Here is a 42,922-nt window from a genome sequence, read left to right on the forward strand (position 1 = left end):
CGCATCGATCAGCAGCGCCTTGGCCAGGCTGCGGCCCTCGAATGCGGCCTCGTACTGGGCGATGTCCACCAGGTCGGATTGCATCCGGTCGCTGAAGGCTCTGTAGATCTCCAAAAGTTTGCCCCCTACCCGCCCCAGGAACTCTTCCAGCCGGCTCCGGCCGTAGGTGGTCAGCTCCTTGCGGGTGAGCTGGTCACGTACATGGCTGTCAGCCCGGCGCAGGTAGGTTTCGAACTTCTTGACCTCGCCGGCCTTCAGCCGCTCAAGCAGTACCGAGTGGCGGCTTACCTGCTCCAGCAGCTTCTCGTCCGCTGCCTGCTCCGGTTTCTTCGCCATCGTCTTCGTCCAAGTTGACGCCGCCCGCGCCGTGGTCGTCGCCGATCAACTCGGCCTCTTCGTCGTAGGGGCGTTCGGGCAGCTTGCCGGTGGTGAGGTACTGCCAGTAGGTTTCGGCGCTGATCGTGCCGGCCATGACGCTCTTCTGCAGCTCGGCCAGCACCTGAGCGTCAACCTCAGGAATCACGAACTCAGGCTTGACCGTGAAGACCACGTCATCCGGGCTGTACCCCGTCCACTCCGCGGCGTACCGCAGGGCCTGCTCGATAGCCTCTGCAGCGGTTATGACGATGCTGTGCAGCGTGGCGTGCTGGTCGTTCTGGCGAGTCTTGCGTGCTTCGCCTGATTCGGTACCGGACACGTCCATTACCTTGGCGCCTGCCTCAAGAGCCGCGTTCTTCTGATCTTCCATCGCCGTGCGGACAGCCTGGATGCCGGCGCCTTGGAACTCCAGATATCCGCACGACCCTTGTGGCCCCAGGTCCCAGGCCGCCGATGGCCCGGTAACGCTCAGTTCCACACTCTCGTCCAGACCAGACACCCATGGCTGCGGGTGGCTGGTCTGGTGCAGTGCGGTGAAGTAGTCGGCACTGAGCTGGTATGACTTCAACGCAGCCCTTGCCATCGTCAGCAGTGGGATCTCGTCCACACCAGGAGAGTTGTCTGTGGAGCCGCAGTAGATCACCGGGATGTAGTCCAGGCCACGCACCAGGTTGTTGCTGCCATCGACAGTGCCCAGCGGGCGGTCGTTTTCGATCAGCTCCCCAGCCTCGTTGCGCACGCCAGTGCGGCAGACCGCGCCGTCCATGTAGAACTCGCGGTAGACCGTCTCGCACTCGTGGCTGTAGCGGTCCTGCTCCTTGCGCCTGAACTCGCGGAAGACGGACAGCACCAAGTCCTGGCGACCACCTTGGTCAGCAGTATCCCAGTTGATGGCGTTGCGCACTGCGTACGTGGCGAAGTACGGCTTGCCCGCGTCATCAATGTTGACCACCAGGGGCACCCGGCCATGGGAAATGGCTTGGCGCACGATCCGCAGGAACAGTTGGGTCAGGCCGAAGCCATCAGCTGTGGCATTGTCCTCCAGGCCCTTCAGCCCCGCGGGTAGCTTCACCTCGGGTATCAGGCGCGAGACCAGGCCCATCATAGAGCGCAGCGAGTCTCGCACCCAGTGCTCGTACTGAGCTCGGGCCGTGTAGTTCTGATAGAGGTAGGCGTTGCCCTGCCCGTCCAGCTTTTCAGCTTCGGTCATGCCGCTCGGCTTGGGCAGATTGCGCGGGCTGCGCTTGATCGCGCCCTCGCCCTCCAGGGCGTCGTCCATCATCCGCCACTCTTCAATATGAGCGTCGTAGTCTGGGTTGGTCGATTGAACAGGCATTACGCCAAACCTCCGATGCGGCGAGTGCCGGCGGACTGAGTCTTGATCGGGAACCGCTTGGCGATGAAGTAGCCAGCGGCGTCGTTCATGTGGTCGTGCCCATTCTTGGGATCCTTGTCCGGCTCGCCCTTGTCGGTGTACGTCTGACGCTCCAGGCACTGGGTGAGCTGCGGGCATTGGTCGATGTTGACCTTCATGCGCCGAAGCCGGCCTTCTTGAGCAGGGAGAGGTCCGATTCGCTAGCGTTCTTGCTACTGGTGTTCTGCCCGCTGGCGTCTGGGTACACGGAAATGCTGTGGCCCGAGAAGCGAACCTTGATCTTCTCGATCATCTCCGGCGTGTCGCGCACTGAGTGGAACTCGTCCAGGGCCAGCGGGAGACCGTCTCTGACCACGTACACGACGGCGGCCATCTTCATGACGTTGAAGTCCATGCCGATATGCAGTGCTTCGCCCGGCTTGATGCGCTCGGTGGTGCGACACTCGGCACGATCGAAGGTGTAGTAGACCACCCCGGCATAGTTTTCGAACCCGGCCTCGTATTCCTGGCGGAACGTACGCGGGTCCATCTTGCGACGGGCGGCATCCAGCTCCTCGGCCGGAACGTTACCGCCCTGCAGAGAGGTGTACTGCCAACTCTTATGGTCAGGCTCGCCGCCTGGCTGCCCGTCGCGGTATGTGTCGTAGCAGTGGTTGAAACCCTTCGGGGTGCCGATCCGCAGCGCATGCCCGCCTTTCCGCGACTCCCCGGTCTGGGGAATCGTGTACTGGCAGGTCGAAAGCATCGGCCGGAGAACTTCTTCCCAGGCCGCCCACGGGCAGTCTGCCCATTCGTCCACCAGGACAAAGAACAGGCCTGAGCCCCGCAGGTTGTCGTAGTTGTCCAAGCCGACCACGCGCATGATGTGACCGGACTTGAGAGTGATCGAGCACTCTGTCTCGTTCGGCCGTGCAGCGCGCCAGGCTTCTGGAATTGCCTGCTTCAGCCGCCGCCAGAAGACCCGCTTGGCCTGCTTGAATGTCGGCGCGCCATACCAGATTTCGTCCTCGATACTCACGCCCCATTCAGCAGCCAGCCGGGCCGCGCGGCGCATCTCCGCCTTACCGAGAAAGGTCTTGCCGAATCGCCGGCCGCATACTGCATCACGGAAGCGCGCCACGGGCTGAAAGCCCCAGCAGTAGATGTTCGCCTGCTTCGGCGTCAGCTTGACCGGCGGGTCATAGGTACGGGGTAGTCGGGACATTCTCATCTGGCTCCAGCTTGTACTCAGCAACGGCGTGCTGCTGGTCCGCCTGGGAGCCCAGGGGTTTGTCGGGTTCGATCTTGCGGTTGACGTACATGTCGCCGCACTCCTTGGCTGCCTGCTCCAGGAGCTGAGCACTCAAGGCCATGTTCTTCATGGTCTCGGCTTTCTCGGCCATGCGGCCCAGTGCACGCAATCTAAATGCACGGTTGGCGATCGGGATGTCAGCCGTCTCCTCACGGAAGCGCTTGCGGGTGTCTTCGAACAGGGTTACCCAGCGCTTGGCCAGGTCTCGCCCGGCGCGCTTGGTGGGGTCGTGCGCCTCACACTTCTGCCGGGTCACCTCAAGGCCGAATTCTTCTCGGACGGCTGCCGCTACTTGCGAGGGGGTATCGAAGCAGGCCAGGGCCTGAACGATGAAGGCTTTCACCTCGTTGCTCAGGGCCGCCATAGGTTTCCATCCGTCTTGGGTCTGTCAGGGGTCAGGCAGACTTGAGCAGACAGGTTCCGCAGGCCCTCGATATGTTGATCTTGGCCACTTCAGGCGGCCGGCTTGCAGCGTCAGATGTGCGCCCAGGACTTCCTGTTCACGACATCGAGCACAGTTCGCTTATGTACCCCGTATCGGTCAGCCAGGCATTCAACGCTGGCTGATCCAGAGGCGTGCAGGCTACGCATTTCGAGCACTTCGACTTCGCGCAGCTTTGCCTGTCCGTTCGACTCACCCTTCGCACACTGCACCAGCAGCATATGCATGCTGCTGGTTCGCAGATGAGGTGATCCATTCCAAGTTGGTAACGGACGCATTGCCTTTGTTGCCGTCGATGTGATTGACCTCAGCGCCTGCGAATGGCGGCTCGCCAAGGAAAGCAATTGCCACAAGCCGATGAACCAGTTCTGTGCGCTTACCTCCCAGGAAGCAGAGATCAACGCTCAAGTAAGGCCTGGACTTGCTTCTGCCCGGGGTCTTGAGGATTGACCCGGCCTTGGCACAGGTACGCGAGGTCAGTCTTTTCACCCGGCCAAGGTTGCTGATGGCGTAGTCGGGGTAATCCGCGATCGTTTTCCATTGTTCAAGCATTACGCAGACCTCAACAGGCATGTGCCACATGCATTGGCGATAGACGCTCGGCTGATGGATGGCGGGGATTTGGCAGCCTCAACCATGCGAGCCAGGTCGCCCTCGGGATGCCCCACGCCATAGCGCTGGACAATCGCAACGAACTCGCTGACGTCATGGCCGCGCAGGTAGAGCTTCGGCATCCCGTCCTGGGTGAACTTGGGTGCACCGTACTGATCGGTAGCCTGGGCGATATGGTAAAGCTCGTGCTCGACGAGGGAGCAGAACTCAGCGTCCGTGCATTCGGCGCAGTAGTCAGCTGCCAGGGTGATGAGGAACTCGGGCTCCTCGCCGAACCACTCCCGCATCTGCTGCTCTTGGCGAGCTTTCTGCCAGCCTCCAGCGCGGAACATGACCTGCTCAGCCTGGCCCAAAACAACCCGGCCCTGCTTGGCGAATCCTGAGGATGCCCAGAGCACGCCTATGCTGGCGTCGATCAGGTGCGCATGGTCTTGGTTGTGAATGCTGCCGGTGTCAGCGAGGATCTCGGCTTGGAGCCATTCCCATACCTCGGGAGCCGGAGTCAGGCGAATACCAAAGTCGGATAACTCGGACACCTCAAGTAGTGGCACCGGGGGAAGTGGTCTGTTCACACGCTCTCCCTGGATTCGCTGCATTGCTGACACTGAAAACGATGACGCCGGTCTATTGAGGCACCCTCTAGCGTCGGGCACACTTCTGCGGACTCATTGCACGAAAAGGAATTTATGATGCCGTTCTCACCGGATGAAAGAACCGCTTTGCTCGCTATCAAAGGCATAGGCCCAACCGTCATTACTAGGCTAGAGCAGATGGGAATCGAATCGCTGGCTGAGCTAGGTAAATCGGATGTCAGCGACATTTTGGGTCAAGCATCAGCCGCACTAGGTTCAACCTGCTGGAAGAACAGCCCTCAAGCCCGAGCAGCAATTACAGCAGCTGTCGATCTTGCAAAAGGCTCAACTAAAAGCACCCCGGCCCGGTAGGCTCGCTCGATCGCCTCCCAGTCGGGTTGCTTAGTTGTCATGAGGTCCGTCCAGTCTTGCAATAGTGGCCGATTACCGGCAACAGTACGCCGCTGCGCCAGCGCTCAACTGGAATTGCCATAGGAAAAAATATGATCAAGCCGAAACCAGACTTCGAGTACATGAGCGAGCTGCTCCACGAGCTCTTCAACAGAGACAGCCTTCAGTCCGCATTTAATGTGATTACCGACCAAGAAATCACGGGCTGGGAAATCTGGTTTCAAATCGAATTTGCCAGGTTCTTGGCGGAGCACAGCTCCGAACCTGAGTGGCATCGCGAGCAATCGCTTGAGTTCGATTACCGCATGGAAAAGCAGCGCTACTTTTTCAAGCCTGACTTCATCATTCGAAAAAAGCACTGGGTGCTTGATCGATACGTTGCCTTGGAAATCAAGCAGCACCTTCAGCAGGGCAATTGCATATCGAATATGGTTGCGGATCTAGCGAAGGTTGCCAAAGTCAGGAAGTCCGAACTGGATCTTCGCTCGTTTTGGGCGCTCGGAATTTTCCAAACTGACGACAGTACAGACGCGGCCGAGCTCATCGAATCGAAACTGACGAACTCAGGGCAGCTTTACTACGAATCACGCACCAAAGTCGCTGCAATTCCTGGCACCGCGTTTAGCTATGCGTTGTTCTGAATGCTACTGCGCCGAGGCAACCCTCAGCGTTCTGATCTTTCCGCCAGTGCTGGTATCGCGCTTTGCAGCCATCTCGACGGCCTTCTCGGCGGATGCGCCCATATCCATCGCAGCGAATGCGTAAGGCGTGCCGCTGCCGATGGCGTATGGACGGTCGAGCATGATCGGCGACTTCCATAGGCCGGTGTTGTCATCCACCGCAACCATCATGAGCTGCTCGCCATCCAAGACCATGGCTGTTACGTCGATGCTTCCCTCTGGCGTGCCGCCGAAGTAAGCGTCGACCAGCCTGGCGAAGTCCGGAACCGCGCCGGAGCAGATGAACTTCACCCCATCACGCTCCAGGCACTTCTCGTAGTCGTCGTAGGTGATCACGTCGCCCCGGGTGATTTGAGAGTCGTAGGCGATGATTCCGTCCTTGTAGGCGATGGTGGTCATGGCCGACCTCAGTTGAACGGATCAGCAGGCTTGGCGATCGAGCGCACGAACCACATGAAGCCCTGCTGCAGGTTGGTTTTGGCCAGTGCCAGCAGCTGCGGGTCGACACCCTCTATCTGAGCAACCTGCTTGAACAGCTCGCCGGCGTCGGCCTCCAGGGCCTTGATGGAGTTCATGCCGTCGATCTCGCTTTGGGTGAGGTCGCGGTAGCCGGTGATCTTCTTGTGCTGGTTGTCCATAGTGGATCCTCTGGTGGTCGCGCCACGTAACGGCGCACTGTGATTTTGTGGCGGGACCTACGACTTGCGTCGCTCGATTCCGTCTGGGCCGTACCGGCAATCGCGCAGGCAGTGCTCGCAGTTCAGTACCCTGCAGAGCCACGCCTTGACCTGCTGCCAGCACATGACGATGAAGATGTGCCGAGCACCTGCCAGAGCCAGGAAGAGCAGCAGGGTTGTCCCGGCCACCGAGGGAGCGAAGAAGATCCGATCGCTGCGAGCCAATACCGCATACCCGCTCAGCGCGATCACGGCATAGATGATCTTACCGATCACCCCGTCTCGCACCTTGCCGCTCAGCACGCACCAGGTCGCCCAGATGGCGATCATTCCGGCCGAGGCGGCGTTGACATACTCGAGAATCATCCGGCACCTCCCCCGAACCTGGATTTGATCAGGGACCAAAGGTCGGCGGCTTTGATTGCACGGTGAATGGCGGCGATGAGGGAGCCGCCGAAGGTGCCCAAGAGGAAGCCGACACCGGCAACACTCCGAGGCTCTACGATTCCAAAATAGGCGCTGACCATTCCGGTCAGGTAGTGCGCGCAGGCAGCCCCCGTGGACAAGAACAACAGCCAAGCCTTCCGGCCGGTCAGGTCGTCACGGTGCCACCAACTCGCGACCACAGCCCCAATGACGCCCGCAATAGCCCAGTCGAGCTTCTCGAGCAGGCGGTGAAAAAGCTCCATGCGCTCGACTCCGCAGTAGCATGAATTAAATAACTCAAATTTGCTATACATAAAGCAATTTTGCTGTAAAATGGACTCACACAACAACGAGGCGAGGTGATGAGCTACAACGAGTTCAAGCGGTGGCTGAAGGCCAGAGGAGTCAGATTCGAATCGCTTAGCGGAACAAGCCATTTCAAAATCTACTTCGAAGGCAAGCAGACGATCTTTCCGGATCACGGAGCTAAAGAAATGAAAGAAGGAACCCGGAAAGGAATCATCAAACAACTGGGGCTCAAATGAGCCCCCTTCACCGTTGAGCCCGTTTCATCGCCTCGCCTTGCAAACATCACTCAGAGAGCCGCCCGAGGGAGGGCTAGAAATGTTTGATTACCCAGTGACAGTACACACCGAAGACACTCCGGGTGTCGCACTCACCTGCGACACCATTCCGGAATTCAACGCCGCCGGTGACGACCTGGCCGATGCCATGATCGAAGCCGGTGTTTTAATGCCCGCTGCGCTATCGATCTACGTTGATCAGCGCCGAGCCATTCCGCATGCTCCCGCACCAGCAAAAGACCAACCCGTCGTGCGCCTTTCCGCGCTCACGGTGGCGAAGATCGAACTGTGGAACTCTATGGTCGAGAAAGGTATGCGCAAGGCTGATCTGTGTCGTCTGCTTGGCGTCAGCCAGAGCCAGGGTGATCGTTTGGTCGACTTCATGCACGGAACCAAACTGGAAGCGCTTGAGGCTGCACTGGCGGCCCTGGGCAAGCGCCTCACCGTGTCAGTGGAAGCCGCCTGACCCAGGCATATCCATCCCCGTGCAGCGCACGCGCTATCTCGGTGAAGGCTTACGGCAGTTCCGGCTCAAGTCGGACTGCTTGCCATCCGGCGCAATCTTCTAGAAATGAAGAATCTCAGAGACCAGATATCTATTCGGTGCCGAGAGCAATATCCGCTCGCTTTTCCTGCATGGTGAGTTCCCCAAACTTACGCGGGTTGCCACACATCCAGCAGGAACAGACTTTTCCGTGATTGGCGAATAGCCCTGCGCTGCGCGGGTCAGTCGACCAACACTCTTGGGAGCGTTGCTTGAGGTAGAAACGAGCCTTGATTCGGCGTGTATCGTGTCGGCGCTGTGCTCTGGACATATTTCCTCCTAAGCCAAAGCCGACAAAGCCCCGGCAGATTTCTCTGGCGGGGCTTTTATGGCCACTCCTCAACACGCGCAGGAATGACAGGATGGGTATAATTTCGCTCAGTCGCTCACTGATGTCAACAGGCAATCACGCCGCGTGGTTCAGCATCAGTCCTTCCGCCTCCAGAATGCGCTGAGCCTCCGTCAGGGCTTCGGCCACCAGTTCGTTCAGTCTTTCGTTGATATCCGCCCGCCAGCGGCGCCGGGTCGACTCAGGTGCCGCGTCGAGATCCCAAGTGTTCATGTCGTAGAAACTATCGGGCAGGATGATCACATCTTCCTCCACGGCCTCGACCCGCTTCTTATCGGCAACCCCAGCAGCGACAGCAGCCCTGATAAGGGCCTCTCGGCGCCATGCTGGAGTATCCAGCGGAATATCCACCGACACCGCCCTGGCTCCCTTTCGACCAGCGCCTGGAAGCTTCGGAATAGCCCAGGCGGTGACCGCCTTGAACACGAACAAAGGCTTGGCGGGGCTCGGGATCAGCGGCTTCACCGCGGCGATCGCCTTGACCTTCATCGCCTTGCTGGTGCTGTACTTGGCCACAAGTGCATCCCAGTGCCGGGGGATCAGCAGGTGATGAAGCCTGGCGGCCACCCAGTAGTCCACCTGTGTTCTGTCCAGCTCTCCACCGACTGACGACAGCGAGGCCAGACACCCGCCCTCCTCTTCGTTCGGGTTATAGAGTTTCTGCCAGGCTTGGCCCTTTGCGGCCCCTTTCTCTCCCGCCGCCAGGGCGGCAACCACTGCTCCAGATACGCTGGTGTAGATCATGCTGCTTCCCCCTTCAATTCCTTGATTTTGGCTTTGTACTTGGCCTTCAGGGCCTTCAAATCTTCGATTGTGTAGCGGCGGGCCTCATGAGGCCCTTCAAGAAACGCGACTGCCTCGGCGCCGATCCGGTGAACCAGGTTGATCCGGTAGTTCACGATGTCGCCGGACTTGTGGTTGTTGCAGGGCGCGCATTGCTTGTGGACGTTGAGCGGCTCGAAGCGGAGTTCAGGGTTCGCACCCACAGTGCGGTAGTGACCTGCGTGGTACTGGCCCTGGTGGTGACGACCACAGCTGATGCATGGCAGATCCGCGTCACGCAGGCGAACCCACTGGTTGAACACCACCTGTACTTCGCGCACGTAGTCGCCACGGCTCTTGAGCTTCTGCTTGCGGACCTCGACCGCGCGGCGCTCTCGCTGGGTGATTGCCTTGCGGGCCTTCTCCTGGTTCGCTGGTGCATGGTCCAGAGCGCACTTAGGGCTGCAGACCACCTGCGTGCTATTGAAGCTCGGCGTGAACTTCTCCCCGCAGGCCTTGCACGTTTTCCGCTTCACTTCCTTGAGAGGCGTCCTCACGCGGCAGCCTCCCCCAGCAGATCCCCGAAGAACACGCCCTTGGCAGTGAACTCGACAGCGATGCGGTCGGTGTACATGCAGCCCTGCTCCCGGGTGAACAGGCGGGTCACCGGGAAACCGTCAGGGCCGAACATGGCACAAGCCCCCATCCAGCGGAGCTTGATCTCGTAGGGCAGGTGCAGCAGCGCCAGGTTGTAGCCCTCACGGAACTCGGCGGATGCGGAGCGCATGATCGGGACGCCGTGGTGGAGCTTGCAGTACCGGCGGACATCCTCGACGTCGCCCATTTCGGTCGATTTGGCGATCCGCTCGTACATCGAAAACCACAATGCATTCTGATCCAGGGTGCGGTCCTTCCCTGGGCGCATGCTGACTACCACGAACTTCTTCTCGCGGAAGAGCTGCGTGAGCAGCGTGACGGCCTCCGTCAGCTTGGCCTGGCTGTTGACGCTGATCCTCTCAGCCATCACCTGCCCTCCCTTACCCAACGTCGGATGCGAAGCTCACACCCGCTGATGAGTGTGACGCCATTCGCACAGCCGTAATGGGTAGCCCGACGCTTGCAGCCGCAATGGCAGTGGCGCCGAGCCTTGGCTGGCTTCGGTTCCATGTAGCGGATGTGCTGGATACCGTTCCCCCATTGCCCCCAACCATCCACGCCGCCACGCATTGCAGCGGAGCGCGCCTGTGGCGAGAGTGAGTTGAGATCAACCATGAGCCACCTCCTGCAGATGCTGTTCCGCGGCACGCACCTGGGCGCTTAGCTGACGAATCTCTTCCAGCAGTCCGAGAGCAACCTCCTCGACCGTGATGTCACCCAGGAACTCGTCCAGTGCGTCGGTGTGGCGCTGCTGCTCACTGTCACCGATGCGCCAGGCGGCCACGACCGACCACAGCAGGAGCTGGAGATTTTGCTTGTCGATTGTCATGAGCTCACCTTCATCCCGTAGGCCTGGATGGTGCTGCGTACATCTCGCTTCCGCAGGTACGTCAGCACCCGCTTCCTCTGCTCGTTCTTGAAGCCCTGGGATTTTTTGCTCGTCTTGTCGCTCGCGATGAGCATCCGGATCTCATCAAGCCTCGCCCGCATCCCATCCGAGACGTGGGTACGCTGTTCGCCGGTGATCAAGCCGGCGATCGCTTTGCCGTCTTCGGTCAGCGGGGCGATGCGCAGATCCGCCAGGTACTGTGTGCCAGCCTCATGGGTGATGAGCTGGGCTCTCACTGCGGACTCAACCGCAATCGCGCGACGCTCCGGGTCGAAGCCGAGTGATAGCCCCCATGTGACGGGTGATGCGTCAGCGCGGGAGTTGGCGACGAGCCGCTCGTAGGCGCTCATGAACGCCATCCTGGCCCCGATCTTGTCGCCGGCCCGAAGGATCGGGTTCGAAGCGGACATGGCTTGGCGGATCTCCGGTGTGAGGACCACGGTTTCGAACTCGTCGCTCGCGGAGAGCGCGATGGACCAGGCTTCGTCCTTCCCAGGGCGGCCGTCTGCCGCCTGGATGCGCTGCAGGATCGCCCCCATGGTCAGCCGGGCAGTCAGTTCCCGGCGGCAGGACTTGAGCGCCGCGGCGACGACATCCGGCGCGAAGTCAGCCAGGTCATCGGCCATGACTTCGGCTGCCGTCGGAGTGACGGCTTGCCCCAAAGCCTCGGCGGTTGCGCAGATGGCCAGGGCCAGGCGGGCGATCTGGTCGGGCGCCATGCGGTTAGAGGAATTCATTCGACTGACCTCCGGCGCGATCCATGATCCGCTGCGCAGCCTCCAGGCCGGCGCTCAGGTTCGCTTGCGTCTGCTCCAACTGGCGAGCAGTCGTCGAGTTCATCTGGCGGTTGGTCCTCCACTGGGTGTGGTAGGCCTCGCACTTGAACAGCAGGTCGCCCAGGTTGTGGCAGCCGTTGATGAGCTTCGAGTCGTTGATCCCGACGAAGAACGCGGCGACGTGGTGGGCGAAGTCGGCGCCGAGGCGGTCAACGAGTTGGCCCATCTGCCCGGCGACCCGAGCGTTCCACACCGGCCAGGCGTCGTAGCGCTTGCGGTATGCCATCGCGTAGTTCGCCCAGGACTTGTAGGTCTTGCAGGTGGGGTCTTTCGGGCCCGGCATGTCGGCAGGGATTTCGCACCGCGGCGTCTCGACCGAAACGACCGCCAGCACGGCAGGTTGCTGCGGCGCAGCCGAAGCGTCCTGCAAAGAACCTGCTGTAGTCTCTGCCGTAATCTCTGCAGTAGTCTCTGTTGTATTCTCTGTAAGGTTTGCAGGATTTCCGCGGGCTTGCTGGCGGGATTTCCGCGGGCTTGCCTGCTGCTTTGCTGCACTCTTGTTTGCAGGATTCCTGCAAACTGGCTTGCGGGATTTCCGCTTACTGGATTGCGGGATTTCCACATTCAAGTTTGCTGCAATCGAGCCCAGGTTCACGCGGAAATAGAGCCTGCACGGCACGCCCTTTTTCATCTCCTCCAAGACGCCGCATTTGACGAGTTTCTTACGCGCGCTCTCCTGCTCGGAACGGGTCATTCCGGTCTCCACTTCCCAGTCCTCCATGGTCTTGTAGAACCAGCCTTCAGCGTCGTCGGTACGGTTCGACCAGTAGATCGCCTGGGACAGCATCAGGGCCCCGGTAATGCCTACGCCGAGCGATACAAACGAGCGCTGAAATGCAATGGGACGATCCAGCAGTTCCTCGAGCGTCATACGGTCACCCGCAGATGCTGACGAAGGCTGGCCATCCTGTTGGTGCGAAGGGTGTGCTGCATGTCAGCCCTTCCCGGCTGGCGGCGCCAACACACGAAGGGATGAGTAAATAACGGGTGCACGGGTATGCATGATTTCCCCCGTAACGCTGATGTGAAGAGCCGCCTCCATGGGCGGCTTCGAGTGCCCGCTACTCGGGCTTATCAGGGCCTGCTCAGGCCCGGCGATGGAAAGGTGCAACAGAGCCACGGGGATTCCGCGGTTTTGTTCGGCTAGCCAGCTCACGACGGATCAAATCTGCAGCGAGTGCGGAAGGCGTCATCCCCCGACGCTCCGCCTCGCGCACCAGCTGCTCCATCAGTTCCTGGTCCAGGCCGACCTGTTCAGTAGGCATGGGCCCTCCTCCGGGCCTTCAGGCCACGCTCTTATCGTCGGTATTCTCCGAAGCCAACGCGGCCAGCTGCGCCTCGAGCAGCTCGCGGCAAAGCACTGCACGCTGGGTTCGATGAAACGCAGCCAGCGCCTGGATCAGGTTGAACGTGTCCTCGTCGACCCGGACCTTGATTTCCCGGTCGTGCAGGTGCTTGGGGTTGGCGTACATGCTGGGATGGCTCCTTCCAGAGAAAAGAATTACGCAGCGCCCTTGAGCGCTTTTCGTGCGAATGGGATGAGATCGGGGCGCAGGCCGGCGATGGTGATTTCGCCACCAGAGGCGTCCTGCAGTCGTTCAGCGAGTTCAGCAGAGGCCTTACGGTGACCGCCTGCGAGTTGCCACAGGTGGCCAACAGTGGTCTTCGCGTCGGCGGCGACCTGCTGCCGGCGCTCGTTCGCGGCCCTGCCCAACCAATCACGGAGGTGATCATTCATGAGGGTTCTCCTTACACATACAGCGAAATTTAGCTTACGGCTAATATTCAAGCAAGGAGAAATTTAGCTTTGCGCACATTTAGCAGCCAGCTAAACACTGGCATTCTTCGCGTTATGGATATCTACGAAATTCGCAAGCACAACCTGATCAAGCTGATCGGGAACCAGAGAAAGGGCTCCTGCGCTGAGCGCTGGGGGATGGCGCCTGCGCACCTTAGCCAGATTCTTTCGGACAAGACCGCGAAGAATCTGGGCGACGACGTCTCCCGGAGAATTGAGGAAGTTGAGCAGTTACCTCGAGGCTGGTTCGACTCGATCCCGAGCGATGAAGAGGCGCGCGCGACTTCGCCGGATCCCGACGCCGGTGGGAAGACCGCGGCTGACCTGGTCAAGCAGATGCTGGCGAAGAGTGGCAAAAACATTCCTGAGCTAACTCGTCAGCGTTTGCTGGAAGCGGCGGAAGTCAGTACTCACCTCGAGCCTGTGAATTCGCACGTCCACCAGATCATCCGTGCAGAGGGTGAGATCTCCATCCCCCAATACGACATCCGCGCAGCCATGGGCCACGGCCAGGTGCCGTCCGAGTACAGTGAAGTCATCCGGAACGTAGTGATCCGCGAAGAGCTGCTGCGCGAGAAAGGGGTGACCTATACGTCAGCGCAGGCCCTAGGCGTGATCACTGGCTGGGGCCAGAGCATGGAGGGGACGATCAACGACAAAGACCCAGTGATCGTGGATCGAGGCGTGAACGACTACGAGGGTGAAGGGGTTTATGTTCTCACCTGGCATGGGGATCTTCTGATTAAGCGGGTTCAGCGCCAGGACGAGAATCATGTCTGGTTGATATCTGACAACAGAAACTACGAAAAGCAGTCCGCTCGGATTGACGACATCACTATTCACGCCAAGGTCCTGTTGGTCTGGAACGCGAGAAAAATCTAGGTGCAACCTTTAGCGAGCGAGCCTTAGGTGCCAATCTTGCGCCTCGCAAGCAGAACCTTACACTCATCCGAATAAACTTGACGAAAAAGACAAAAAATTAGACATTTGGGTGAATTTTTTGGATTTTTTCGAATGCCACAAGACATCGCGGTAAAAGAGACGGACCTGCTCGAGCTTATAGAAGGCGCGTTGAACGCCGACTACACTGTCGTCCGCCAAATCGGCAACAGGATTGCCAAGGACTGCTTGGCGACCGCACCCGACACAAGCAAGCGGATCAAGAGTGCGACAAGGCGGAACGGTGTACCTCTTCGCGCTGCCGGTTATTCAGAAGCCCTGCCGGTGGATCCTAAATCGAGAGGGGCACTGGTTGAGGAGCAGCCATGGCCTATATCTCCAATATTCTTGAACAGCGCCCTTAAGCATACCTTCGACTCATTCATTGCAAGCGTAAAAAAGTACGACCTTCTTGCTGAACATGGTCTATCTGGACGCATGAATCTTCTTATGGCCGGCCCTCCAGGAACGGGAAAAACTTTAGTCGCCGGGCATATTGCTTCCGCGCTTTCCATGCCGCTTTATGTGGTCAGGCTCGACTCGCTGATCTCCTCCCTCTTAGGAGATACCGCGAAGAATATTAGAAGCGTTTTTGAAACAATACCGCAAAAGAACGGTATTATTTTCTTAGATGAATTCGACGCCGTAGCAAAATTGCGCAATGACAATCATGAGCTAGGCGAACTAAAACGTGTAGTGAACACGCTCATTCAGTCCATTGACTCGCTGGATGACAGAGCAATAGTCATCGCGGCAACTAATCACGCTGAGTTACTGGATAGAGCCATATGGCGTCGCTTCCCATACCGAATGAACTTCGGCCTGCCCGACGAAGATTTGCGAAAGCATCTTTGGAATTATTTTTTGTTTAGCGACTCCGGCGAACCCAATACGCTATCTGCGCTAGCAAAGATTTCGGGCACTCTTAGCGGGGCTGACATTGAGTCCATATCAATGTCAGCACGCCGTCATGCCTTGATTACAGGCTCCCCTCTTGACCCTCAACAAGTCACTAAGGACATTTTACATTCCCACACCGAAGTAGACCCAGCTGAAAAACGGGCTATCTGCACTTTACTTCACCGTACATATCATCTATCTCAATCCGAGATACTTGCCCTTATAAAAGTCAGCCGACAAACATTATCAACATATCTAAAGGATTAGCGAAATGCCAGAAAAGCCGATTATAAACCCAGTCTTGAGGCTTTTAAAGGATCCAGTCCCGCAAGGAGTGACGGGGCGAGGCAAAGACATCAAGGGCATTAAGCAACAGACCTTGGACTCCAAAAGAGCATCACTATCTAAACAGCTTAAAAACATTAACGCTCGAAACCTAGAGAATATTACCTTCTCAGGCTTTACCCATTTACTGGCGAAGATGGACGATGATGCCCTATCCCCCACCTGGACTCCTACCGACTTGTTCGACTCACAAGCAGGCTGCAGGCTCGTATCGCCCGCCTACGAAGGTTTCATAATAGAGATCGCTCGGAGTAAGATGCCGGATCTTATCAAGAGAATTCAATCTTCCCCCAGTGTTAAAGACCAAGTCGACATATCTAGAATATCGCAAATTGAGGTCTTCGATGAGCCAGAAACACTGCGGGGCGCTGACTTCCAGACCACCTGGTCGGCAGTCGAATCCGCAGGCTCTGTAAATATTTGGCTCAAGCCCTTCAAAAACGTCAATGCTCGGAAAGCGCTGGCTACGAAAATAAAATCATTATTGCAAGACAACTCATACCATCTTGGCCACCCTGAATTCGACAGCCCGCCCAGCAGCGACATCATGACATATGACCCGGTTGAAGATCTAGTCAAAACCTACAGCACCGACGGGCATGCAGCTTTCTCCTTACAGATTACTACTCAGGAGTCGTTTGATAGACTTATTTCGTCTGGAACGGTTTATCGGATTGAGCCTGCTCCAAAAGTATCTGTATCCCAGAAGCCTGGCGAAGGCTTGGAACCCTCACCCAAACGGATTTCTTCCAACGCTCCAACAGTCGTGATCATTGATGGAGGCGTGAACGCTCAAAGCTATCAACACTTAGAAAAGATGAGCATTCTCCCTTTGGTGGGAGATATTGACGCCAATCTTAATCACGGAAATAAAGTCGCTTCCTTAGTTTGTCACGCTCATGCATGGAACAAAAATAGACCGCTCCCGGAGCTTGACTGCACCTTCATATCTGCGCAAGTCATCTGCAAAGACACAGTCCCAAAAACCCCTAATCACCGCCAGCTACTTAGGTATCTTGAAGACGTAGCGCAGAAAACCGCCTCACACTCAAAGGTTTGGAATCTGTCGTTTAATACAGTTTCATCTCTTACCTCCCCGGACGAGGTCAGCCTACTTGGGCACCGGATAAGCAAGCTGGCCAGGAAATACGATATCCTTCCAATCATTTCTGCGGGAAATGTTAACCACAATCCGAAATCGAAAACCCTATGCCCTCCCGCCGACTGTGAGGCTTCGCTTACGATTAGCGGGCGGCGCTTCAACATGCAGACCCGCAAGCCAGGCGATAAGTGCGCATTCAGCCTAAAGGGACCGGCGCCTTCAGGCATGAAGAAACCTGATTTAGCTTGGTATTCAGAGCTGCGCGTACTTGGTGGAGGTCAGGAAGTCGGCACAAGCTTCAGTACTCCGTTAGTGTCGTCGCTAGCCGCACATACCTTTGCCAATATTAAAAACGCCAGACCAGACTTAGTGAGAGCCCTCCTCATAAACAGAGCTGAACTATTGTCACACGACAACAGCCTTGGATGGGGCACACCTTGGAAAGATGATCAACTTCCATGGCACTGCCCACCCGGAGACATCACGATGGCGTGGTCTGCAGAGCTTCAGCCTGGCTATTGGTACTATTGGAATGAAATACCAATCCCCCCTGAGCTCATAGCAGACGGTAAATTTGTTGGGACAGTTGTACTTACTGCCGTACTGGAACCACTTATATCAGACATGGTAGGTGTAAATTACTTCTCTACTCGTATACAGACGGCTTTACAGGCGAAATCCTCCAAAGGAAACGTTATAAGCCTCGCAGGCCCGATGAGAGAGCACAAAGAAAAGGAAGAAACTGCGAGATCAGAACTTTCAAAATGGAGCCCTGTAAGGAACCATTCTAAAACACACAAGGGGACTAGCATCTCCGGAACGACGATGAGACTGAACGCGCGTGTCTTTGCAAGAGACCTTTATCAGTTCGACGTCAGCCACCACTCCGAATTGCCAAAGCAGCGGGTTTCGTTTGTTTTGACTCTACGTTGCCCAGATGGTACCGAATCCGTCTACGACTCCGCAGTGCGCGCACTGGCCGCTGACATTGAAAGTGCGGTTGTTAACCAAGAGATTCAGATCAACGTCTAATATTAAAATCTTCGTGATTTTTTGAGCCCGCCTCGGCGGGCTTGTCCCGCCAATCAGAAAGGCGCCCCCTCCTCTTCGTGACGCACCAAGCCCAGCTCCACTTCCCTGTCGATCATTAGATCGTCATCGCTTGGTGCATCCCACTGCAGGATCACTGAGCCGTCGTCGCAAAACGTCATGTCCAGGCCGTCGGTCTCAGCCAACAGCTCCATGATCGCATCCCAGTCCTCATCGCTGTCTGTGTCCAGGCGGTGAATCAACACCCTCCTCCCCAGTTGCGCCAGCGGCGAATTAATCATCGCGGATACGCGCAGGCCGAGCCGCTCAAGGCTAGTGATCTCCTCGCCTACCGATGGTGCTTTCTCCATTAACGCTGACATTTTTCCTACCCTCAATACTGTATATCCGTACATATATTTCAGAATCATAGCTCAGTGCTAACCGAGGCGTAAAGCACTCGCGGCGAAGTGCTGTCAGGCGAGGACTTTGCCGTCCAGCGAAAATAATTTAGCTCAAAGCTATTGACGATATTTTAGCTTGTGGCTAAATTTGATTTCACCGAGGCGCTACACAGCCCCTCGGGAGGCCCTCAAGCCTCACCGCTCTTTAACAACCAGCCGCAACAAACGAAACACCAACAGACCGCATTGCCTCTACCAGAGACCGGCGATCAGACGGGTCAGATAGCCCGCCCACGGCAGGAACACCCTGCACGGCTGATCGAGAGCGAAATGCTCGAACCGCGCGAACGACCCGGCAAGCAATGCGCCCCGCGAATCCCAGCGGCAGAAGGGAGAGACACCGTATCGAATTAGCGTCCTGAGCTTCGGCATTGAGGGGCGCCGGACCTCATGCACCCTGCCCCACTCAGCCGGGCATTCAGAGCTGTAGCGTGCATGTTGTAAGGACCTGCGATCCATGGCGAACAGATGCTGATTGCCGCCATGAGGAGGAAGCTCGACGCCCACACCGACGACGATCGGCCAGCCCTGCAATCAGTAGCGGGTAACTGGCCAGCACCGCTGACGCAACAAGCCGCGACCGACGCCAGTAGCGGGCCGCGGCGATTTCACCTGATGCCCTTCTCACGAGGGGTATCAGGGAAATCAACCGTCCTGGAGGGCAAGACGATGGGACAAATCCAGATCGTTGGTTACGAGAGCGACTGCAATTGCGAGCACTGCGGCCGAGCTCTGAGGCACGGTGTTCGCCTGAGTGATGGTCGAACCGTCGGCGCCACCTGCCTCGACAAGAAGCTCACGCAGCCTCGGGTCTACCAGGGCAAGCAATATCGCTTCGGTGCCGAGTTCATTGTGAAGGTGGCAAAAGTGGTCGAGTTCTACTCGCCTTCCAACTGGGCCCGATTCGGAGTTTCGGCGTCAAGCACAACCTTCGAGGCGTCAGCATGAAAGCGAATCAGAAACGCGGACAAGCAACCCTAAAAGGCGACGGGCGCGACTATTCGCGCCTGGTCCTCGCAGCTTTCGATTCGATTCAAGATGACGCTGAGAGGGATCGAATCATCGATTTGAACCACCGGCGGCGCGAAGTCAACGAGAACGCCAAGAAGCGCTTTTGAACAGCCAGCGCCACGTCAGCCTGACGTTAACTGCCCGATCACCTGGCCCCATCACCAGGCTGCATCGGTGTGTGATCTGAATGCGCAGGCGATGCGCGAAGCGTGTCGGGTGACCGGGTTCCTAGGCCGGGTGACCGAGGCGTGACCATGTAGCTCAGTCGGTAGAGCGGCCTCGCAAAAGGTGCGCCGGGGGTTCGAGCCCCCCCATGGATGCCGGTATCGCACCCGGCCAGATCACACATCCAATGCAGCCCCAGCGGAAATTAATTGCATGGCCAAATCATTCAAACAAATGATCAAGGATGGCGAGGTGCGACGCGCCGACGCCATGAAAGTCCAGCTCGAAGACCTTCATGAGGAGCCAGGCTTCAACCTGCGCACCGAAGGTCCGGCGCTCAAGGAAAGCATCGCGCTGTTGGCTGAGTTCATAGCCAGCGGCGGCCAGATCCCCCCGCTCGAAGTTCGCCCACGAGCCGAAGGTGGCGTATGGGTCGTTGATGGTCACCGCCGGCGTCGCGCACTGATCAAGCTGGACAAGGCTGGTCGCCTCCCACGCACACCGAACAAGGACAATCCAGACATCCTGGAGGCTTGGATTCCGGTTGTCGCATTCGAGGGCAGCGATGCCGATCGTGTCGCGCGGATCATCAGTAGCCAGGAGAACGAAAAGCTCTCCCCGCTTGAGCTGGCCGAAGGTTACAAACGCCTCAAGGCGTTCGGCTGGAGTGTTGACCAGATCGCGAAGAAGGTCGGCAAGACCAGACAGCATGTGGAACAGGTCGTCACTGTCGGCAACGCGAACACCGACGTGCAGAGCCTGGTCGCCGCTGGACAGGTCTCCGCAACGACTGCTGCCCAGGTGGTGCGCGCTCACGGCGACGAAGCCGGCAAGGTGCTGGGCGCCGAGCTGCAGAAAGCCCAGGCCAAAGGCAAAACGAAGGTCACCGCCGGCACCATGCGCGGACCGTCGATCTCGCGACCCAAGCTGGAAGCTGTGCATGCGGCAGCGGGCGCCCTGCTCGAAGCAATCCCCCAAGACCACGCTGGAGACATCCCAGCCGGCCACCTACAGGCGCTCAGGGATGCAGTCGCTGCCGCTGGATCGCAATCTCGCAATTGAATTGCACCCTCCTCCTTCACGCAGGCGAATCCGGAGCCCACAAGGGCTAGACCAGATACATCCCGGGTAGTGCTGGGCGCCTGCACCCACTCCCATTCACATCGACCGCATTGGCAGGCGCCAGGCCACCTTTCACGATGGGTTTGGTCGCCCGCGCCTGGCTCCTGACCAATGCGGCCGCACAACAACCTGGAGGATGCCATGGGCGCACTTCAATCAGCACAATGGCGCTATGACCACGCCGAGCCGGATGATAACCCTGCACACAGCAGCGCCGTTCAGGCATGGATTGAAAATGCCTCCGACCGACTGCTGGCAGGTGACGACGTCACGGTCAAGCGCAGCGGCAGGCCAGCAAGGCAAGTAACCTTCGAGCAGTTTGCCGAGAAGCTCGATGAGCTCGCGATGAGCCGCTTGGAGGGTTTCGGGGTATCGCCTTCAGCTCTCGGCCAGCTTGTATGGTCCGCACTCTGCAGCCCGCGCGACGGCAAGGAAGTTGCCGAGAATCTCCTCGGGCGCACATCTGCAATCGAAGCCCTGCGCGAGATTGCAGACCACCTCGTTGAGCCTCTGGCAGAGGACGGGGTGATCGCTGACTCGGAGGATATCTGACCATGAGTGCTCATATCCTGATCGACCAACAGCTCGAAGCGCTCAGCCATCCCCAGACGCCGCCTGAGTTCGAAGCCACCATCCAGCGCCAACTGGTGGAAATGATGAAGGATGGGCGGATCACCATCGACGAATTCGACCACTACTGCGGGCGCCTGAACAAGGCAGCAACCGCACGCCAGGAGGCAGCATGACTACGCCTGTTGTGAAGTCGCTCATCGGCGAGCAGATCGAGGAAGCCCAGGCCGCTCAAGTTCGCGGCACCGTCCAGCTCCCTGTCGGCATGCGTGTCGCGGACCTGCCCTACCCGATCAAGGCCGACTGGCTGAAACGCCGTCCTATCGCTCGGCCAAGGCCATGCCCATGACCAGTTACCAGCGCGCCCGCCGGATCGCGACCTGGCGCGGCTCCTTCATCGCCATCACTTTCTGCACCGGCTGGCTACTCCTGAGTGCCCTGGCCGGCAATATCACTTCCTGAATACACACCCGAGCACGGCGGGCGCTTCGGCGATAACCGTACCCTGAGTGGAGCGTAGGCCGGCAAGAGCGCGCGACTATCACCGGCAACCAGGGCGTCTGCCTTACTTCACGGGCGTGACCTGGCATTCCCCCCCCCACTTCCCCAATTGAAGGCGCCGTCCTGGCGCGAGGTACTCCAATGTCTGCACAAACCCAACTGGTCGAGGTACCGCCCAGGGAGACGGCCCTCCAGGTGTTCCAGGCCGTCAACGGCCTTGACCCATTCCTCCAGAAGATCCGCAACGAGATCGACACCTTCATTCCCGACGTCACCACTCGCAAGGGGCGCGAAGCCATCGCCTCGATCGCCTACAGCGTGGCTCGCTCCAAGAAGGCGCTGGACAACGTCGGCAAGGAACTGGTCGCCGAGCTCAAGGAAATCCCGAAGAAGATCGACGCAGAGCGTAAGCGTGCTTGGGACATTCTTGAGTCCTGGCAAGAAGAGGTACGCCGGCCGCTGAACGAGTGGCAGGCCGCTGAAGACGCCAGGATCGACAAGCACAACGAGCGGCTGTCCTGGCTGAAGTCGCTGGCAGAAGACCTGGGTGAGCTCGGCTCCTTGCACCTCAAAGGGCTGATCGCAGAAGCAGAAGGCATGCAGATCGGCGAGCACTGGGAGGAATTCGAGTCGGAGGCAGCGCGGGAGAAAGACAAGGTCCTGACCGCCCTCCGCTCAGCTCTGGCCAAGCGTGAGCAGTACGAAGCCGAGCAGGCAGAACTGGCCCGCCTGCGCGCAGAGGCTGAAGCCCGCGAGAAGAAAGACCGCGAAGAGCGTATTGCTCGCGAAGCCGCCGAAAAAGCTCGCCTTGAGGCTGAGCAGAAAGCCCAAGCCGAACGGGAAGCCGTTCAGCGCCGGGAGCAGGAAGCGAAGGCCGCCGCTGACCGCCGCGAGCTGGAACTGAAGCTGCAGGCTGAGCAAGCGGAGCGCGCAGCGGCACAGGCGGAAATCGACCGTCAAGCCGCCCTCCGTCAAGCCGAGGAAGAACGTGTAGCTGCCGCCCGGCGAGCTGAGCAGGCCGCCGAACAGGCCCGCCAGGACGAACGGCGTCGTGCTGATGCCGCTGCCGCACTGATCCTGCGCCAGCAAGAAGCCCGTGAGCGCGACGAAGAGCACCGCCGCGCCATCAATCGCACCGCTCTGGAAGCCTTCATCGAGGGCGGCATGCCAGAGGCCTGCGCGAAGCAAGCGGTCACCCTGATCGCTCAGCGCAAAATCCCCAACGTCACCATCCAGTATTGAGGCCGTCACCATGACCAGCCCCATCATCCTGCCGGAACAACGCCGGCCAGCGGTCGCTCCGCCACCAGCTGACACCAGCATCCTGGCTGTCATCAGCCGCGCGGCCGCCGACCCAACCTGCGACATCGAGAAAATGGAGCGCCTGCTAGCGATGCACGAGCGGATGCAGGCCAAGGCCGCAGAGGCCGCGTTCAACGCCGCCATGGCGGAAATGCAGTGCGAAATCCCTACGGTGGGGCATGGCGCGTTGAACGAGCACACCGAAAAGACTTACGCCACGCTCGACGACATCAACACCACGCTCAAGCCGATCATGCAAACCCACGGGTTCGCGATCAGTTTCAAGGTCGAGCACACGGGCACTGGGGTCAGCATCACCGGAATTCTCATGCACCGTGACGGGCACCGCGAGCAGACAACGATGCTGCTGCCCGTCGATATCGGCAAAGGCCGCAATGCAGTCCAGGCGGTTGGATCATCCACGACCTACGGCAAGCGGTACGTGATGTGCGCCTTGCTCAACATCACCACCAGCGAGATGCGGGATGACGACGGCCAAGGCGCCGGGGAGATCAACACCGACGCCGCCCAGCAGCTACTGGTTCCCGACATCCTCGACCGCGTTGCCAGCGCTCCGAACCCGGAGGCCCTGACGGAAGTCTGGAAAGCAGCGGTTGTCGAGCTGCGCAGCGCCAACGACAAGCAGGGTTACGAACAGGTCAAGGCCGCTGTGGTGGCCAAAGGAAAACAACTGGAGGCAGCCGCATGATCGTCATCAATTGCGTACAAGGGTCTCAGGAATGGCTTGAGGGCCGCGCCGGGACCATCACCGCGAGCATGTTCAGCACCGCACGCTCCAAAGTAAACGGCCTGACCGCCCAGCAGCGGACCTATGTCGAAGCACTCATCGCCGGCCGCACTGAAGCCAGGGCGCGTGAACTGGCCGGTTACAAAGCCGCCCCGAAAGCCGAGGTTGTCCAGCGCGCCCTGGATGGCGAGAAAGTCGGCGAGCCATCCAACGCCGCCCTCACCTATGCCTTCGAGCTTGCAGTGGAGCGGATCGGCGGCAAGCCGTTGGATGGTGGCTTCGAAACCTGGCAGATGCGCCGCGGCCATGAGCTCGAACCGGAAGCCCGGATGGAGCACGAAATCCAGACAGGCCTAGTCGTGACTCAGGTCGGACTGGTGAAGACTGATGATGGGGCGTTCGGGGCCAGCGCCGACGGCTTCATCAACGACGATGGCGGCAGCGAGTACAAATGCTTCCTCGCCCCGGACAAACTCCGGGCCTTCCACATCGACAACGATGCCAGCGACGTGATTGACCAGGTCCAGGGCTGCATGTGGATCACCGGCAGGAAGTGGTGGCACATCGGGATGTATTGCCCACTTCTCAAGCCTGTGGGCCGCCAGCTCTGGCTTCGCGAGTTCAAGCGCGACGATGACTACATCGAGGCGCTGGAACAGGACCTGTGGGAATTCAAACTGCTCGTCGACGACTACGAGTCGAAGCTGAGGAGCAAGGCAGCATGACCAACAACTACATCCTCGCCGGCGCCGAGCGCCAAGAACAACTGGAGGCAGCGAAAGCTGCCTTCTTCGCATCTGGCCGGCAGATGATCCAACTGGGTGACTGCCCTGCTCTCCCGCTCCCGGTGCGGAGCGACAAGATCGACCCGGAGACGGTCCTGGTCCGCAAGCGTCAACGTCCTACCGCCGCCGAGCGGGCGAGGCTGCGGAAAATGGCGGACGACTTATGAGCAAGCGCAAGCCTCACAACTTCCGCGCTCGCATCGAGCGTGCCTGCCGCGCCCTCCTCTCCAGCAACCACGTCGCCGTGGTCAACATCGACCCCAGCGGCAAGCAGGGCCTGGTCAACTGGAAGAACTGCAAGAACGTCAGCAGCCGCCGGATCGTCGACGCTATGTGCGACATCCCGCACCGCTGGACGATCTACATCGCCGGCCTGTGTGTCGGCCGGGGCGGCGAGGAGTACATCAAATCGCTGGAGGTCAGCCCTGACGGTATCCACTTGGCCGAAAAACTGACCGATGTGATCCAGCACTTCTACAAACAGGTCAGCGACGAGTGCAATCCAAACCACCGGGTCGCGATGGCCTGGCTTGCCATCCCCAGCATCGTGACCGTGGACGAGGCTCAGGCCGCTGCGGTCTTCGAGGCTGTCGGCGCATGGCACCAGGAGAAAGCAGCGGCATGAGGCGGATCCACAAAATCACCCAGTGCCGCCGCCGGCAGTTGCACATTCACCTTCCGCCAAGCGGATTGCAGGAGACGCCCCATGGCGATGGATCAAGCAGAACGCGACCGACGCCGGCGCGAGAAGTCAGCGAAGCTGCAGGAGGAAGACCTGCGCTTGAAGGTGCGACCAGGGACTAAACAGGCCCTGCTGGAACTGATGGAGTGGGCCGGAATAGAGGAACAGGGCGAGGCAATGACGCTGATGATTCATCACTTGCATGGGCTGGGCCCAGGCGGAGCGCTGCCGCTGCTCACACCTCCGCGCCACGAAATCACGGTATCACCGGCTGTGGCGCGGAAACTGCAGTTGGCATATCAGCGCGAAGCTATGCGGATCGGCTCAGATGATTGATGTGCCTACTTAGGAAGAAACGAGGTGATGATCGCTGATACAACACCGCTCGCCACAGACTTTCCAAATTCGGCAAGTTTGGATAGGGCGGATGACTTGTCCTCAACCCCGGGGTCATCGAGCTCCTTCAGGATCAAGCTCAACGAATCAGCCTTTTCCTTATCAAGACTGCCGATTTGCGGAGTGATCTCTGCCAAAAAAGCGTTTAAACGATCCTGATCAACGAAGATTTTTGCATTGATCAGCTGTCCGGAAATGTTAATCCCGTGATTGTTCTCAACGAGAATATTGGCCGTATGCGGGGCGGTGAGTTCCAGCAAAGTACCGCAATTTACAGCGGTGTTTCCCTTGATCGTGATCATTTTGTCTTCCTAGTCAAATAATTCCTCCGGCCCATGCCGGTCACCCCTAATACCCCATCCCAAACCAAATTGCCACCATGCCGCCACCAGCACGGAGGGCGACGCATGCATGGAGAGAAAGCCATGAGCTACTTCTACAAGACCGAATCCCCAAAGGTCCTGGCCGCAGTGCGCGCCTGGAACGAGAAGAAAGCGGCCTGGAACGCCCAGCGCGAGAAACTGGGCCAGGCCTTCGGCGCCGATGCATCACCCATGTACAGCGGCTCCCGCAACTACGTAGGCGGCATCAAGCTCAGCGCCAGCCGCGACTTGGACGTGCACTGGTGCCGGCCTGACGATTACGGCTACCGATCGCTGCGCCGGGCACCCAAGCATGCCAAGGGCACAGACAAAGAGATGCGCGGTGCCGAGAAGGCAGAGCACCAGCGCCTGGAAGACCTCTGGAAGGAACACTGTCCGGGCGATATCGACCGCGACGAAATGTGGGAGGCGATCGGCGTTGAGCGCGGCGGCATCTGGCTCAGTGGCGGGGTGTGCTTCACCTACGGCGAAACGGTTTACCTGAACCTGGGCAGCAAGGCCGCTGACGGCGATGTAGACGGCCTGGTTGAGATCGTCAGCAGCGAGTACGAGGCGGCTCGCCAGCGCGTGCTCAACCAGCGCAAAGCGGCCTGATCAAGGAGCGAGCAATGAGCAAGTTCTATCTTCAGGACAGCCGCAGCAACACGGGTGACGGCCTCATGTTCTGGGCCCTTGGTGGCGGCTACACCACCAACCTCGACAAGGCCGAGCTGTTCACCCAGGAACAGGCCTGTGGCCATCGGGAAACAGACATTCCATGGCCGAAAGACTACGTCGACGCCCGCGCACATCTTGGCGTCGATCATCAGTACATCAGCCTGGATGAATCCCGCGACCACCTGACCCCGGGATGCGCTGTTGTCCTGCAGATCCCTGGGCACTGGAACGGGAACGACATTGCCTTGGCCAGGTGGCCAATAGGCCACACCTTTCGATTCGAGAAGGCACACCACCTCACCCTTGAGGCTGCCGAAGCGATCGGCAACACCCCAGAGGAAGCGGTGATCTGGCCCTTGTCTTACCTTGAGGCCAAGGCCAGGCGCCTGGTGCACAAGCGGGACGTGAATATCAAAGAGGCCCTGCAAGGCACCGGTATCGAAATGGCGGTGCCGAGGAAGCAGCGCAAGCCCTGGGAGCGACCGCTCAACTGCCACGGCTGCGGGCGCTTCATCAGCTGGGACGGCCGATTCCTCAACGACTGTCAGAACTGCGGCGCGAACAACTGCCCATGACCCTCCGGCGCTGACCGACAGCGCCTTCCCCTATTCAACGATAACGCCTCCCGGCGAGGGCGGCGCCTGCACGCAAGGAAACTCCCATGACCGAACAGCGGCACGACGAAAGCAAGCTCGAGCGGGTAATTCGCAAGATCAAACGCTGCATGGCTCTCTCCAAGAGCTCAAACGAGAACGAGGCGGCCACGGCCATGCGCCAGGCCCAGGCGCTGATGCGCGAGTACCGCCTGACAGAGCTGGATGTCCGGCTGAGTGACGTCGGGGAGGCAGCGTCGGATAGCGTTCGGGTCGAGCGGCGGCCGGCCTGGGATCGCGACCTCAGTATGGCTGTGGCTGGTGTGTTTGGCGTGAAGGCATTGCGGCGCTGGAGCTGGTGTCGCGAGCGATCGGCTCGCATCGAGCGGGCGGTGTTCGTTGGCGTCACGCCGGCGCAGCAGATCGCGCTTTATGCCTATGAGGCCCTGCTAACCAGGCTCACTACGGCGCGCCGCGAATACGCTGCAGGCGTGCGGGCCGGCCGCCACCGCAGCGACTACTCACCTGAAACCGCTGCGAACCACTTCGCTCTCGCTTGGGTAGAGGCGGTGCGTCACAAGCTCTATGCCCTGGTCCCGCGCGGCGAAGATGGCCCGGCAGATGATGCTGCGTCGAGCGGCAAGGACCTGATGGCGGTAGAAGCCCAGGACAAGGCACTGATTGAACAGTACATGACCAGCCTGCAGTTGGGCAAAGCCAGGAAGCGGCAGGCTTACGAACTGGACCTCGACGCGCAAATCGCCGGCATGCTGGCGGGCCAGCGTGTTGAACTGAACCCGGGTCTCGCCACTGGCGGCGACGGCGTCTCGCTGCTTGCCAGCGCCTGAAGGAGAAGTCATGAGCACATTCGCAGTGTTCGGCATGACCGCCGATGTCGCCCTAGCAGAGGCCAGGAAGACAACGAAAACGACCAGGCCCAACCCGAAACCCAACAGCCCCCCCCTGGAGCTCAGCGTGGGCGAGTGGAATCTGGCCGTCCGTGAGCGCGCAGACAAGATCATGCGCGGCGAGAAGGTGCGGCAGCTGAGTCAGATGTTCGACGCACCTCAGTACGCAGAGCAGTTCATCGAGCTCATGCGCAAGCAGTGCGTGTGCCGCGACCTGAAGATTCGCGCAAAGGCAGCACTCGCCGATGCCAAGGGCAAGCCGATCATCAACGCAAAGACCAAGGCACCGAAAGTCGGCTGGATTGACTACCAGTCCGACGCCACGAAAGCCGCCTAAAGCGAGATCCCACATGACAACAGCAATCGACCTGTTCGCCGGACTTGGCGGATGGAGCACTGGCGCGCGCGCCGCGGGCGTCAAAGTCCTCTGGGCAGCAAACCACTGGCCGGAGGCCGTGAAGTGGCATGCAGCCAATCACCCTGACACACAGCACGTATGCCAGGACCTACACCAAGCGCGCTGGGAAGAGGTTCCAGCCCACGACTTACTGCTGGCCTCACCGTGCTGCCAGGGCCATTCGAGAGCGCGCGGCAAGGCATCTGGCAACCCGCGGCACGACGCATCGCGCTCGACGGCCTGGGCGGTGGTATCAGCCCTTGAATTCCACCGCCCCGAAGCGGGGCTTGTCGAGAACGTCGAAGAGTTCATTGCCTGGGCGCTCTACCCGGCCTGGCTTGCTGCCGTGCAGGCACTGGGGTATCAGGTCGCTCCGCATGTTGTGGACTGCGCAGACCTCGGCGTGCCGCAACACCGAGTACGGCTCATTCTCGTCATTACGCGCAGTCGTTCGCCGCTAATGCTGCAGCTCCGGCAAGAGCAGCATGTCCCAGCCAGCAGCTTCCTCGACTTCAACGCCGGGAAGTGGTCGACAATCGAGAAGCCAGGGAGGGCCCAGGCCACCCTGGATCGTGTTCGCAATGGGCGCCAACGATTCGGCGACCGATTCATCATGCCCTACTACGGCAAGGGGTCCGGCCTGACCGGTCGAGATATAAACCGGCCGATCGGCACAATCACGACCCTGGACCGCTGGGCGCTCGTCGATGGTGACCGGATGCGCATGCTCAGTGCAGACGAGGCCCTGGCCGCGCAGACCTTCCCCTCTGACACGAAACGCCCTACCAGCCACCGCCTGACGATGCACATGACCGGCAACGCCGTTCCGCCGCGGCTGGGTGAGCGCGTCATCGAAGCGCTGGAGCGAGCCGCCTGAACCGTTCATAGCTGGCCGATGCGTAGCAGCCAGTAAAAAACGCGAAGAAATGCAGCGATTAAATTCAGCAAGCGAGTCAGCAGTTTCATGGCGATACACCTGGTTGTTTGTCGCGCCAAGTTTCGCGTCACGACCACCCCCGATAGCAGGGGTGAAACCTGTAGGAAGCATTCCTACAGCGAGAAACTTTCTCTCAGATCCCACCCCCTTGACAGCCAATTTGGTCGTGATGACCGCGAGATATCCCCATGCCCACAGAAAACCGATCCAGCAATACCGATCTGGTCAGCGAGAGCGAAATGACCGAATGCCAGTTCCACAACAACTGCGGCGGGTGGTGCGAGACGCGCCGCGAGTTACAGCACAACCTTTGTGAGCACTGCCTGGAAGAGCACGACGAAGAAATTGCTCAACCGGCAGCTGAGCAGCACCACGGTGAGCCGATCAGGCTCACCGCAGTAGCCGAGCTGGTCGATGATGGGGATGGCGGACTTGATCCGCGCTGGACTCTCGAAGGCGGTACTGCCGAGCTGTTCGCCGGCATGACGCTGCTGGTCGCCGACAACGCCCCCGAGTTGTGCCACGAAGACGGGAGCGCAGAGGTTTACACCCATCCCGACAGTGGCAAAGTTGAGCGGCTGCGCGCCGAAGTGAAGCGTCTCGACCTGCTCGTTTCACAGGGCGACCATGATTACGACATGTATCGCGCGAACTTCGATCGGCAGTTGGCCGAGCGGGATGCGCTGCTGCGAAAAGCCTGGCGAGGGCCGAGGACTGACGAGGATTGCGCAGCGATTGATGCCGCCCTATCCGCCAGCGAAAAGCCGAGCACGCCCGCCAGCTGCACCTGGACCTATAACAACAACTCGTTCGCCTGGGACACCAACTGCGCCAATAGCTTCACGCTGATGGAGGATGGTCCGAAGGAGAACGGCATGAAGTTCTGCCCATACTGCAGCAAGCCGATCCTCCAGGCGCCACACGATACCGAATCCTGACAGGAGTACACCTGTACTCCTCCCACTGTAACCCTAGTTCCTCTATCTGGAAGAGGCACGCCGAACCGCAGCGCCGGAATTGTCCTCGGCGATCCGCCGGGCTCGACCAACACCCCAGGCGAGGGCCCGAGTCATGGACTCACCTGGTCGTGACTCGAATGCTTCTTCATGGAGGGCCATCCCATTCGGCGCGTACACGCCGATGAACATTTGGGTATTGCCTGTTCGCGACAGTCGCACCTGGACATCAACGTAGGATCCATCAGCCAAAGTTTCCTCATGAGACCGGTGGTGAAGCGTCGGGTCAGCCCAAGCCCAGAAGATGTCGCCGCGGATCCTCATGTAGCTCTCCTACTACTTTGGTGGTAACCGAAGGGTCACCTGCCACCATAGCGGATGTGCAAAGGCCGGCAATCGAAGCAGCCATTTTTGAGAACTGAATCAGACTGCTGGCGTTTAAAGCTGTACCAACCCTATACACAATCCCTCCACGTACAAGTTAGGTCGCGATATGGCGACCAAGGAATCGTCATGCCCGAAGAAATCACACCTCCGCCATTTGAGCTCGATGGTAGCCAGCCAGCGCGGCCAGCTCTCGCTTGCTATCAGGTTGGCGACTGCGACTGGGTGGCGGCCACCAGCGAAGACGAGGCTCGCCGCATCCTCGCTGAAATGAATGGCGATGACCCATCCGAGTGCGCCGACTGGGACGTTGAGCTCACGAGCGAAAGCATGCTTGATCGCCAATGGGTGGATGAGGATCCCCCGCATGCGGAATGTGGCTGTCTTCGCCAATGGCTGGCAGAAGCCGCCGAGCCGTCCTATCTGATGGGAACGGAGGGCTGACCGGTGACCACAAATCAATATCCGCTCGATGTGCGGAGCGTTGGCGAAGATACCTACATCGTCATGAGCAAGGGTCATCACGACTTGGAGAAATTCATGGCTACTGCGATCGAGCGGTATCCCGGCTGGGCGCTTGGCGGCCCCGAGCATGTATGGGTCAAGACAACCCCAGGGCATGGCACCTATGACCGCATGTACAACCTGGTTCCCGAGGGCACGCGGGGATGCTGGCCGGCGACCTACTGCTGGGAGTTCGGCGAGGACTACAAGCGCTACAACGCCGAGGTGCAGCCATGACCCGCCTCGCCCTACTCCTCGCGCTGGTAGCCGCCGGCGTAAGCGCAGCACCACAACCCGAGAACGTCATCGACGTGCAGCACGACAGTCGCCGCGGTGTGACCTGCTGGATCTTGAGCGGTGTCGGGATCAGCTGTATCCCCGACAGCCAGCTGCAGGCCGGCAACGAGCGCCAGCTCTCCCCGCACGAACGCGACAACGGCCCAACGCCCGCGGCCGGCGCGCCGCAATGGAATGATGAGAGGTATTCGCTATGAGCCAATGGATCAAATGCAGCGACAGGCTCCCTGGTAACGAGTTGAACGGCATGGCAGTGATCATTTCCGTCTCGCATTGCAGTCGGGGACTGATTGCAGAAACGGACGTCTGGCTCAACGCAAAGCGCGGCTTCGCGTTCTGGGGCAACCGCGTGTCCCACTGGCAGCCGCTGCCCGCGCCGCCGGGAGCTGAACAATGATCGCCCTCGCCTACATGGCCTACCTGATCTACAGGGGGCCGCGATGATCCCGCGTAAAGGCCTTCTCCGGCGCAGGTTTGAGGCTGCGCTGATCCGCTTGGCTATCGCCATTCTGGCCGGCCGCAACGTCACCAGATCACTGGTCGTCAGCCGGCGCGATAACAACGAAATGTGGTCGATGGCCGAGAGCCTGGAAGGCATCGCCGAGCGGATCTCCCGCAACTACCCGTAACCCCTCCCCCTACAACTCAAGCCCGCCGACATGCGCGGGCGAGGATTCGACATGCCCGAAGGAAGCCCAGCTCGCATTTACATCTCCGGATACGGCCTGCCAGAGATCAACAGGGCAGCACTCATCGATGAGGCTGATCGACTGACCGCCTATGGCTACAACATAACCAATGCCGACCTTCCACCAGATCTTCCAGGGAAGGCCGACCGGCTCCGCTGGTCCCTGCAAATGCTGCTTTCCAGTGACCTTGTAGTGCAACTGCCAGGGTGGGAAATCAATACCAGCGCACGCCTGGAGAGCTCCATAGCTTCAAGCCTGCGAATGCCGATTGTGCCGGCCGACTTCGTTACTGACGGAGATGTCCTCGGGAAGCTCGCCCTCGCACGTCAGCGCGCCAAGTCACGCCAATCAGCCAAGCCAACAAAACGACACTGACCGCCGCCACCGGCGGCGCGGAGACCCACCATGTTCATGACAGCAGATGAAGTAGCCGACATGACCAGCTGCGCCAGGCCAAAGGAGCAAATCCGCTGGCTGGAGGCTGAGCGCTTTGGCTACGTGCTCGGGGCCGACGGCAAGCCGAAGGTACTTCGGCAAGTAGTCATCGCCCGCCTGGGCGGCCACGCGGAAAGGAAGAAAGGGCCGGAGCTCCGGCTTTGAGGAAGGACTAGATGAAGCCGAGAAAGAAGGACAGGCACCTACCCCCGTGCATGTACCACAAGCACGGGGCGTATTACCTGGTGAAGAAGGGAAAGTGGACTCGGCTCGATACCGACTATCAGGCTGCGCTCATTGCCTATGCGAAAGCGGTCGCCGGCAAGAGCTCAGGGGGGATGGCGAAGCTGATCGACGACACGCTGGACTCGATGCGTGGCCGCCTGGCGAAAAGCACCATTGAGCAATACGAGTGGGTTGCCGAAAGGCTGAAGGGGTTTCTCGCTGAGTTCGAGCCGCAAGAGGTTCTGCCGCGGCACGTTGCTGCAATCAAAATGCACACCGCCGGCACCCCCAACATGTCCAACCGGATGATCTCGTTTCTGCGCCTGGTCTTCTCGCATGGACTGGAGACACAGGTCGTCGATTCCAACCCATGCATTGGCATCAAGCGGCACCCCGAGAAGCAGCGCGATCGCTACATCACCGACGAAGAGTTCCAGGCGATCTGCGATGCCTCATCGGCAGACATGCGCTGCATTTTCGAGATGTGCTACCTCACCGGCCAGCGGATCAACGACGTGCTCGGCATCCAGATGACTGACATCACCGAGACCGGGATTGCATTCAAGCAACAGAAGACCAAGGCGAAGCTGATCGTCGGAATGACACCAGACCTTCAGCAACTGATTGAGCGGACACTGGCGCTGCCTCGCCGGGTCCGAGGTCCTACCCTGTTCTGTGCGAGGTCCGGTGGAAAGCCGGTCATCTATGGCACCGTCGCAGAGGCATTCCGGAGAGCCCGTAAGCAAGCTGGAGTAGCTAATGCCACGATTCACGACCTTCGCGCGAAATCGCTTACCGACACCGACGACCAGGGCAACGACGCGCAGAAACTCGGCGGCCATACCGACGCAAAAATGACAAAACGCTACCTGCGGTTGCGTCGCGTGGGCATAGCCAATCCTCCCCAGATGCCCCAGCGGGACACCTGAGTATTAGACAATTTCACATAGTCTAATAGACCGGTGCCGCCAAACCCCAGTAGATACTGCCCTCTCCGGCACCTAACGCTAATGCACCAGCAGGTGCAACTGGGCGAAGGTGATGTCCGCGGCAGGCTCGTCGCCGCCAACACCCTCGAACCACTCGCGATGTTGCCACCAGCAGCGCAGGGCCAGCGGACTCAGGGCCAGGCGTTCGGCGATGAGCATGCGCCGGGTCAGGCGCGCAAGCAGCGCGAGGATCTCGTCGCCCACCGGGATGGGCAGGAGGTCATTGCCGTCGAACAGCCGCAACACCTCTTCGAGCAACTGGTAGCTGCTGCCCTGCGCCCAACCCAGCAGTTCCTGACTCAGCTCGGCGCTGCCGCCGAACAGGTTGGCCAGCGCCTCCCAGACCAGGCTGCGCTGCGCCGAACGGGCGTCCATCACCAACTGGAAGACCCGTACCAGCACGCCAGGACCGTCCGGCAGTTCGAGGTCGGCGACAATGGCCTCCAGCCGCGCACGTAATGCCGCCTCGTAGGCAGCATCGTCGGGATCCTCACTGCGCTCGAGGATCAGCCCCGCCGGCGAGACGAACAGTTTCAGTTGCTGCAGCCACTCGATATCGGAGGGCACATCGACACCGGCCGTCATCGGGATGCCGGCATCGCGAAAACTCGCCTCGCTGAGGATCGCCGGTGACATGCGTCCGGCGATCTGCCGCAGCAGGTCCAGCTCGCGGTCGCTGGCCGCGGCCACCGGGGCCAGGGGCATCAGTTGCTGGTACAGCCAGGCGACGTCGAGGTCGTTGTCGCTCAGCCATTGCACGGTATCGGCCAGGGCCTGCACCACGCTGAGGGTGTCGCTGAGTTCGCTGTGCTGATGCATGGCCAGGCGGGTCGTTACCAGGCGCGAGACGTACTGGTGCCCGCGCTCGCCCATCAGTTGCAGCATGGCCAGCGCCTCGACGCTGCTCAAGCCCAACCAGGCCGGCAGGCGCGCCAGGCGGTAGAACGCCGAGACCACGGCGTGGGACCAGTACAGGCGGTCCTCACCCTCGCCCGCGGTTTTCGTCGGTTGCCGGGACTGGGCGATATAGCGGGCCAGGTACAGGTAGGTCTCGAAACTGATGCCCAGCGCACTGCACAGGTGGTGGACCCTGCGGTACTGCGCATCGTTTTCCGGAACGATGCTGAACGCACTGTCATCCAGCACCAGCGGCTCGCTGAACAGCGCCGGGTCATTGAACACCCGGTCGAACTGCGGCACCGCGCTGCCCCGGGCATACAGGGCGACACCGTCAAGCAGCGCGGCGAAGTCCTCGGCGCTGACCTTGAAGTCGCCGCGCAGGCGGCGGAACAGGCCCAGGGCGCGCAGGGTGTTCTCGCTGATCTCGCGGCCGCGACCGGCCTCGCCGTGCTCGGCGCGCAGGGCGGCGTCGATGATCTGGTCGACCTCGGCGAACGGCAGGTCGACCCAGCGCGCCAGGCGGATCATGCGCTGCATGCGGTCGAAATGATCGGCCACCCAGTCGCTCAAGGCATGCTCGCCATCGACGCTGACGATGCCGATGCCGGGCTCGGTGCCGGCGTTGATGTACACCGAGCCGAAACGGGCCGGCGTCGGCGCTGCCAGCCCCGGCACATTGGGCGACGCCACCGGCGCATGGCGTTCGATGGAGAGCAGCGATTCGACGCCATCCTGGTCCAGCCCGGTACGCAGGCAGAAGGCGCTCAGCGGCAGCAGATCGTCGGCCTTCGCCACGCCGTAATGGCGCTGGTAGAAGCCGCTCTGCAGGGTATGCAGCGATTCGCGCAGCAAGGTTCGCGGATTGACCCGGGTCTGTACCGAGCGGGTACTGACGCGCCGCATACCGCGCGGAAAGTACGCCGCCTCCAGGAGCAAGGCGCGCTGCTCCGGTCCGATCGCCATGTCCAGTTGCAGCGCCTCGTCGGAACGCGGCGAATGCAGCCCGCCGCGGCAGAAATACGGGAAGTCCGGATCGAGCTGGCGAATCAGCTCGCCCAGGCTGTAGCCCTTGCGCTGGAGAATGGCGTTGATCTGCGACATGTAGCGTTCGAACGGCAGGCCGAACGGATAGCGCGCCAGCAGCAGCGCATCGTCCACCGCCAGGGTTTTCTGGTTGTGGTCGTCGAGGTGCTTGCGCGCCGCGCTCTCGAGGATCTCGTTGACGATGCCGATGGTCGGCTCGACCCGTTCCAGGCTGTGGTTGTCGAGCATCAGCGCGGCCAGGTCGGGACGCCGCGCGGCGAGAAAGATCGGCTTGCCCTCCTCCTGGTTGGCCTGCGGCTCGATGACCTGGGTCACCCACTGGAACAACGCGGTCAGGTAGGCCGCCGGCGAGGTGGTGGCCTCGATCGCCTCGGGCGGGCAGTTGTCGCCCCAGCTGGGATTGAACTGGCTCTCGAAGGTCGGCCCGTCCACCAGGGCACGCAGGCCGGTGCGCCAGGGCGGGCTGGGGATCTCGACCTGGGCGGTCAGGCGCTGTTCGCGATACTGCCGCGCCGCCAGCACCGCCAGGGCCGTGGCGCGCTGGTGCACTCGGTGTGCCTCGTCGCCGTCGAGCTGCGGAACACGCTTCATCAGGCTCTCGACACTGCCTCTGGCGATCTCGAACGCCGAGCCCAGGCCGGCCTGCAGGAGTTGCCCGGCCTGGCCGGGACGGGTGGCGATGCGGGTCAGGGAATCGCTCGCGGGTGCCGTTGTGCGCCGGGCCATGAACAGGATCTCCATCGAGGGTGGCGACGCACGCGGCCGCCGGTTCGATGAAGCTAAACAGCCCTGCGGGTTCCCGCTACTGACAGAAATATCAGGTAGGGCCTGAAACCCGCATGGCTGCGGGCTTGCGGGTTTTACCCCGGCTCGCTGACCACCCGGTTGCGACCCGCCTGCTTGGCCGCGTACATCAACTCGTCGGCCCGCTTGAGCACCTCGGCGCTATCGCCGCCACTGGCGCAGCGGGCCACGCCGAGGGAGACGCTGACATGCCCGACCGGTTCGATCCGGGTCGCCTGCACTTGCCAGCGCAGGCGCTCGGCCATTTCGCTGGCCGCCGCCAGCGGCGTCTCCGGCAGCACCAGGAGAAACTCCTCGCCGCCCAGGCGAAAGCACAGGTCGCCCTCCCGCGAACACTCGCGCAACACCCCGGCCAGCCGCGCCAGCACCTCGTCGCCGACATCGTGGCCATGGTTGTCGTTGATCGCCTTGAAGTGGTCGATGTCCAGGGCGATCGCCGCGAATGGCCGGGCGCGCTCGTCGATGACCGCCAGGGCCTCGTCCAGGGCACGGCGATTGAGCAGCCCGGTCAGCGGATCGGTCTGCGCCTGCAGGTTGAGATGGCCCATGCGCTCCTGCATCACGTTGATCCCGCGCAGCAAGGCACGCTTGATATGGTCGGCCTCGAAGTACCAGGCGCGCACCCGGCGAATCCGTTCCGGCGAGCTGCTGGCGTTCATCGCGTTGGCGTTGTCCGCCAGCTGGCGCAGCGGCCGGGTGATCAGGCGGGTCATCCACCAGATGCCGACCAGCCCGAGCAGGCCGACCGGCGCGGTGCCCCAGAGCATCTGCCACATCAGGCGGTCCAGCGGCGCCACGGTGTCGCGGTAGGGTTTCTGCGAGACCACGCCCCAGCGGGTCAGGGGAATGCTGGCGTAGCCGGCGAGCATTTCCACGCCCTGGGAGTTGGTCACCTGCATCGCCCCGCTCGCCCCCGCGAGCAACTGGTCCACCGCCGGATTCGCCCCGACCACGCTGCCGACCCGGTCGAACTGCGGGTGATAGAGCAGGCGGCGATTGTTGTCGACCACGTAGCTCAGGGTGCCGTCGCGGTAGAAATGGTTGCTGATCAGGGTGTGCAGGATGCCCTTCTCGCGCAGGTACACGGCACCGCCGACGAAACCCAGGTAACGCTTGTCGGCATCGAACACCGGGTGCGAGACGAACACCACCAGGTTGCCGGCGCTGGAGGTGTAGGCATCGCTGATCAGCGGCGCGCGGCTGTTCAGCGCGTGCTGGGCGCCGCTGGAGGTCAGGGCCTGGCCGTCGTGCAGCAGCGACGGTGGCCAGGCCGCGAGGACATGGCCGCTGGCATCGACGATGGTGATCGCGTTGAAGCCCTGGTCCTGCTCCTGGATGCGCCGGGCCTCGGCGTGCAACAGCCGCGGGTTGGCAAAATCACGGCTCATCTGCGCCACGCTGTAGGCCAGTTGCTGCTGCGATGACAGCAGAAAGGCCTCGATGCTCGAAGCCACCTTGGCCGCGTAGGCGCGGTTGGCTTCCAGGGCGTTGTCCACCAGCACCTGATGCTGCACCTTGCGCGCCGCGTAGAAGCTGTTGGCCAGGGTCATCCCGGCGGTGACCAGGGCGAACAGCAGGATGATCTTGCGCAGGTCGATGTGCTTGAAGGTCATTGGGCCCTTTCCCAAGCGAAGTCCTCAGAACGATAGAACAATTGTTGCAGGTGATATCCGCGAGCCGGCTACGACAGCGGAGATCGCCAGTAGTTGCCACCGGGATCTGTCAGCCTTTTCCCATATCCAGGGCGGGAAAACCTCCCTTCACCGGCGAAGCCATCAGCAGACTGTCCGACAATTCAACAACATGAGGCGTGGTTCACAATCCGCTGTCATTGTCCCGTCAGCCTTGGCCGAATTGACATCAGATAGCCATCAACCATCCTTGATCCCGCGACCGCACCCAGGGACCGGGAGCCGGGATGCGCCGTCGGGGCGTGGTCGCCTTGCCAACCCATGATTCAAGGAGAGTTTCATGTCCGGAACGACCAATACCATCGACGTGCTGCTGATCGTCGACGCTGACAACCTGCTGAGCACCGGGGATGTCGCCGGCTCGGTGTCCCTGCTGGTGCAGCGCAATCTGGTAGACCCGAACGCCACTGGCAACCAGCAGGACGGCGGCAATGAACTGTGGTTCGACGTCAAGCGCGGCGACAACGTGCGCTGGCGTGCCAGCACCCTGTCGCGCAACTTCGACACCACCGCGCTGATCACCGACGTCATCCAGGGCGACCCCAACCAGGGCGGCCACTATGACGGGCAGATCTCGACGCCGAGCTACCTGCCGTTCTACGACGTGCCGGTGGCTTACCTCGAAGGCACCAACCCGCTGAAAGTCGGCTCCAACGCGGTGACCGTCACCGTGTGGCAGGCCACCGCGGAAAAACCGGGGAAACTCTGGTACCAGATCCAGTTCTACCTGCTCAACCAGGAAACCCAACAAGTCGGCGGCCCTTACATCTGGGACCCGTACATCACTGTCAACAACTGATCCTGCTGAAACGGCTCACCCCACGGCATACGCCCGGGTGGGCCCTTGGACCAAGGTCGTGCCTTGCCCTCGCAACATTTTGTTCAAACCCACGGGCCAATTGATTATGCTGGCGGGCTTATGCCATGGCGCAACGCCACATCGACAAGTACCCGCCCATGAAAGTATTCATCGTCCTGCTGTTCGTCGTTTCCATCGCCTACGTGCATTTTCGCGGCCGCGTACGGCACAAGATCACCCGCCAGCTGGGTGACCATTCCAGCTTCCTGGCGCCGGTCAACGCCTTCCTCTATCTGTTCTCCAGGCTGCCGGCCAAACCGTACCTGCCGACCGAGTCGTTCCCTGAACTCAAGCCGCTGCAGGACAACTGGCGGGAGATCCGCGAGGAAGCCCTGCAACTGCTGCACGTCGGCGAGATCAAGAGCTCGCAGAACTACGACGACGTCGGCTTCAACTCGTTCTTCAAGAGTGGCTGGAAGCGCTTCTACCTGAAGTGGTACGGCGAAAGTCACCCATCGGCGATGAAACTCTGCCCGCGCACCACCGAACTGCTGCAGAGCATCGGCACGGTCAAGGCGGCGATGTTCGCCACCCTGCCGCCGGGTTCGAAGCTGGTGCGCCACCGCGATCCGTATGCCGGTTCGTACCGTTATCACCTGGGCCTGGACACGCCGAACGACGAAGCCTGCTACATCTGCGTGGATGGCGAGAACTACCACTGGCGTGACGGCGAGGCGGTGATGTTCGACGAGACCTACATCCACTACGCCGCCAACCAGACCGAGCACAACCGGGTCATCCTGTTCTGCGACGTCGAGCGGCCGTTGAAGTACCGCTGGGCGACCGCGTTCAACCGCTGGTTCAGCGCCAAGGTCATGGCCGCCGCCGCCGCGCCGAACGATGCCGGGGACAAGACCGGCGGGATCAACCGCCTGTTCACCCGCATCTACAAGATCCGCGAACGCGGCAAGGCCCTGAAGAAGCGCAACCGCGCGCGTTACTACGCCGAGAAATGGGCAGTGGTGGCGGTGATTGCGCTGGTGTTCATCTATATCTGACTGTCAGGGGCTGCCAGCGCAGCCCCGCCCTATTTGAAGATCGTCAGCACAATCCGCACATCCTCCTCCCCGACATTGCGAAACCAGTGCTCGCAATCCCCGCGCACCGTCGCCGTGTCCCCTTCGCGCAACACCACCACCTGATCCCCGGCATTCACCTCCAGCGTGCCGGCAATGATGTGGAAAATCTCCCGCGAGCCGCTCTTGTGCGGCGAGAACCTGGCCGATGAGGCCCCCGGCGGCACGGTATAGGACAACAGCTCCAGGTCCGGCCCGGGGCGCGCCAGGGCCAGCCTGACGATCCCGGTCTCGGCGTCGACGAAGCGCAGGTTCTCCCCGGCCCGGGTCACCTCGGTCGGCGCCTGCTCGATCAGCTCGGACAACTCGCAGCCCAGCCCGCGGGCGATGGCCAGGGCATTGCGCAGGCTCGGGCTCAACATCCCGCGCTCCAGGCGCGACAACGCCGCCGCCGACACCCCGCTGTTGTGCGCCAGTTGGTCCAGGGTCACCCCCAATTGCAGGCGCCGCTGGCGTACCGCGATGCCGAACAGGTCCTGCTCGGTGTGCTCGTCTGTGTCTCTCATGCTGCTCCTGTCATCTTGCAATTTGCTTATCCGCAAATATAATTGCGAAAAAGCAAATGTCGAGTCTGTGAAATGAATGCCTTCCTCGCCGCATCCCCCGTGTTTTCCTCGATCCTCGCCCTCGGGCTCGGCATCCGCTCGCTGCACGCGGCGCTGCTGGGGGTACTGGCTGCGCTGATGGCGGCCATTATTGCCTTTCCACTGGGCACAGCGGAAATCGGCGTGGCCCTGCTCAAGTGGCTGCCGCTGGTGCTCGAGGTGGTGCTGATCGTCGGTGGCGGGCTGCTGATGTCCGAGGTCCTGCGTCACGCCGGGGCGCAGGCGGCGCTGGCCAACTGGATCAAGGGCCGCGCCGGCACCGGTGTCGGCGCGGTACTGCTGGTGGTGCATGGCATCACCCCGTTCGCCGAGTCGGTGACCGGTTTCGGCATTGGCGTGACCATCGGCATCCCGCTGCTGGTGTTCATGGGCCTGCCGGGGCGGCATGCCGCGCTGATCGGCCTGCTCGGCCTGTGCGCGGTGCCCTGGGGGTCGATGGGCCCGGGCACGATGATCGCCGCGGGCCTGGCCGGTTTGCGTTTCGATGAGCTGGGCGTGGCCTCGGCGGCGCTGAGCATCCTGCCGTTCGCGGTCAATGGCTGCGTTGCCGCGTGGCTGGTCAGCCAGCCGGGGCAGCGCCCGCGGGCAATGATGCTGGCGCTGGGTTCGGCGCTGGTCCTGACCCTCGCGGTAGGCCTGTCGAACCTGGCCTTCGGTACCGCGCCGGCCGGGGCGCTGGGCAGCGTGGCGATCATCTGCCTGCACCTGCTGCGTGGCGCCAAAGGTGGCGAGGCGCTGCTGCCCATTGGCCGGCGTGCCCTGCAGGCGTACGGACTGCTGCTCGGCGGGGTCCTGGTGGCCGGCAGCGTGGTGCGTTTCAGCGGGCTCTCCGAGGCCTGGCACTACGTCGCCTCGCCAGCCCTGTGGCTGTTCGTCGCGGCGCTCTGGTTCAGCGCCGGGCGCCCGCCCGCCGAACCGCTGGCGCGGGCCTGGAGCGCCTGGTTGCAGGTCGCGCCGGTGACCGCGCTGTTCATCATCATGGGCATCGTCATGGCGGTCAGCGGGACCGCTGCCTACCTCGCCCGCCTGCTGGCGGAAATCGGCACCGGCTACCTGGCGATCTCGCCCTTCGTCGGCGCCCTGGGCGGCTTCGTCACCGGTTCGAGCAGCGGCTCCAACGCCATGTTCGCCGCGACCCAGGCGGAAATCGCCCGCTCGCTCGGGGCCAACCTGCTGCTGTTCATGGCCACCCACAACGTCGCCGCGGCGATCTCCATCCTCGCTTCGCCGGGCAAGATCGAAATGGCCCTGCAACTGGCCGGCGACGCCGCGGCGCAACGGCGCTGGGTGCAGCGCATGGCGATCGCCGTGGTCCTGTGCAGCGCCGGGCTGATGGCGCTGGTCAACGTGCTGGCTGGCCGCTGGTTCTAAAGCACTAGCGGCTCAGGCCCAACGACGACTGGCGCAATAGGCTTCGAGCGACTAGCGTCACTGCTCGATCAATCACAACACCACGAGGTGAACACGATGAGCATGATGGACTGGGATGGTTACCGTACGCAGTTGATGGCCGGCATCGGCGATCTGAAACAGCTCTCCCCCGACACCGTGGCGGGCTACATGACTGCCAGTGGCGCGGGGGCCAAGACCAATCACCTGGATGCCAAGACCCGCGAGCTGATTTCCCTGGCGGTGGCCGTTACCACCCGCTGCGACGGCTGCATCGCCGTGCATTCGCAGCAGGCGGTCAAGCATGGCGCGAGCCGCGAGGAAATCGCCGAGGCGCTGGGGGTGGCCGTGGCGATGAATGCTGGTGCGGCGCTGGTGTATTCGGCGCGGGCGCTGGATGCGGTGGGCAAGGCTGGCGAGTAGGTTCTGGCGGGGGGCTTGCGGGGCTGGTAGGTGATGGCCTGGTGGGAAATCGCATGAAGGCTGCCAGGTGCCTGTCTTGAGTCTTGCAGCGCCCTCCAGATCGAGCGCCGCCCGCGCGGCGCATCGCGGGCTACGCCCGCTCCCACATTTGTTGCAACGTACCTATGCCTGACAGGCCATGGTTGACCGCCTTGTTGGTTCGACGCGATACCGAGTCGAACCCAACAGCCTCCCCGCGATGCATCGTCGAAAAAACAAAGGCTGACAACTCAAATCCCACAGGCCATGGCACGTTGCAACAAATGATTGGGTCGAGGTAACGGGACTAGTGCCCGTTACCCCTCCCACACCACCGGACGTGCGGTTTTCCGCATCCGGCGGTTGGATCGCTCAGCGTTGCACTGAGGCGAGATCTTGCGCAGTGATCAGTCCA

Annotated in this window: 61 protein-coding genes, 1 tRNA gene and 1 pseudogene; 38 read left to right on the top strand and 25 right to left on the bottom strand. The window is 60.9% G+C overall.

The annotated features are described in order from the left end of the window. From RTI28_RS28400 to RTI28_RS28430, 7 genes and pseudogenes are all read right to left on the bottom strand, one after another. A pseudogene (locus tag RTI28_RS28400) lies at positions 1-336 on the bottom strand (phage head morphogenesis protein); the annotation flags it as partial. Beyond that, positions 263-1,714 (bottom strand): DUF4055 domain-containing protein, encoded by a 1,452-nt coding sequence (locus RTI28_RS28405; protein WP_316923572.1) that lies wholly within the window; start codon positions 1,712-1,714, stop codon positions 263-265. The pseudogene RTI28_RS28400 and the gene RTI28_RS28405, both read right to left, overlap by 74 nt. Continuing rightward, positions 1,714-1,911, bottom strand: coding sequence for a hypothetical protein (locus RTI28_RS28410; RefSeq protein ID WP_316923573.1), 198 nt, complete (start codon positions 1,909-1,911; stop codon positions 1,714-1,716). The genes RTI28_RS28405 and RTI28_RS28410 overlap by 1 nt, the downstream gene beginning before the upstream one ends. Continuing rightward, positions 1,908-2,957 carry a terminase gene (locus RTI28_RS28415; protein WP_316923574.1) on the bottom strand — a complete coding sequence of 350 codons (1,050 nt, stop codon included), beginning with the start codon at positions 2,955-2,957 and terminating at the stop codon, positions 1,908-1,910. The genes RTI28_RS28410 and RTI28_RS28415 overlap by 4 nt, the downstream gene beginning before the upstream one ends. Beyond that, a complete protein-coding gene (locus RTI28_RS28420; RefSeq protein ID WP_316923575.1) occupies positions 2,932-3,408 on the bottom strand; it encodes a DUF2280 domain-containing protein in 477 nt (158 codons plus the stop codon). Before RTI28_RS28420 ends, RTI28_RS28415 begins: the two co-directional genes overlap by 26 nt. Before the next feature lie 270 nt (positions 3,409-3,678). Beyond that, positions 3,679-4,038 (bottom strand): NUMOD4 motif-containing HNH endonuclease, encoded by a 360-nt coding sequence (locus tag RTI28_RS28425; RefSeq protein ID WP_316923576.1) that lies wholly within the window; start codon positions 4,036-4,038, stop codon positions 3,679-3,681. Then, on the bottom strand, positions 4,038-4,670 hold the full coding sequence (locus tag RTI28_RS28430; protein WP_316923577.1) for a putative metallopeptidase: 633 nt from the start codon (positions 4,668-4,670) through the stop codon (positions 4,038-4,040). Before RTI28_RS28430 ends, RTI28_RS28425 begins: the two co-directional genes overlap by 1 nt. 117 nt (positions 4,671-4,787) lie before the next feature. Here RTI28_RS28430 and RTI28_RS28435 point away from each other — a divergent pair, with 117 nt between their 5' ends. After that, entirely contained in the window at positions 4,788-5,042 is a 255-nt protein-coding gene (locus tag RTI28_RS28435) for a helix-hairpin-helix domain-containing protein (RefSeq protein WP_316923578.1), read from the top strand. Between the two features lie 131 nt (positions 5,043-5,173). Further along, complete coding sequence (locus tag RTI28_RS28440; RefSeq protein ID WP_316923579.1) at positions 5,174-5,722, top strand: hypothetical protein; 549 nt, start codon at positions 5,174-5,176, stop codon at positions 5,720-5,722. Between the two features lie 3 nt (positions 5,723-5,725). Here RTI28_RS28440 and RTI28_RS28445 read toward each other — a convergent pair whose 3' ends face one another. Genes RTI28_RS28445 through RTI28_RS28460 form a run of 4 tightly spaced genes read right to left on the bottom strand, consistent with a single transcriptional unit; the run spans position 5,726 to position 7,127 of the window. Beyond that, the gene (locus RTI28_RS28445; protein ID WP_042125023.1) at positions 5,726-6,160 is read right to left on the bottom strand and encodes a proteasome subunit beta; all 435 of its coding nucleotides are present in this window, start codon (positions 6,158-6,160) and stop codon (positions 5,726-5,728) included. A gap of 8 nt (positions 6,161-6,168) precedes the next feature. Then, the gene (locus tag RTI28_RS28450) at positions 6,169-6,399 is read right to left on the bottom strand and encodes a hypothetical protein (protein ID WP_316923580.1); all 231 of its coding nucleotides are present in this window, start codon (positions 6,397-6,399) and stop codon (positions 6,169-6,171) included. A gap of 57 nt (positions 6,400-6,456) precedes the next feature. After that, entirely contained in the window at positions 6,457-6,804 is a 348-nt protein-coding gene (locus RTI28_RS28455) for a hypothetical protein (RefSeq protein ID WP_316923581.1), read from the bottom strand. Further along, a complete protein-coding gene (locus RTI28_RS28460; RefSeq protein WP_316923582.1) occupies positions 6,801-7,127 on the bottom strand; it encodes an MFS transporter in 327 nt (108 codons plus the stop codon). Before RTI28_RS28460 ends, RTI28_RS28455 begins: the two co-directional genes overlap by 4 nt. Before the next feature lie 99 nt (positions 7,128-7,226). On the opposite strand from RTI28_RS28460, the gene RTI28_RS28465 reads away from it, so the two are divergent. After that, entirely contained in the window at positions 7,227-7,409 is a 183-nt protein-coding gene (locus RTI28_RS28465; RefSeq protein WP_316923583.1) for a type II toxin-antitoxin system HicA family toxin, read from the top strand. 79 nt (positions 7,410-7,488) lie between these two features. Next, the gene (locus RTI28_RS28470) at positions 7,489-7,914 is read left to right on the top strand and encodes a type II toxin-antitoxin system HicB family antitoxin (protein ID WP_316923584.1); all 426 of its coding nucleotides are present in this window, start codon (positions 7,489-7,491) and stop codon (positions 7,912-7,914) included. 484 nt (positions 7,915-8,398) lie between these two features. Here RTI28_RS28470 and RTI28_RS28475 read toward each other — a convergent pair whose 3' ends face one another. From RTI28_RS28475 to RTI28_RS28510, 8 genes are all read right to left on the bottom strand, one after another. Beyond that, on the bottom strand, positions 8,399-9,085 hold the full coding sequence (locus RTI28_RS28475) for a hypothetical protein (protein WP_316923585.1): 687 nt from the start codon (positions 9,083-9,085) through the stop codon (positions 8,399-8,401). Further along, complete coding sequence (locus RTI28_RS28480) at positions 9,082-9,660, bottom strand: recombination protein NinG (protein WP_316923586.1); 579 nt, start codon at positions 9,658-9,660, stop codon at positions 9,082-9,084. The genes RTI28_RS28475 and RTI28_RS28480 overlap by 4 nt, the downstream gene beginning before the upstream one ends. Continuing rightward, entirely contained in the window at positions 9,657-10,127 is a 471-nt protein-coding gene (locus tag RTI28_RS28485; RefSeq protein WP_316923587.1) for a hypothetical protein, read from the bottom strand. Before RTI28_RS28485 ends, RTI28_RS28480 begins: the two co-directional genes overlap by 4 nt. 240 nt (positions 10,128-10,367) lie before the next feature. Next, the gene (locus RTI28_RS28490; protein WP_316923588.1) at positions 10,368-10,589 is read right to left on the bottom strand and encodes a hypothetical protein; all 222 of its coding nucleotides are present in this window, start codon (positions 10,587-10,589) and stop codon (positions 10,368-10,370) included. Further along, entirely contained in the window at positions 10,586-11,386 is an 801-nt protein-coding gene (locus RTI28_RS28495; RefSeq protein ID WP_316923589.1) for a hypothetical protein, read from the bottom strand. Before RTI28_RS28495 ends, RTI28_RS28490 begins: the two co-directional genes overlap by 4 nt. After that, positions 11,373-12,356, bottom strand: coding sequence for a hypothetical protein (locus RTI28_RS28500; protein WP_316923590.1), 984 nt, complete (start codon positions 12,354-12,356; stop codon positions 11,373-11,375). Before RTI28_RS28500 ends, RTI28_RS28495 begins: the two co-directional genes overlap by 14 nt. Positions 12,357-12,768: 412 nt before the next feature. Continuing rightward, on the bottom strand, positions 12,769-12,957 hold the full coding sequence (locus tag RTI28_RS28505) for a hypothetical protein (protein WP_042125003.1): 189 nt from the start codon (positions 12,955-12,957) through the stop codon (positions 12,769-12,771). 29 nt (positions 12,958-12,986) lie between these two features. Next, a complete protein-coding gene (locus tag RTI28_RS28510) occupies positions 12,987-13,223 on the bottom strand; it encodes a hypothetical protein (protein ID WP_316923591.1) in 237 nt (78 codons plus the stop codon). Positions 13,224-13,337: 114 nt separating this feature from the next. Here RTI28_RS28510 and RTI28_RS28515 point away from each other — a divergent pair, with 114 nt between their 5' ends. The 3 genes from RTI28_RS28515 to RTI28_RS28525 all read left to right on the top strand — a co-directional run bounded on the left by RTI28_RS28515 (position 13,338) and on the right by RTI28_RS28525 (position 17,601). Then, complete coding sequence (locus tag RTI28_RS28515) at positions 13,338-14,165, top strand: S24 family peptidase (RefSeq protein WP_316923592.1); 828 nt, start codon at positions 13,338-13,340, stop codon at positions 14,163-14,165. A gap of 132 nt (positions 14,166-14,297) precedes the next feature. After that, the gene (locus tag RTI28_RS28520; RefSeq protein WP_316923593.1) at positions 14,298-15,389 is read left to right on the top strand and encodes an ATP-binding protein; all 1,092 of its coding nucleotides are present in this window, start codon (positions 14,298-14,300) and stop codon (positions 15,387-15,389) included. 4 nt (positions 15,390-15,393) lie between these two features. Continuing rightward, positions 15,394-17,601, top strand: coding sequence for a S8 family peptidase (locus RTI28_RS28525; RefSeq protein WP_316923594.1), 2,208 nt, complete (start codon positions 15,394-15,396; stop codon positions 17,599-17,601). Between the two features lie 53 nt (positions 17,602-17,654). Here RTI28_RS28525 and RTI28_RS28530 read toward each other — a convergent pair whose 3' ends face one another. Then, positions 17,655-17,981, bottom strand: a complete 327-nt coding sequence (locus tag RTI28_RS28530) for a DUF1654 domain-containing protein (RefSeq protein WP_316923630.1) — start codon at positions 17,979-17,981, stop codon at positions 17,655-17,657. A 549-nt stretch (positions 17,982-18,530) separates the two neighbouring features. Here RTI28_RS28530 and RTI28_RS28535 point away from each other — a divergent pair. The 13 genes from RTI28_RS28535 (at position 18,531) to RTI28_RS28595 (ending at position 25,284) form a co-directional block, all read left to right on the top strand. Next, a complete protein-coding gene (locus RTI28_RS28535; RefSeq protein WP_316923595.1) occupies positions 18,531-19,010 on the top strand; it encodes a hypothetical protein in 480 nt (159 codons plus the stop codon). Next, complete coding sequence (locus RTI28_RS28540) at positions 19,007-19,180, top strand: hypothetical protein (RefSeq protein ID WP_316923596.1); 174 nt, start codon at positions 19,007-19,009, stop codon at positions 19,178-19,180. The genes RTI28_RS28535 and RTI28_RS28540 overlap by 4 nt, the downstream gene beginning before the upstream one ends. 143 nt (positions 19,181-19,323) lie before the next feature. Beyond that, a tRNA-OTHER gene (locus RTI28_RS28545) sits at positions 19,324-19,393 on the top strand. A 58-nt stretch (positions 19,394-19,451) separates the two neighbouring features. Next, entirely contained in the window at positions 19,452-20,300 is an 849-nt protein-coding gene (locus RTI28_RS28550) for a ParB/RepB/Spo0J family partition protein (RefSeq protein ID WP_316923597.1), read from the top strand. A gap of 201 nt (positions 20,301-20,501) precedes the next feature. Next, positions 20,502-20,912, top strand: a complete 411-nt coding sequence (locus tag RTI28_RS28555; RefSeq protein ID WP_316923598.1) for a hypothetical protein — start codon at positions 20,502-20,504, stop codon at positions 20,910-20,912. A 2-nt stretch (positions 20,913-20,914) separates the two neighbouring features. Further along, positions 20,915-21,106: a hypothetical protein gene (locus tag RTI28_RS28560; protein WP_316923599.1), complete on the top strand. Its 192-nt coding sequence runs from the start codon at positions 20,915-20,917 to the stop codon at positions 21,104-21,106. Then, positions 21,103-21,279, top strand: a complete 177-nt coding sequence (locus tag RTI28_RS28565) for a hypothetical protein (RefSeq protein WP_316923600.1) — start codon at positions 21,103-21,105, stop codon at positions 21,277-21,279. The genes RTI28_RS28560 and RTI28_RS28565 overlap by 4 nt, the downstream gene beginning before the upstream one ends. A gap of 293 nt (positions 21,280-21,572) precedes the next feature. Next, complete coding sequence (locus RTI28_RS28570; protein WP_316923601.1) at positions 21,573-22,673, top strand: hypothetical protein; 1,101 nt, start codon at positions 21,573-21,575, stop codon at positions 22,671-22,673. A gap of 10 nt (positions 22,674-22,683) precedes the next feature. After that, on the top strand, positions 22,684-23,442 hold the full coding sequence (locus tag RTI28_RS28575; RefSeq protein ID WP_316923602.1) for an ERF family protein: 759 nt from the start codon (positions 22,684-22,686) through the stop codon (positions 23,440-23,442). Beyond that, positions 23,439-24,206 carry a lambda exonuclease family protein gene (locus tag RTI28_RS28580; RefSeq protein ID WP_316923603.1) on the top strand — a complete coding sequence of 256 codons (768 nt, stop codon included), beginning with the start codon at positions 23,439-23,441 and terminating at the stop codon, positions 24,204-24,206. Before RTI28_RS28575 ends, RTI28_RS28580 begins: the two co-directional genes overlap by 4 nt. After that, the gene (locus tag RTI28_RS28585) at positions 24,203-24,433 is read left to right on the top strand and encodes a hypothetical protein (RefSeq protein WP_316923604.1); all 231 of its coding nucleotides are present in this window, start codon (positions 24,203-24,205) and stop codon (positions 24,431-24,433) included. The genes RTI28_RS28580 and RTI28_RS28585 overlap by 4 nt, the downstream gene beginning before the upstream one ends. Beyond that, positions 24,430-24,891 carry a hypothetical protein gene (locus RTI28_RS28590; RefSeq protein WP_316923605.1) on the top strand — a complete coding sequence of 154 codons (462 nt, stop codon included), beginning with the start codon at positions 24,430-24,432 and terminating at the stop codon, positions 24,889-24,891. Before RTI28_RS28585 ends, RTI28_RS28590 begins: the two co-directional genes overlap by 4 nt. An 81-nt stretch (positions 24,892-24,972) precedes the next feature. After that, on the top strand, positions 24,973-25,284 hold the full coding sequence (locus RTI28_RS28595) for a hypothetical protein (protein ID WP_316923606.1): 312 nt from the start codon (positions 24,973-24,975) through the stop codon (positions 25,282-25,284). Positions 25,285-25,289: 5 nt separating this feature from the next. On the opposite strand, the gene RTI28_RS28600 is transcribed toward RTI28_RS28595, so the two are convergent. Continuing rightward, positions 25,290-25,646: a hypothetical protein gene (locus RTI28_RS28600; RefSeq protein WP_316923607.1), complete on the bottom strand. Its 357-nt coding sequence runs from the start codon at positions 25,644-25,646 to the stop codon at positions 25,290-25,292. A gap of 123 nt (positions 25,647-25,769) precedes the next feature. Here RTI28_RS28600 and RTI28_RS28605 point away from each other — a divergent pair, with 123 nt between their 5' ends. The 6 genes from RTI28_RS28605 to RTI28_RS28630 all read left to right on the top strand — a co-directional run bounded on the left by RTI28_RS28605 (position 25,770) and on the right by RTI28_RS28630 (position 30,157). After that, positions 25,770-26,321 (top strand): hypothetical protein, encoded by a 552-nt coding sequence (locus RTI28_RS28605; RefSeq protein WP_316923608.1) that lies wholly within the window; start codon positions 25,770-25,772, stop codon positions 26,319-26,321. Positions 26,322-26,335: 14 nt separating this feature from the next. After that, positions 26,336-26,959, top strand: coding sequence for a hypothetical protein (locus RTI28_RS28610; protein ID WP_316923609.1), 624 nt, complete (start codon positions 26,336-26,338; stop codon positions 26,957-26,959). Positions 26,960-27,045: 86 nt separating this feature from the next. Further along, on the top strand, positions 27,046-27,825 hold the full coding sequence (locus RTI28_RS28615) for a DUF2786 domain-containing protein (protein ID WP_316923610.1): 780 nt from the start codon (positions 27,046-27,048) through the stop codon (positions 27,823-27,825). Positions 27,826-27,835: 10 nt separating this feature from the next. Next, the gene (locus tag RTI28_RS28620) at positions 27,836-28,222 is read left to right on the top strand and encodes a hypothetical protein (RefSeq protein ID WP_316923611.1); all 387 of its coding nucleotides are present in this window, start codon (positions 27,836-27,838) and stop codon (positions 28,220-28,222) included. Between the two features lie 13 nt (positions 28,223-28,235). Then, complete coding sequence (locus tag RTI28_RS28625; RefSeq protein WP_316923612.1) at positions 28,236-29,159, top strand: DNA cytosine methyltransferase; 924 nt, start codon at positions 28,236-28,238, stop codon at positions 29,157-29,159. 248 nt (positions 29,160-29,407) lie between these two features. Next, positions 29,408-30,157, top strand: a complete 750-nt coding sequence (locus tag RTI28_RS28630; RefSeq protein ID WP_316923613.1) for a hypothetical protein — start codon at positions 29,408-29,410, stop codon at positions 30,155-30,157. A 42-nt stretch (positions 30,158-30,199) separates the two neighbouring features. On the opposite strand, the gene RTI28_RS28635 is transcribed toward RTI28_RS28630, so the two are convergent. Continuing rightward, positions 30,200-30,499: a hypothetical protein gene (locus tag RTI28_RS28635; protein ID WP_316923614.1), complete on the bottom strand. Its 300-nt coding sequence runs from the start codon at positions 30,497-30,499 to the stop codon at positions 30,200-30,202. A gap of 189 nt (positions 30,500-30,688) precedes the next feature. Here RTI28_RS28635 and RTI28_RS28640 point away from each other — a divergent pair, with 189 nt between their 5' ends. From RTI28_RS28640 to RTI28_RS28675, 8 genes are all read left to right on the top strand, one after another. Then, entirely contained in the window at positions 30,689-31,003 is a 315-nt protein-coding gene (locus tag RTI28_RS28640) for a hypothetical protein (protein ID WP_316923615.1), read from the top strand. A 96-nt stretch (positions 31,004-31,099) separates the two neighbouring features. Then, entirely contained in the window at positions 31,100-31,300 is a 201-nt protein-coding gene (locus tag RTI28_RS28645; RefSeq protein ID WP_316923616.1) for a hypothetical protein, read from the top strand. After that, positions 31,297-31,557, top strand: coding sequence for a hypothetical protein (locus RTI28_RS28650; protein WP_316923617.1), 261 nt, complete (start codon positions 31,297-31,299; stop codon positions 31,555-31,557). Before RTI28_RS28645 ends, RTI28_RS28650 begins: the two co-directional genes overlap by 4 nt. Beyond that, positions 31,554-31,757: a DUF551 domain-containing protein gene (locus RTI28_RS28655; protein ID WP_316923618.1), complete on the top strand. Its 204-nt coding sequence runs from the start codon at positions 31,554-31,556 to the stop codon at positions 31,755-31,757. The genes RTI28_RS28650 and RTI28_RS28655 overlap by 4 nt, the downstream gene beginning before the upstream one ends. Positions 31,758-31,800: 43 nt before the next feature. Then, positions 31,801-31,989, top strand: a complete 189-nt coding sequence (locus RTI28_RS28660) for a hypothetical protein (protein WP_316923619.1) — start codon at positions 31,801-31,803, stop codon at positions 31,987-31,989. Positions 31,990-32,040: 51 nt separating this feature from the next. Continuing rightward, positions 32,041-32,424 (top strand): DUF4406 domain-containing protein, encoded by a 384-nt coding sequence (locus RTI28_RS28665; RefSeq protein ID WP_316923620.1) that lies wholly within the window; start codon positions 32,041-32,043, stop codon positions 32,422-32,424. Positions 32,425-32,454: 30 nt separating this feature from the next. After that, positions 32,455-32,649 (top strand): DUF4224 domain-containing protein, encoded by a 195-nt coding sequence (locus RTI28_RS28670; RefSeq protein WP_316923621.1) that lies wholly within the window; start codon positions 32,455-32,457, stop codon positions 32,647-32,649. An 11-nt stretch (positions 32,650-32,660) separates the two neighbouring features. Then, positions 32,661-33,638, top strand: a complete 978-nt coding sequence (locus tag RTI28_RS28675; protein ID WP_316923622.1) for a tyrosine-type recombinase/integrase — start codon at positions 32,661-32,663, stop codon at positions 33,636-33,638. Positions 33,639-33,716: 78 nt separating this feature from the next. Here the strand turns inward: RTI28_RS28675 and RTI28_RS28680 are convergent, their stop codons facing one another. Beyond that, positions 33,717-36,368, bottom strand: coding sequence for a Tc toxin subunit A (locus tag RTI28_RS28680; RefSeq protein ID WP_316923623.1), 2,652 nt, complete (start codon positions 36,366-36,368; stop codon positions 33,717-33,719). A 134-nt stretch (positions 36,369-36,502) separates the two neighbouring features. Further along, positions 36,503-38,059 carry a sensor domain-containing diguanylate cyclase gene (locus RTI28_RS28685; RefSeq protein WP_316923624.1) on the bottom strand — a complete coding sequence of 519 codons (1,557 nt, stop codon included), beginning with the start codon at positions 38,057-38,059 and terminating at the stop codon, positions 36,503-36,505. A gap of 358 nt (positions 38,060-38,417) precedes the next feature. Here RTI28_RS28685 and RTI28_RS28690 point away from each other — a divergent pair, with 358 nt between their 5' ends. Further along, complete coding sequence (locus RTI28_RS28690; RefSeq protein WP_316923625.1) at positions 38,418-38,936, top strand: AidA/PixA family protein; 519 nt, start codon at positions 38,418-38,420, stop codon at positions 38,934-38,936. A gap of 158 nt (positions 38,937-39,094) precedes the next feature. Beyond that, positions 39,095-39,994 (top strand): lipid A hydroxylase LpxO, encoded by a 900-nt coding sequence (gene lpxO / locus RTI28_RS28695; protein ID WP_316923626.1) that lies wholly within the window; start codon positions 39,095-39,097, stop codon positions 39,992-39,994. A 29-nt stretch (positions 39,995-40,023) separates the two neighbouring features. On the opposite strand, the gene RTI28_RS28700 is transcribed toward lpxO, so the two are convergent. After that, a complete protein-coding gene (locus RTI28_RS28700) occupies positions 40,024-40,578 on the bottom strand; it encodes an XRE family transcriptional regulator (protein ID WP_316923627.1) in 555 nt (184 codons plus the stop codon). 72 nt (positions 40,579-40,650) lie between these two features. Here RTI28_RS28700 and RTI28_RS28705 point away from each other — a divergent pair, with 72 nt between their 5' ends. Further along, positions 40,651-42,048, top strand: a complete 1,398-nt coding sequence (locus tag RTI28_RS28705) for an L-lactate permease (protein WP_316923628.1) — start codon at positions 40,651-40,653, stop codon at positions 42,046-42,048. A gap of 96 nt (positions 42,049-42,144) precedes the next feature. Continuing rightward, the gene (locus RTI28_RS28710; RefSeq protein ID WP_316923629.1) at positions 42,145-42,489 is read left to right on the top strand and encodes a carboxymuconolactone decarboxylase family protein; all 345 of its coding nucleotides are present in this window, start codon (positions 42,145-42,147) and stop codon (positions 42,487-42,489) included. Positions 42,490-42,922: the final 433 nt, after the last annotated feature.

It is taken from the genome of Pseudomonas sp. zfem002, from assembly GCF_032621685.1.
In the GTDB taxonomy this organism is placed as follows: Bacteria; Pseudomonadota; Gammaproteobacteria; order Pseudomonadales; family Pseudomonadaceae; genus Aquipseudomonas; species Aquipseudomonas japonica.

Coding starts and splice junctions, on each gene's coding strand:
- RTI28_RS28405 (WP_316923572.1), bottom strand. CDS start 1,714: ATGCCTGTTCAATCGACCAACCCAGACTACGACGCTCATATTGAAGAG.
- RTI28_RS28410 (WP_316923573.1), bottom strand. CDS start 1,911: ATGAAGGTCAACATCGACCAATGCCCGCAGCTCACCCAGTGCCTGGAG.
- RTI28_RS28415 (WP_316923574.1), bottom strand. CDS start 2,957: ATGTCCCGACTACCCCGTACCTATGACCCGCCGGTCAAGCTGACGCCG.
- RTI28_RS28420 (WP_316923575.1), bottom strand. CDS start 3,408: ATGGCGGCCCTGAGCAACGAGGTGAAAGCCTTCATCGTTCAGGCCCTG.
- RTI28_RS28425 (WP_316923576.1), bottom strand. CDS start 4,038: ATGCTTGAACAATGGAAAACGATCGCGGATTACCCCGACTACGCCATC.
- RTI28_RS28435 (WP_316923578.1), top strand. CDS start 4,788: ATGCCGTTCTCACCGGATGAAAGAACCGCTTTGCTCGCTATCAAAGGC.
- RTI28_RS28440 (WP_316923579.1), top strand. CDS start 5,174: ATGATCAAGCCGAAACCAGACTTCGAGTACATGAGCGAGCTGCTCCAC.
- RTI28_RS28445 (WP_042125023.1), bottom strand. CDS start 6,160: ATGACCACCATCGCCTACAAGGACGGAATCATCGCCTACGACTCTCAA.
- RTI28_RS28450 (WP_316923580.1), bottom strand. CDS start 6,399: ATGGACAACCAGCACAAGAAGATCACCGGCTACCGCGACCTCACCCAA.
- RTI28_RS28455 (WP_316923581.1), bottom strand. CDS start 6,804: ATGATTCTCGAGTATGTCAACGCCGCCTCGGCCGGAATGATCGCCATC.
- RTI28_RS28460 (WP_316923582.1), bottom strand. CDS start 7,127: ATGGAGCTTTTTCACCGCCTGCTCGAGAAGCTCGACTGGGCTATTGCG.
- RTI28_RS28465 (WP_316923583.1), top strand. CDS start 7,227: ATGAGCTACAACGAGTTCAAGCGGTGGCTGAAGGCCAGAGGAGTCAGA.
- RTI28_RS28470 (WP_316923584.1), top strand. CDS start 7,489: ATGTTTGATTACCCAGTGACAGTACACACCGAAGACACTCCGGGTGTC.
- RTI28_RS28475 (WP_316923585.1), bottom strand. CDS start 9,085: ATGATCTACACCAGCGTATCTGGAGCAGTGGTTGCCGCCCTGGCGGCG.
- RTI28_RS28485 (WP_316923587.1), bottom strand. CDS start 10,127: ATGGCTGAGAGGATCAGCGTCAACAGCCAGGCCAAGCTGACGGAGGCC.
- RTI28_RS28490 (WP_316923588.1), bottom strand. CDS start 10,589: ATGACAATCGACAAGCAAAATCTCCAGCTCCTGCTGTGGTCGGTCGTG.
- RTI28_RS28495 (WP_316923589.1), bottom strand. CDS start 11,386: ATGAATTCCTCTAACCGCATGGCGCCCGACCAGATCGCCCGCCTGGCC.
- RTI28_RS28500 (WP_316923590.1), bottom strand. CDS start 12,356: ATGACGCTCGAGGAACTGCTGGATCGTCCCATTGCATTTCAGCGCTCG.
- RTI28_RS28505 (WP_042125003.1), bottom strand. CDS start 12,957: ATGTACGCCAACCCCAAGCACCTGCACGACCGGGAAATCAAGGTCCGG.
- RTI28_RS28510 (WP_316923591.1), bottom strand. CDS start 13,223: ATGAATGATCACCTCCGTGATTGGTTGGGCAGGGCCGCGAACGAGCGC.
- RTI28_RS28515 (WP_316923592.1), top strand. CDS start 13,338: ATGGATATCTACGAAATTCGCAAGCACAACCTGATCAAGCTGATCGGG.
- RTI28_RS28520 (WP_316923593.1), top strand. CDS start 14,298: ATGCCACAAGACATCGCGGTAAAAGAGACGGACCTGCTCGAGCTTATA.
- RTI28_RS28525 (WP_316923594.1), top strand. CDS start 15,394: ATGCCAGAAAAGCCGATTATAAACCCAGTCTTGAGGCTTTTAAAGGAT.
- RTI28_RS28530 (WP_316923630.1), bottom strand. CDS start 17,981: ATGTCAGCGTTAATGGAGAAAGCACCATCGGTAGGCGAGGAGATCACT.
- RTI28_RS28535 (WP_316923595.1), top strand. CDS start 18,531: ATGCTGATTGCCGCCATGAGGAGGAAGCTCGACGCCCACACCGACGAC.
- RTI28_RS28540 (WP_316923596.1), top strand. CDS start 19,007: ATGAAAGCGAATCAGAAACGCGGACAAGCAACCCTAAAAGGCGACGGG.
- RTI28_RS28550 (WP_316923597.1), top strand. CDS start 19,452: ATGGCCAAATCATTCAAACAAATGATCAAGGATGGCGAGGTGCGACGC.
- RTI28_RS28555 (WP_316923598.1), top strand. CDS start 20,502: ATGGGCGCACTTCAATCAGCACAATGGCGCTATGACCACGCCGAGCCG.
- RTI28_RS28560 (WP_316923599.1), top strand. CDS start 20,915: ATGAGTGCTCATATCCTGATCGACCAACAGCTCGAAGCGCTCAGCCAT.
- RTI28_RS28565 (WP_316923600.1), top strand. CDS start 21,103: ATGACTACGCCTGTTGTGAAGTCGCTCATCGGCGAGCAGATCGAGGAA.
- RTI28_RS28570 (WP_316923601.1), top strand. CDS start 21,573: ATGTCTGCACAAACCCAACTGGTCGAGGTACCGCCCAGGGAGACGGCC.
- RTI28_RS28575 (WP_316923602.1), top strand. CDS start 22,684: ATGACCAGCCCCATCATCCTGCCGGAACAACGCCGGCCAGCGGTCGCT.
- RTI28_RS28580 (WP_316923603.1), top strand. CDS start 23,439: ATGATCGTCATCAATTGCGTACAAGGGTCTCAGGAATGGCTTGAGGGC.
- RTI28_RS28585 (WP_316923604.1), top strand. CDS start 24,203: ATGACCAACAACTACATCCTCGCCGGCGCCGAGCGCCAAGAACAACTG.
- RTI28_RS28590 (WP_316923605.1), top strand. CDS start 24,430: ATGAGCAAGCGCAAGCCTCACAACTTCCGCGCTCGCATCGAGCGTGCC.
- RTI28_RS28595 (WP_316923606.1), top strand. CDS start 24,973: ATGGCGATGGATCAAGCAGAACGCGACCGACGCCGGCGCGAGAAGTCA.
- RTI28_RS28600 (WP_316923607.1), bottom strand. CDS start 25,646: ATGATCACGATCAAGGGAAACACCGCTGTAAATTGCGGTACTTTGCTG.
- RTI28_RS28605 (WP_316923608.1), top strand. CDS start 25,770: ATGAGCTACTTCTACAAGACCGAATCCCCAAAGGTCCTGGCCGCAGTG.
- RTI28_RS28610 (WP_316923609.1), top strand. CDS start 26,336: ATGAGCAAGTTCTATCTTCAGGACAGCCGCAGCAACACGGGTGACGGC.
- RTI28_RS28615 (WP_316923610.1), top strand. CDS start 27,046: ATGACCGAACAGCGGCACGACGAAAGCAAGCTCGAGCGGGTAATTCGC.
- RTI28_RS28620 (WP_316923611.1), top strand. CDS start 27,836: ATGAGCACATTCGCAGTGTTCGGCATGACCGCCGATGTCGCCCTAGCA.
- RTI28_RS28625 (WP_316923612.1), top strand. CDS start 28,236: ATGACAACAGCAATCGACCTGTTCGCCGGACTTGGCGGATGGAGCACT.
- RTI28_RS28630 (WP_316923613.1), top strand. CDS start 29,408: ATGCCCACAGAAAACCGATCCAGCAATACCGATCTGGTCAGCGAGAGC.
- RTI28_RS28635 (WP_316923614.1), bottom strand. CDS start 30,499: ATGAGGATCCGCGGCGACATCTTCTGGGCTTGGGCTGACCCGACGCTT.
- RTI28_RS28640 (WP_316923615.1), top strand. CDS start 30,689: ATGCCCGAAGAAATCACACCTCCGCCATTTGAGCTCGATGGTAGCCAG.
- RTI28_RS28645 (WP_316923616.1), top strand. CDS start 31,100: ATGGCTACTGCGATCGAGCGGTATCCCGGCTGGGCGCTTGGCGGCCCC.
- RTI28_RS28650 (WP_316923617.1), top strand. CDS start 31,297: ATGACCCGCCTCGCCCTACTCCTCGCGCTGGTAGCCGCCGGCGTAAGC.
- RTI28_RS28655 (WP_316923618.1), top strand. CDS start 31,554: ATGAGCCAATGGATCAAATGCAGCGACAGGCTCCCTGGTAACGAGTTG.
- RTI28_RS28660 (WP_316923619.1), top strand. CDS start 31,801: ATGATCCCGCGTAAAGGCCTTCTCCGGCGCAGGTTTGAGGCTGCGCTG.
- RTI28_RS28665 (WP_316923620.1), top strand. CDS start 32,041: ATGCCCGAAGGAAGCCCAGCTCGCATTTACATCTCCGGATACGGCCTG.
- RTI28_RS28670 (WP_316923621.1), top strand. CDS start 32,455: ATGTTCATGACAGCAGATGAAGTAGCCGACATGACCAGCTGCGCCAGG.
- RTI28_RS28675 (WP_316923622.1), top strand. CDS start 32,661: ATGAAGCCGAGAAAGAAGGACAGGCACCTACCCCCGTGCATGTACCAC.
- RTI28_RS28680 (WP_316923623.1), bottom strand. CDS start 36,368: ATGGCCCGGCGCACAACGGCACCCGCGAGCGATTCCCTGACCCGCATC.
- RTI28_RS28685 (WP_316923624.1), bottom strand. CDS start 38,059: ATGACCTTCAAGCACATCGACCTGCGCAAGATCATCCTGCTGTTCGCC.
- RTI28_RS28690 (WP_316923625.1), top strand. CDS start 38,418: ATGTCCGGAACGACCAATACCATCGACGTGCTGCTGATCGTCGACGCT.
- lpxO (WP_316923626.1), top strand. CDS start 39,095: ATGAAAGTATTCATCGTCCTGCTGTTCGTCGTTTCCATCGCCTACGTG.
- RTI28_RS28700 (WP_316923627.1), bottom strand. CDS start 40,578: ATGAGAGACACAGACGAGCACACCGAGCAGGACCTGTTCGGCATCGCG.
- RTI28_RS28705 (WP_316923628.1), top strand. CDS start 40,651: ATGAATGCCTTCCTCGCCGCATCCCCCGTGTTTTCCTCGATCCTCGCC.
- RTI28_RS28710 (WP_316923629.1), top strand. CDS start 42,145: ATGAGCATGATGGACTGGGATGGTTACCGTACGCAGTTGATGGCCGGC.